This is a genomic window from Reichenbachiella sp. (assembly GCF_965223055.1).
Lineage (GTDB): Bacteria > Bacteroidota > Bacteroidia > Cytophagales > Cyclobacteriaceae > Reichenbachiella.
In genome coordinates this window covers 56,785-114,455 of the sequence record NZ_CBDCVM010000006.1, presented here as the reverse complement: position 1 = coordinate 114,455, position 57,671 = coordinate 56,785, and the positions used below count along the sequence as shown (strand labels likewise).

Genomic DNA, 57,671 nt, shown 5'->3' with positions numbered 1-57,671 from the left:
AAAGTTTAAAACAAGAAGAAGGTGAAGAAAGTGCTGTGGCGAAAGTGTTACTTTTTCCATTTAGATTGATAGCTGCCTTGTTTACAGCCTTAGGAGGTTTATTGGGACCTTTCTCTAGGGTGTTGATGGACGTGGTCAGAGTCTTTGCTGGTATTGTGGTGACTATGATCGGTGTATCTGGCATGATTAGTTTGTTTGTTGCCGCTGGTGTATTGCTAGGGTTGTTTACAGGCTTTGGTGATTGGATTAGTGCTACTTTTCTGCCAGCTGGCATCTTGGCTGAAAGCGTTTCTGGGTTTACTTTTCTAGCTGTTTTCCTGACTGCCTTTATTCCGTTTTTAGTGTTGTGCTTGTTGGGAATTTCTATTGTAACTAAGCACATGGTGCTTCGAGCTCCGTTAGGTTGGTCCATTTTTGGTGTCTGGGTCATCTGTTTGATCAGTTTGTCCATAGCTGTACCTAGTGTGATCGGGGAGTTTAAAAACGAAGGCTCTTATAGTGAAACCAGAACTTTTGATTTGAATCGCTCAGAACCGATACTGATGACCTTGGACTATGTAGATTTTAGCGGGATAGATGCTACCAGTCTGAAGTTGCGAGGTACAGAAGATTCAATTCTGCGATTGGATATGAGGTATGAAGCACATGGGAGATCTCGTCAGGAAGCGGAGGAAAATGCTCAAATGATCACGTATCAAGTACGACAAAAAGGAAATGAACTCATTTTTGATTCGGATTATTCTTTCAAAACCAGATCAAAGTTTAGAGCTCAGGAATTGGATATGACGCTATATATTCCATACAATCAGAAATTTGTGATGGACGATGATATGGTTGATATCATTGAACACACTTTCAATCGGAATGGCTATAGAAGCTGGCAGATTACAACAAGTAACGAATGGATCTTCACAGAGAATGGGTTGAATTGCCTGACTTGTAGTGAAAGATACAATTCTCGAGGCCTGATAGATCGTGGGGACCGAAAGGATACAAGATCAAAATCTAAGTCTAAATCAAAAAGAAAAGAAAAGTATAAGGTGAAGTCCTACGATGGTGAGCCTATGAATTTCGATATCAGAGATTTTGATGAACTAGAGGTAGGAGGCATTTACAACGTTTATATCACCCAGGGAGAAGATTATGCCATAGAAGTAAAAGGTAGAGAACGGTACAAGCAGGATGTATTGATTAAGAAATATGGAAACATATTAGAGATCGATATGGCCGGAAGAAAATGGGACATTATCAAGGATCTAGATGATGAATTCAGACTGGATGTATTTATTACCATGCCTGGATTGGAAAAAATTAATAGCAAAGGATTATCCTACTTTGAGCTTAAAGATTTTGAAGTCGATGATTTGGAAATTGACCTGGGAGGAGCTTCCTCAGGTGAAATGAATTTGGAGGCCAGGGAGCTAAAAATTTATCTGAATGGTGCCAGTTCTTTGGATCTGGACGGAGAATCTGAGTATCTGGAAGTAGATGTATCTGGAGCTTCTACACTCAAGGCTTACGACCATGAATCTGAAACTGCGGAGGTCTCTGCCTCTGGTGCCTCGAATGTCCGAGTGAATGCTAATCGTCGACTTTCGGTAGATGCCAATGGTTTGAGTACTGTCAGATATAAAGGAGATGCTGATGTGAATGTCATCAATGAAGATGAGCTGAGTACGGTGAAAAGATCAGGTCGCTAAACAAGAACACATTTCAAGTTTATAGTCTAACCCTGACGTCTCGATATCAATCGGGAGTCAGGGTTATTTTTTTAACAAGGTTGTTTCAATCTAAATTCTGACCTGTAATCTCTCTATATACCTTTTTTCTGTACTCCTGAATGTCTTTTTTAGATTGGGTGAGGAAGCTGTCAGTGTATTTTTTGTACTTCGAGGTTTGACTAAGCAACTTTTTAAAATTAGATATTGCAATTTCTTGAGAATCAAATTTTATCAAATCAACCAAGTTAACTGCAGGTTTGGGTTGAGTAGAAGAATTATCTCTCAATTTATCTACAACCTTCTGATAACGTAAAGTTTCACTCTTGAATCCATTTAACTTTTCGCTTGCTTCTGGGTGATTGATTAACTTTTCCCAACTTAGAAATAATAATGCATCAATGACTCCTTGATGGGCTTTTTTTAAAAGTTCCTCATATTTATTGCTTGCCTTGTATAAGTCATAGTGCAAAGTTCTATCATAAATTAATTTTCTAAAATCTGTATCTATTTCCTTCAGGACATTTGTGAATTCTTTTTTAATTATATCTGGCTTTTCCTTAAGCTCTTTGCTGAGTTTTTTCAAGTTAGACTCAACCTCTTGCATATCATTTTCAGTACTCTTCACCAGTTCAGCTAATTCTTTATTTCCACCCAGGCTACCACCAAACAGTTTTTCTTTCCAGCCTAATTTTTTAGTGAATTCAGCAAGATTGTTTTTCAGGTAATCCGCCTGATTATTTAATTCTAAAATCTGAGATTCCAGCTTTTCAAATCGCTCCTTTTGCACTGCTATGAGTTCATGAACCTTCTGTTTTTGATTTTGATTAAGTTCAACGAATCAAATATATATTGATTAGTCAAAAGGATCAGACCACTTTTCATCGGTGTAGATGTTACCGCCTGTCAATGTTTTCATAAAGGCCAGTACGGCTTCTTTTTCTTGTTCAGTAATGGCTAAGTTTCGAACCATATCATCACCGCCTCCACGACGGCCGTCTCCGCCGGAAAGTCTGCGATCCGTATTGTTGCCCATCGGTACGCTTTCATAATGATCAAGTACAGCGTTAAAGTCTGCAGAAAAACCATTGTGCATAAATGGCCCATTGGCTGTGCCATCCATGCCGAAAAGATCCCTCAAGGATGGAGATCGGGTCACCTGAGTATCCGTACTGCCATCTAGAGCGGTAATCATGCCATTGTTCCTGGAATCTGGATCTATATCAAATTCGGGTGCACGGTGACAGGTGTTGCAGTCCAGACCGCCGCCTACTCTTACGCCTTGGTTATTCAGATCAGCTCTTTGCATGAATAGTCTTTTGCCTTCATTTTCTAAATCAGTGAAATTGGTAAAGTTGTCATTGTTGTTGCTAGCAGATGCTCTGCCTATATCATATTTCGAATCAAAAGAAACGATACTTCTGATGAATTGTGCAAGCGCGTTTTGCATACGCGCTTCTGTGACTTCACTGTCTCCATATGCCAGTGTAAATAGTTCTTGATAGTGACCTTCAGCATTCAATTTATTAATGAGACTATCAAAATCTGCGTCTCCATTTTGTCCACTAAACCCCATCTCCACATGATCCTGAATGGGCATAGTAGTCTGCTCTTCCAGGCTGCTTGCCCTTTCGTCCCAAAAAAAGTTCTCCTCTTCTGCAAACCTTGCATTGACCAAGCGCATGCTATGACGACCGGTGATGCCATTTACGCCAGGTGATGCGATGGCTTGATCCCCAAAGGCAAAGGCTTGTTGATGACAACTGGCGCATGAAATGGTATTATTTGAGGAGAGCTTTTTGTCATAAAACAATACTCGACCTAAAAGTGCACCACCGTCGGTGATGACGTTGTTGCCTGTATTGTCTTCATTGATATAATCTGGAATACTCTGATTCGCGTAATTCGGGAGGTTTGTTGGATCGAGGTTGTCTCCGAATGTAGCCATCACCATTTCGAAGGAGAGATCTGGAGATACATCTATTTCATTAGACTCTGTTGAGTCACAAGAAGTAAAATAAAGTGAAAGTGCTAGTATAGACAATTGAAAAAATGTACTCTTCATATCACGTGTTTATTAGTTTAATATAAAACGTGAAAAGAGAATTGAACCCTCCAGTGGTTTATAGAGTATTAAGTAGTATTCGTCTAATATTTAATTCATTTGGTCGAACGCTACAACGTTGTTACTTGCCTTCGTCGATGAAGGAGGCCAATTTATTGATCTTGGATTCGCGTGGAGTTCCTCTGGTGGCCCATAGAATTTTCCCTTCTGGATCTAGGATGAAAAAGTAAGGAGTATCTTTTCTTCCGAGCATATCCAGAACTTTCTGATAACTTTTCAATTCACCAGTCTCAAAAAGGGTATGTGGTTTGAGTACCTCATCCATTTCATTGAGCATTTTGTTTTTAACGACGTCCTTTAAGGCCACTGTCATGCCACTAAACATGTAAACAAAATAGGTGTTTATATCATAGCTGATTTGTAAGCCAGGAGGCTCTGCTATAAATTTTTGATAAATAGGCACTATCCAATTAGGCATTTTATCTGCTGACTTTTTGTTGTACGAAAGTCCTATGATTGAATATTTCCCTTTGATGTCTTCCGGGAGGTTTATCTTATTGTCGGATAAGTCCTCTGTTAGCATATCTGGAAAAATCGAACCAATAGCATCCGATTCTTGCGCAAAGCTGTTTACAGTATAAAGAATACTTAATAAAAATGCGATTACTTTCATGAATGACTGTTTATGGTAAGTAAGGTATTCAATATTGCTGAAGTAATCATACTTATAGAGTAAGGATGTTGGTTGCGTATAGTCATGTATTAATTGAATAAATTTACCAACCGATGCAACCTCAGGCCATCATTCCGCATCTAGTCCATGAATTCATAACCAATGGGTTTTAAAATAGGTCAAATAAACTCCGAATCAGAACTGATACGTCAGTGCAAGCACCAAGATAGGCGTGCGCAAAAGCTGCTTTATGAGCAGCAAGCACCTTTGATGCTCACAGTGTGTAGACGGTATATCAGCGATGCAAACATGGCTGAAGAGATGATGCTCAGTGGATTTGTAAAAGTGTTTGGTAAGATTGATCAATTTAAGAATGAGGGTAGTTTTCAGGGTTGGATCCGAAGAATCATGGTAACTACTTGTTTGGAATGGATTAGAAACAATAGGCAGTTGTATATGGAAGTAGATTTGGATGAAATTAATCCAGCTGTGGATTTTGAAACTGCAGATCAAAACCTTGAAGCGGAAGATTTGATGCAGATGATTCAGGAACTACCACAAGGGTATCAAACTATTTTTAATCTGTATGCAATTGAAGGATACAATCATAAAGAGATTGCAGAACAACTGGAGATTTCTGTTAATACTTCCAAGTCACAGTTAAGCAGAGCGAGAAGTTTGCTGCAGAAAAAATTAGCGGAGAACGAAAAAGAACTTAAAAAGAGAGACAATGGAAGCTAAAGAGACGGATAAGTTATTTCGAGATAAACTAAAAAATTCTCCATCTGTGCCAAAAGCAGACAATTGGGATAAGCTGGAGTCCATGCTGGATGATCAGGAAAAAGTCTCTGCTTTTTCTGTGTGGCATGTCGCGGCAGCCTTGTTATTATTGGTTGTCTCCGGATGGATAATTTTCTTTTGGGGCACTGAAACACCGACTGAGGATCAAGTCGCACAGATCGAAATTCCGTCGGAATCTCTGAATGATAGCCACCAAATAGTTCCTGAAAAAGTCAATGATGTCAAAAAGGAAGTAGTTGTTGACGAAGAACCTATGCCAGTGGTGAACAAGCAAAAGAAAGAGGAGAAAGTAAGCTCAGTTGAACCTGAAAAAACTGTAATTGAAGTAGAAAATGAGCCGGAAGTAAAGCGTGTTGAAATAACTGAAACCTCAGTTCCTGAAGGAATTCAATTGGCAGAAAATCATATTGAAACTACGGAAATAGAAGATCAGCCCAAAAAGAAGAAAATTAAATCCATCAAAATCACATATAAACGTGGCAGTAGATCACAACCAAAACCAGAGGAAATGTTGGCTAAGCAAGAAGCTGATACTACCGGAGGTAAAAAAATTAAAGAACTATGGGACCAAACCCGTGAAATAAAACCTGGGGACTTGTGGGCAGATATCAGAGATGCCAAAGACCACCTCTTTAAAAGAAACTCAAAAAAGAATAACGTCAAAAACTTAAATAAATAATACAATGAAAAAAATAGGACTAATTATACTCTCATTAGTCCTTGCATTAGGAGCAAGGGCTGGAGATCCTGTAAAAGAGGATACAGTAGTAATTGAATTTGGTGAACGTAGTAAAATGATTATTTATGCTGAAACTCAGGAGGACCTCAAGGATTTGAGTGATTATGATATCAACACGATGATAGGTGAACTTAATGCTAATCTAGACTCGACAGCTACTGATTCGGAAGAAGTGAGTATAGTGGAAGATTCTGATAAATATAGAATCAATAAAGATGTGGATACTGATGTAGATAATAAGCCTCTTAGTTATTATGGTGATGATCGATACGATGATAGTGATAGATATGAGCAGCGTGGTAGTCGTCAAGATTATGGTAGTCGCCATGAGGATTATGACGACAATGATTATGTGATAATTGATAGAGACCGTAGCAGAAAAAGGAGCAGTACTTATGGCTCCTTCCAAGCCGAAATTGGCTTGTCCAATTGGCTTCAAAATGGTTCATTTCCTGACGCTAATAACGAATTGCATTCCGTACGACCGTTATGGTCTTGGTATTTTGGTCTAGGAGGAATGAATCATACGCACTTTGGTGGAGCCATGTATCTCGACTGGGGCGCTAGTATTACCTGGAATCATTGGAAAATGGAAAATGATAATGTGGTGATTTATAAGGGAGATTCTTCAATCATTTTCGAAGAGGATCCTTTGATAGACGGCAAAATGACAAAATTATCGGCCTGTTATATCAATACTACAGTCGTACCTATGTTTGATTTTAGTCATAATAGAAATAGAAGGTCTGGTAGTCGTTATGGATTTAGTAAATATCGAAGAAAAGGTTTTAGAGCAGGAGTTGGAATGTATATGGGCTATCGACTGGATAGTTGGACTCGAGCCAAATATAAATTCGATGGAAGTGAAAAGGACGACAAGGAAAAGAGTAACTATTTTCTGAACAATTTCAGATATGGTATTCGAACACAAGTAGGTTACAAGGGCATGGATATTTTCTTCAACTATGACCTTAATAAAGTATTTGCAACTGGTAGAGGCCCTGAGTTGAACGCCATAAGCTTCGGATTTATACTATAGATAAAGATAGACAGGTATCGATTACTTTTCGATACCTGTTTGTTTTATTGAGACGCTGCGTCTTTAGCAGCTTTTTTGGCCGCCTTTGCTCGGTCTTTTTCGATTTTCTTTTTTGATTTCCCTAATGGGCCCAAGAAATGTTTAGGATTCTCTTCGAAATGGATCAATAATTTGTCCAAATCCTGGATGGTCTTGTTGAGGTTGTTGTACAATGAATCTTCTTTCAAAATTTTCCCTACAGTGCCTTTACCTGCATTAATATCATCCAACAGCAGTGTCAATTCTGACAGTGTTCCGTTCAATGAATTTAGCGTGCTATCGAGTGGCAATTCTTTGACCATATTAATTGTAGAATCTGTATTGAGTAGAATTGGTTCTAACATGTCAACCTTAGTGTTCACATTAGCTAGCAATGTATTTACTCCATTCAAAGTCTGTTTGAGGTTTTGATTGTTTTGTCTTACAAAAAGGTTAACACCCTTAAGTGTTGTGTTGAGTGATTGTAACACCGCCTTAATATCTTCACCAGCTCCCTCCATGCCAAGAAGTATTTCATTAATTCTCCTGATTGTTACTGCGAGGTTAGCGGTAATAGGTTCGGCACTTTCAAATAGTGCTGCTAAACCTTTGTCTATATCGGACCTTAGGGTATCCCCACTTTCCAGCGGTTTAGTTAAGTCACCAATTTGCAATAATATAGCTTTGCTACCTAAGAAATCGCTATTTGTCAACTGGGCTATTGTAGAGTCTCCAAGGACTACATTCTCGTCTACATCCAGTTCTACTATGATCCTATTATCTCTCTCCTGCAATATTCCTATGGAACTCACCCGACCTACGGCATAGCCATTTACAATGACAGGATTAGAAACATTCAATCCATCAATGTTTTTGTAAAGCACATAATATTTGTTGGTAGGAGAGAAAAAATCTTTCCCTTTAAGATAATTGAAGCCGAGATAGAGAATGGCACTTGAGATGATGGCGAACAAGCCTACTTTTACTTCTTTGCTCACGTTTAGGTTTAATTTTTAGATTCTATTTCGGTTTTGTAATCGCGAAATGCACGGTAAATGCCTGATGCGATATAGGTTTGTTGCAATTTATCATTTAATTCTTTCTCCTCCTTGGGATTGCTCAAAAATCCGGTTTCCACTAATATACTTGGCATGGCCGAACTCCAAAGTAAATATAGACTCGACTGTTTTACACCTCGACTCTTCCTACCAACACGGTTTTTGAATTGATCTTCTACGTTTGTGGCCAGGAGGATGCTTTGTTCCTGGTAGACCGATTGGGTGAGAGAAAAAAGTATATAAGACTCTGGTGAGTTAGGATCAAAGCCTTGATAAGTTTCTTCATAGTTTTCCTCCAAGAGGATGACCGAATTTTCTCTTTTAGCTACTTCAAAATTCCTGTCAAAGTTTTTAAGTCCCATAACATAGGTTTCAGTACCATGCACTTCATTGCTCCAAGGTGCGTTGTTGCAATGAATGGAGATAAAAAGATCAGCGTCATTTTTGTTGGCTAAATCCGATCGTTCAAAAAGAGTTGGGAAACTGTCGTCTTGTCGGGTGTAAATCACTTCAACATCAGGCATGTATTTATTGATGATTTTACCAGTCTCCATGGCGATACTTAGTGCAATGTCTTTTTCTTTGGAATAGGAACCGAAAGTACCAGGGTCTTTACCTCCATGACCCGCATCAATTACAATTTTTCTAATGGTTACATCCTTTACTCCAGTGTAATTAAAAGAGCTTAAAATAAACAGAATCGAAAAAAATGCTATTGCAAAAATATTTTTCATCCAGATACGCTAGTTATAAATGATATTGGCAATATTTTTGTAAAAATGTAAATTTTTACTCGTAACTGAAAACCCCTGGTGCGCATTATCAAGTACGTAGTCCTATTTCTTTTTCTCATTTCCGCTAGGTTTTCAGCTTTTAGTCAGGTTCCATCCCTAGATACTGCACAAATTCTGCAGCAATTGCCACAATTGGTTGATTCTTTGGCTCTTCGTGACTCTTTGGTGAATCATCCGGAGTATTTACCATTGATAGCAGATTCAGCGCAAATGATATTAGGAGCCGATGCTTCCGTTATAGATAGTTTGGCTGAATCGCTAGGCATAGATCCTGCTCTGATAGATAGTTTATCAGAAACCGTGCCTGAAGCGGTAGCTCCCAAACCTAAAGGAGATATTGAGACAACCATAAACTATAACGCCAGAGACTCAATATTTTTTGATTTACAAAATCAAATGATGTATCTGTACGGTGAATCCAAAATAGACTACGGAGATATATCATTATCTGCAGAACGTATTTCATTGGATTGGGTGACGAATTCTATTCAAGCCAACTATGTCTTAGACACGGCGGGCCGAAAAGTGGGGAAGCCCATATTTACTGAAAAGGTGGACGTATATGAAACTGATGATATCAAATACAATTTTAAATCGAAGCGAGCGCTGATTAACGGGGTGATCACCGAGCAGGATGGTGCCTTCATGCATGGTGAAAAGGTGAAGAAAAATGAAAAAGATGAAATGTTTATCAAAGGGGCCAAATACACCACATGTGATCATGCCTATCCTCATTACTATATTAAAGCTACTAAACTGAAAGTTATTCCCAATAACAAAGTGGTCTCAGGTCCATTCAACTTGTATTTTGGCGAAATTCCTACACCCATTGGTTTTGCGTTTGGTATGTTTCCTCAACCGAAAGAGAAAGCTTCCGGTATAATATTTCCGTCATATGGAGAGGATCAAAACAGAGGGTTCTTTCTGAGAAATGGGGGCTATTATTTCGATATCAACGACTACATGGATTTGAAACTAACAGGAGATATATTCACTAATGGCAGTTATGGCCTGCAGAGTGTCTCTACTTACAGAAAGAGATATGCATTTTCTGGTAACTTCAATTTGCGTTACAATAAAACCAATAGCACACAGTTTGAAGATGATTCGTTTTCAAAAGATTTTTGGTTAAACTGGTCCCATAGTCCACAATCAGTGGGGACGTCTAGATTTTCAGCTTCTGTTTCAGCAGGTACATCCACATACTCGGCAAACGCTAATAACGTAGGTTATGAATATCAACAAAGTGTAAATGCGCAGTTTAACTCGAATATATCGTATTCTAAAACTTTCCAAGGCACACCATTCAATCTAAGTTTGAATGCCAGACATAGCCAGAATATAAGTACCGAAATTGTCAATGTGACCTTGCCGGAATTGAGTTTCAATATGAATAGGATCTATCCATTGAAGAATATGGTAAGCTCAAAAAATGGGATTTTGAGTAAACTGGGTTTCTCATACAACCTTGTGGCTAAAAGTGAATTGTCCAATGGGCCTGTTTCCAATCCTAGTTTCAATGTGATTAATAGGAACCCAATGGATGATAGTGTCATTGGTTTTAGCTCAGATAATCTAGCTACTTTGTTTGATAGGGCAAAACTTGGAGCAAGACATACTATTCCAATTGCCACTTCATTTAATGTGATGAAGTATTTGACTGTAAGTCCAAGTTTCAACTATACAGAAGTGTGGTATCCTAAAGAACTGCAGTATACGTACGATCCAGTAGAAGAGGGAGTTAGTGTGGATACTTTGAGGCAATTTTCCAGAGCCGGATGGTATAGCTCCGGGGCGTCTGTCTCCACACGATTTTATGGGATGTATAATTTTGGGGGTGGTAAAGTCAAAGCTATTCGTCATGTAATTACACCAAGTATGGGCTTCAGTTATAGCCCTGATTTTGGAGACCCATCTAAAGGTCATTATAGTGAAGTTCAAATTGATGAGAATGGCAATACACGTAAGTTGTCAAAATATGAGGGTTTTGCTTATGGAGGGCCTCCCCAAGGTGAAAATGCCAGTCTGTCTTTTTCTATGAATCATAACATAGAAATGAAAGTGAAAGCCAAAAATGATTCTATTGAAGAATACAAAAAAGTGAAAATATTTGACAACTTGTCCATGTCTTCAGGCTATAATTTTCTAGCAGATTCTTTCAACTTAAGCAATATCAATTGGAATGCTCGAACCAGTTTATTCAACCGTGTAGTCAGTATCAACATGAGTGGAACTATAGATCCCTATGTATATGTGTTGGATAGTATAGGCGCTAATGACCAGGTTTATCAGCGACGGATTAATCGATTGGCTTGGGATAATGGAGAGGGACTAGGGCGATTAACAAGAGGAAATGTGGCCATCGGTCTAAACCTCAAACCTAAAGGAAGTAATTCAAAAAACGATCAACAAGGATCTGGTGCCGGAATGAATCCAGACCATATCAATAACTCGGATCCTGACAACCCATTTTTGCCGGGAATGGAGGAAAATCAAATTGCAGGAAATGTCAATCAGTTTATATCCCGTGACCCCAATCAGTATGTGCCTTTTGATGTGCCATGGGCGTTGAATGTGAACTATGCATTTAATTACACGAAGAATGGATTTAACGATCCGGTGATAACACAAACATTGAATTTTAATGGTAATCTGAGTATTACCGATAAAACCCGAATTGGTTTTAATTCTGGGTATGATATTAAGAATAAGAAGTTTACCGTAACTCGGTTGAATATTGGAAGAGACTTGCATTGCTGGACACTTAATTTCAACTGGGTTCCATTTGGCCCGCGGCAATCTTATTTTGTCGAGATACGGGTAAACTCTCAGTTGCTGAAAGATTTAAAACTGGATAAAAAGAGCCGTTCCACGTATACCAGTTTTTAAGGTCTACCCAACTTCATCACTTTTTATAATTTCCTAATAGAGAAGAGATATAAACCTCTAGAGGATTATATGATATTCGGGTTAGCTTTGCCTGCCTACTATGAATTACAATAACTCAATTTTCACGCTTCAATTCGCTCTGCTATGTTTGAGTGGATTTCTGTTTTTCGGAAGTTTCAATATGATTATTCCTGAGCTTCCGTCATATCTGGATGGTTTAGGAGGGGGAGAATACAAAGGGTTGATTATTGCCCTATTCACAGTGACGGCAGGATTGTCCAGACCCTTCAGTGGTAAGTTGGCTGATAAAGTAGGACGAATCCCAGTGATGGTGGTCGGCGCATTGGTGAGTGGCATTGCCGCTTTGATCTATCCATTGGTTACTGGTATAATAGGATTCTTTGCTTTGAGATTTTTCCATGGTTTTTCTACTGGATTCAAACCGACTGGCACATCAGCTTATGTGGCCGATATTGTACCCGCAGATAGAAGAGGAGAGGCTATGGGGATTGTGGGGTTCTTTAGTAGTTTAGGTATGGCGGCCGGCCCGGCGATTGGATCATTCATCGCGTCGAGCGCAGGCCTGAATGCGATGTTTTACAGCTCTTCAGCTTTTGCGATTCTTTCTGTTTTGATTTTGATTGGGATGAAAGAGTCACTGAAAGACCGCGAGAAACTATCTGTCAGTCATTTTTATGTCAAACCCAATGAAGTCTTTGAACCGAATGTAATTTCACCTTCATTGATGATGATGTTGTCGGTGTTTTCCTTTGGTGCGATTCTCACCGTAATACCTGATTTGAGTGATCAACTTGGCTTCCCTAATAGAGGACTGTTTTTTACCTTTTTCACTATTGCTTCCCTGTTAGTGAGAATTGTAGCGGGTAAGGCTTCAGATAAGTATGGACGCATTCCTGTTTTGAGAGTGGGTAGTATGATTTTGTTGGTGGCCATGTTGCTATTAGCTAATACGGATAACCAAACCATGTTTGTAATCAGCGGGGTTGCTTTTGGATTAGGGGTAGGGATTTGTTCTCCTACCATTTTTGCCTGGACGATCGATTTGAGCAACGAAGCCCATCGGGGTAGAGGAATTGCTACCATGTATATTGCACTTGAGATTGGGATTGGAATGGGTGCCTTCTTATCGGGTTTGATTTATAATAATGAACTAGCCAATATCTCCTTGGTTTTTTATATTGCTTCGGCTACCGTTTTAATTGGGCTCATCTATTTATATTCGAATCCAGTTAAGAAATTGGCATTGGCCGGTAAAGCAACATAAATGAAAGACGAAAAAACAGCCCAGATTCTCAAGTACTTATTTATTGTTATTGCGGTAGCTGAGCTACTCAGTCATGCCATGGAGTGGAGTTGGCTCAATCAGTTTACCAAACCGCTGTTGATGCCTGTATTGTTGGTGTATTTTCGTAAGGGCTTGAAGGGCCCAGTGAATCTATCCTTTATTCTAGCTGTATTTGCCTTGCTCTTTTCTTGGTTTGGAGATGTTGCCTTGATGTATGTGGCTCAAGCCGATTGGTTCTTTTTGCTAGGGCTTGGGTCTTTCGCAGTCGCACAAACGCTTTATTTTTTCTCTTTCAAAAATGCTAAAACTCAAGGTGGTGGAGATAATTTTGCCCCAATCCAGCATGTGTTTAATGTCTTACCATTCGTTGTATTTGCTATTGGCTTGCTGTACACACTTTGGCCTTCGTTAGATGGTTTGAAGCTTCCAGTAACCATCTATGCGATTTTGATCTGCATGATGGCACTTGGTGCAGTTTATAGAAATGGCCGAACCAATACGGAGAGTTTCAATCAAGTGGTCTTCGGTGCGATACTCTTCATTTTATCCGATTCACTCATCGCGATCAACAAGTTCTACGCCCCTATGGAAAATGCTTCCATTTGGATCATGGGTACCTACATCCTCGCCCAGTGGAATATTATTAATGGGTTGTTGAAAGGGTATGGTAGAGGGTGAGGTGTAATGCTTCTATTTCAATCGTGGCATGTAATTTAGTTTAAGTTTCGGCTACAAGATAGCCAAATCAATGAATTGCGCTACTCCTTTTTGATTCCATAGTGTAAAAATGAGATATGGCGAGGCTTCCACAATGCAAAGAGCTCTTATTTACAGCTGGATCACCATGAATTGATTATAGCATGTAGGTGCCTATTTTTCCCACCAATTCGTTTTGTAATTATCGCTATCATCATATTCTTCCCAACCATACTGTTTGAGTTCATCTTTAAATTCAAAGTAGCATTTACATTCGTCACCTTCTTCAAATTCTTTATAAAGATAGTCCCTGAAAGGGAGTTTCATGTGAGTTCCGCTAGGGTTGAATGCAAACATACATTCCCTTGATACGTCAGAGTTAAATCGGTCCCATGTGCCTACGAAAATGTTATTGAACTCTCTAAAATCACCAGATTCTGCCCAAAACATTTTCGGTTTTCCATCTCTTATTAGAAATGCAAGCGATCCGAGCCCTACAAATTTCCCATCACCTTCTTTGTCACCAGGTTCTTGAAGTTTATATTCAAATATCATTACATTAGCTTCCCAACCTGTTTTCACAGCATATTTAAGAGTTATTTCTCCCTTAAGGTCTCTAATGTTCTTGCCTAATCGACTTTTTCCAATTACGTTATAAGTCTTTTTAGATGATTTTGAAGCTGTCAAATGGAAATCAATCCTTCTGTTCTTTGGACCAAAAACTCCAATATAAGTCGACCAAGGATCGCCTTTAAGTCGAATTTGATTCGAGATGATGCTTGAAAAATCGTATTGAAAATATTCTTCATTATCCAATTCTTCCATGCGATATTGATCCCAGTTGCGATCAATAGTCACCGCTTCCCAACGTGTCGATATATCGGGTATCTGTGATAATAATTCGAAGGAGGATAAAATAAGAAATATGAATGTGAATATTTTCATCATTTTTAATTAGCTCAGTTTGTTAGATGATTGTTTTAAATTTTGGTCATTTTTTTCTCAAGAGTTTGTTTTAACGATTGAGAAATGTCTTCTTGTCTGATTATCGTAGAATTAATGCCTTTCCAATATGATGCGTCCTTTGCGTTGAGTCCATAGGCACTTTTAACCTCGAGAAGAAATTTTAATCCTTGCTCAAATTCTCCAATTCCGACAAATCTTTCTGTAAATCTGGAATAAAATTCATCTGGCTTTCCATTCATATTGATTGAGGAATCATTATTGTTTTTCATAGTTCTAATCAGACATTTAAAGTCTCCTGTTGCAATATATATAGCTAATCTTCTTGTTAAGATATTAGCATCCTTGGGATCAGAATTTTGAAAACAGGTGTTTAAGCAATGCTGTCTGTTTAGGTATTTATCCTTTGCTAATTGAGACCAAGCATTAGGACCAGTTTTAGATTTAATTAGATAAAGTTCGTGGGCTTCAGGATCACTTGCACCTGCATCATCCATGTATAGTAAATTTCTTCTTTTATGAGGGTCAAGGTTGCCACTTTCAATTTCGGCCATATAGAATAGAAATTCAGACATATACTGCATGGAATATCTATCAGTTGGATCTGTAGTTAAAAATGATTCACACAGATCAACTGCTTCTTTATATTCTCCCTTTTTCATAAGTGCAACCAATCTGTCATAATCGATAGGTTCAGCCGTTGCAGAATAACTGCCACAATCGCATTGAATATTTAAAGATTGAGAATACGAATGTTGAACTGCAAAAAGGATAATTATTGAGATTGCTATTCTATTCATTTTTAAGGTTTGGTGTTAGGCCTAACGTAATGATATCACACTGTGTGATATCCCCATTAAATTAATACATTTAATAATACACTAATTTCTCTCTGATATGCTGTGGTTAGGTCTAGCTGCTAAACAGACTGAATAACAAGGATAAAAGAATAGGAGGAAGATTGCAAGAGACAATGAATGCTCCTCGCTATGTCGTGTGACTAAAAGCCTTCTATAATGTAAGGAACAGCGTCATCGCCTTTGCTTGTCAAGGCGATCTGTTGGGTTGGGAGCTAATGTCGTGGGCACAGTCTGCCAGAATAAAGGGATTACCCGGATGCTGTTTCCCTCAGGTCAACATCACCGTGTAATGACGTTTCAATTTTTTGAACACAAAAAAGAGCCTTGATCCCGATAAATATCGAGATCAAGGCTCTTAATATCATAAATCCAAACTACTTATCAAGTAGCACAGAATTCTTTTAGTCTTTGATTCTTAGACGGCTCTCTCAACTTCTGTAGGGCCTTCTCTCTGATCTGTCTTACACGCTCACGTGTTAAGCCCATGATGTCACCAATCTCCTCTAGAGTGAATGGGTTGTCAGACCCGATACCGAAGCTCATTCTTACTACTTCTCTTTCTCTAGCGGTAAGCGTAGACAATGCTCTGATGGTTTCTACTTTCAACGAATCGTTGAATACCATCTGTCCATCCGTAGGAACGGTAGTTTTGTTTTCGAGTACGTCCAAAAGTGAACCAGACTCGTCTTCGCCGAAAGGAGCGTCCATAGACATTTGCTTCACTTCAGCACCGAGTGTATTTCTTACTTCGCTTGGCTTCATGTCCAGGATATCAGCCAATTCCTCTTCGGTAGGCTCTCTTTCATATTTCTGCTCTAGCTCAGCGTAAGCTCTTCTGATTTGGTTGATCGCACCAGACTTGTTCATTGGCAATCTTACGATTCTAGATTGCTCAGCAAGCGCTTGCATGATCGACTGACGAATCCACCATACGGCATAAGAGATAAACTTAAATCCTTTGGTTTCGTCAAATTTCTTAGCGGCTTTGATCAGCCCAAGGTTACCTTCGTTGATCAGGTCATTCAAAGGTAAGCTTCTATTTTGGTATTGCTTGGCCACAGATACCACGAACCTCAAGTTCGCTTTTACTAATTTTTCAAGAGCAAGATCATCTCCTTGTTTGATTCTTTGTGCTAACTCCACCTCCTCGTCAGGAGTAATCATCGGCACACTACTAACTTCAGTAAAATACTTTTCTAAGGTATGACTTTCACGTCTGTTAGTAATCGATTGTGTGATCTTCAGTTGTCTCATATGATATTGTTTTCCTTTTTTAGGGCTCTGTTCGCCTAGTACTAGTATAAACGAGCCCGCAAATTTAATATTTTATACGGTTTATTTCTAATAAGAGATTAACTATTCTGACATAATTAACACTCTTTTAAAAATAAAGTTCAAACATTAATGGGTGGTCAAAATTCCTAGGCTTGGCATCAAACTAATAAACATATCGCAAATATCCTATTGAAATTGTATTTTATGAGGATTTTGCTTGTGATTGGACTGGAAATATGGTAATATAAGAGTTCGTCTAATTTCAACTTCTAACTAAATCAACCATGGTAATGAACTTTAAAGGCGCTCGTGTAGAGCAAGATCAAGGTATCAAATATGAGACTATTGCCGACTACATGGCCAAAGACCTAATCACTTTTACTCCAGATCAAGAAATAGCAGAGGCCATAGATATCATGCTCAAAAAGAAAATTTCTGGTGGGCCTGTGCTCAACGAAAAAAGAGAATTAGTAGGTATGCTATCAGAAAAGGATTGTTTGAAAGTGCTAGTGCAATCGTCTTATCACAATATTCCGAGTGGAAAAGGTAAGGTTTCCGATTTTATGTCCAGCAATGTGAAAACACTGGAGATGGATATGGATGTAGTAGCTTGCGCCAATGAGTTCTTGAATACCTACTTTAGAAGGTTTCCGGTGACGGAAAATGGAATACTCAAAGGGCAAATTAGCCGGAGAGATATTATGCGAGCTGCTCAGAAGATAAAGTCTACGACTTGGTAATTTTCTTTTCTACATAATTCAATCTCCCCAACCCTCTTCTCCAAGAGGGAGTTCTTCCCCCTTAGAAAAAGGGGGGCTAGGGGGATTTAAAAAGGACTTACAATCATTTCAACCGATCCGGATTATCAGACAAAAAGGCTTTCCAGCTTTTGGCTGATGCCTGAGGCTTGCCTCCTTGATAATGGTGGCAAAGCGCCACAGCCAGCGCATCTGTAGCATCCAGAAGTTTGGGAATCTCTTTAAGTTTCAAGATGGATTGGAGCATAGCAGCGACTTGTTCTTTGGACGCATTGCCATTTCCTGTTACAGACTGTTTTACTTTTTTAGGCGCATACTCCGTGATAGGCACATCTTTGGTAAGTGCCGCAGCCATAGCAACTCCTTGTGCTCTGCCTAGCTTTAGCATAGATTGTACATTCTTTCCGAAAAAAGGCGCTTCCAGCGCTACTTCATCCGGTCCAAATTCCTCAATCACATGGGAGACTCGTTCAAAAATCTTCTTGAGTTTGAGTTCATGAGATTTATATTTGCTCAAATGAATGGACACCGAGTTGCAGTGTCGTCAGTTTACTGCCTTTCACGAGAATCACTCCGTATCCCATTACGGTGGTACCGGGATCTAGACCTAAAATGATTTTTTCTTTAGTTTTATTCATGGAGTTGGATAGCATTGCAAGATAGAAATATTACCTTTTATGAAAAGTGACAAGGCATCATATAATTACAAATGATTAGGGTATTAGTAAAACAAAAGGAGAGAGGTTTAAAGAATTTAATATGGTTCTTGTGGTCTCTTGGGTGTTGCCGGAGTGTTATATTCATTGTCGTTGGCTTGAAATTTAGCAATAACACAGAAGCGCTGAATATGCTAAAATCAGTTGATTTGGTCAACGGAATTGGGATGGCTTTTTGTATAGCACTACTACCATTGAATATAGGGATTGAAACTTGGAAATGGCAACATGTTTTGAAACCAATACAGTATCAGTCTTTCTCGAATTGTATGAAAATAATCCTTGCTGGTAAAAAGCTTGAATGTGATCAGCCCATTTGGAATTGGAGATGGATTTTCTCGCTATTTGGGATTATCAAGAATGAATAGAAATCAAATATTCGCAAGCTTAGCCATTGATCGATTTTTCACAACTGTTACCTACATTAATATTTGGTTTGATATCGGTATTCTTCTTAGTTGAACAAGGTCTTGAAATTCCTTTGGGTGAATTGAATGTTGTATTTGGAGTCGTCTTATTTATTGGTAATTGCGGCTATTGCTGGTACTTATTTTTTGCATGGTGATATTCGAAAATATTTTGTCGCTATTAATTTCGCATGATATTAAATCCATGATCACGATTGGGAGCTTGTCTTTTATTCGATATTTTGTTTTTGTTTCTGCAGTTTTATTTGATTTTCTGGGCTTTTGGTAGTCAGCTTCCTGTTTCTACGATTCTATATGGAATAATTCTGGGTGTTTCTAATCAAAACGTTGATTCCTAACTTATCGGTCCTCGGAGATTTGGTTAAGAGAGAGCTTTCAGCCACATTATTTTTTAGTTTTTTAGTTTCAGATTTGAGCGTAGTAATTTTTGCTGCTTTTGCAGTCTGGATGATCAACATAGTTTTGCCAGCTCTGATCGGTGTATTATTTGTGTCTGACCTCAAGAAATTGTTTTGATATATTGGATAGCTAGTGTGATAACCCTTTGCTATGGTGCGATATTGCTGTTTTTGTTATTGCTATGGCATTCGAGAAAATTTCCTGTTACTTTTCTTGAAAGCCATACAGATGTAAATGCTTCGGTTATCGTTCCGGTAAGGAATGAGTCAGCGCATATTGAAAGACTCATCAGATCCATTTTCATTAGTGCTTCAAAGCATCCTGAATTTGAAGTAATAGTGATTGATGATCATTCTCAAGATGAAACCAAATCAATAGTAAAGTCCCTGCAAGCCGAATTTGAAGAATTGAAATACGCAAAGCTGCCTGAAGAGCAAACTGGGAAAAAAGCGGCTATCACTTTAGGAACTAAACTAGCAGAAGCGGATTTGATTATTTGTACAGATGGAGATAGTGAAGTGTCTGAGACCTGGTTGGATGAACACAAACGGGCTTTCAGTAGCGGGGTGAAATTGGCTTTTGGGCCAGTAAAACTATTCAACGCTCAAAAGAATATATGGATTGATATGCTCAATCTTGAACTAGCTGCTTTAGTTGGCATTGGTGCTTCTACGATGAAAATGGGGAAACCAACTATGATCAATGGGTGCAATTATTCATTCTCTAAAGAAGCATTTTTAGAAGTAGGAGGGTTTGAAGGAAATGAGCATATTGCATCAGGTGATGATGAGTTTTTATTGAGGAAAATACATAAAGCTTTTCCTTACAAGATCAAATTCCTCAAAGGAGCTTTAGTAGAGAGCGAACCACCTGAAAGTTGGAAGACTTTCTATCATCAACGAAGGAGATGGGCATCTAAGTGGAAACAACATCAGGACATTTTTTCTTTATTAGTTCCCCTCGTTATTTTTTGCATGTATGGCGTGTGGAGTTGGATGTTAGTAGATTCAACTTTGACTGCTAATCCTCTTGGACTCTACATCATCGGCACAAAGTTTATTGTCGATTATGTATTTATATATTCTGTAATCAAGGTGCAGACGAATAGGTTGGCATTCGTGAGTTTTGTTTTACTTCAAATAATTTACCCATTTTATGTTGTATTCTTTGGGCTAGCTTCTAATTTTGGAACTTACAGCTGGCGAAACCGAACCCATAATATCTAATCCTAAACCCTGTCGAGCATGAGTGATCTCGAATTTGACATATTGGACGAATTGTATTTCTTAATTCATTACAATGATTTAAAGGAATCATTAGGTTTATCAGATGAAGACCTGAAACCAATTTTGGCTAAAATGGTTAGAAAAAATTGGCTTCGGTGTTATGATGAACCAGACGTCGAGTTGGATGCTGAGGGCATTGATATAGAGATTAACTTTAGGAATTATTACTACCTGGCCTCTAAAGAAGGTTTGAAGGCACACACGAGCTAAATGGGACAAACCAAAACCATAGAATCAGATCTTAAGGAACTGGAATTGAATGCACTGTTAGAGGTAACAGAGGCTATCAATAACAACTTGCCTGAAGAGTCTTTATATAAAATATACCACTTCACTTTGTTGGCGAATTTGAAGGTGAAAAAAACTTGCTTTGTTTGTTCATGCGAATGAAGGGTGGAATTGTAAGGTTTTTTTTGGTGTCGATGGTCAGGTTATCGAAAGTATACCTGTTGATAAATTCGAAGGAGAAGAAAAAGTAAAAACACTCGATAATACGGAATGCCAAGAGTTTGATCATGTGATTCCTGTGATGCATAAAAAGGAGTTGTTGGCTTTGGTGTTTGTTGGAGATATCGCAGAGATAGAGGCTGGGTTTACAAGTAATTCCGCAACTACCTTTTTGGAAGCATTGACAAATATTATTTTGGTGGCTATCGAGAACAAGAAGCTTGCACGCCAGCAGCTAGAGCAAGAGGCTTTTAAAAAGGAATTGGAAATTGCCAAGCAGGTTCAAAATTATTTATTCCCGAAAAATTTACCGACTTCAGATCAGTTCGAAGTGGCTGCCTACTACCAACCGCATCACAATGTAGGGGGTGATTACTATGATTATATTCCGATTGATGAAGATCAATTTTTGTTATGCATTGCCGATGTGTCGGGGAAAGGTGTGCCAGCTGCTTTGATGATGTCGAATTTTCAGGCTTCTCTGCATACATTGGTTCGACAAACTGATGATTTGAAAACTATAGTTGCTGAATTGAATCATCAGATTAAATTCAGTGGAAATGGAGAAATTTTCATCACTTTCTTTGCCGCTATTTATAGCAAATCAAGTGAACAATTGAGGTATGTGAATTGTGGTCATAATCCTCCCTTATTACAAGTGAACCTGAAAAAAGACGTGGAACTTACTAAAGGCACGACTGTGTTAGGTATGTTTTCTCCTTTGCCATTCATAGAAATGGGAGTCGTAGATGACTTGAAACAGTTTTATCTGTTTTGTTATACCGATGGATTGAACGAAGCGATAAATCCTAAAGAAGAGGAATTTGGCGAAGAGCGTATCATGAAAGCAATCAAAAGTGTGGAAAATTCTAAACCTCACGAACTCAATACAGCGATCATGAATTTCGTCAATGATTTCCGACAAGGACAGGACTACCGAGATGATGTGACCATATTGTCTGCCAAATTCAAAGCATAAATCTTTGGGCTTCTATTTCCATAGAATACCGCGAATCTTTCAATATCTATTCCCAAGGCAGCTGTGGCATGTACCAAACTTTGAAAACAAAATATTCCTAACATTTGATGATGGTCCAACACCAGAAGTAACAGACTTTGTATTGTCTACTCTACAAGAGTACTCTGTTAAAGCTACCTTCTTTTTATTAGGTGAGCAGCTGGAAAATCATATTGAGCTTGCCAAAAGGATGAGGGCATTTGGACATCAGTTGGCCAACCATGGATATAAACATCTCGATGGAAAGGAACTAACTACAAATGAATATTTTGCCAACAAAAACAAAGGACAAGATTTGATCAAAACGTTCAATGAAAACCCACTCTTTAGGCCGCCCTATGGGTGGTTTAAAAGAAGTGATAGGACAGTCGTTTGGTCTTTAATGGCCGGGGATTTTGATGGTAACTTGAATAAAGAAAAATGCCTTGCGATGTTAAAAACCAAGACACGAGTTGGGGATATTGTGGTTTTTCATGACAATGAAAAATCGTTCGATAAATTGAAATGGGTGTTGCCCAGGTATCTTCAATTCTGCGTTGATCAAGGATTTCAATTCGATTTAATTCCCCAAGAACTATGATAGAATCTTTTGCTATTGGATTGGTTTTGATTTGGGTTTTCTTTTTGTCCATGCTTCAAGTGTTGAAATTTGATAAAAAAGGAAACTCTAGAAATTCCAAAAATCCTTTCGTATCTATTCTAATATCAATAAGGAACGAAGAAAAGAATATGAAAGACCTTTGTGAAAGTCTCAACAAATTGTCATACCCACCCTCCAATTTCGAAATCTTGTTTGGAGATGATGATTCCGAAGACAAAACCCTGGAAATACTACAAAAATACAAGCCTCTAAATGCTGCAATTTTTGGCTTTCACGGCGAAGCAGACGCATTCGGAAAGCAAAAAGTCCTTTCTCAATTGGCAAAAAATGCAAAAGGAAGTTATCTAATGTTTACCGATGCTGACATGCAATTTCACCCAGATTGGATACAAGGAATGTTGAGGAAAATCTCCAATGAATATGAAATTGTTGTTGGACTAACTAGTGTTTCAGGAAATGATTGGTTGGCACGCCTTCAAAATACGGATTGGTTGTTCAATGAATGTATCGTTGGGTGGTTTTCAAGAATGGGCATTGGGTTGACTGCTTGGGGAAACAACCTCATGATGTCAAAATCCACCTACGATGCCATTGGAGGTTATGAGGGATTAGATCAGACGATTGTGGAGGATGTTGTTTTATTGAGGGCTGTTCAGTCGCTTGGAGGTAAACTAGTAGTGAATTTTGATTCATATGCGGTAGCAAATACAAAACCTGCTTCTTTTTTTGATTTACTTCATCAGCGCAAACGTTGGATGAAAGGCTTGACTGGCCTTAATCCACTGTATTGGGTAGGAGGCATGATTAAAATGTTCTTTTGGCCCGCCCTGATTTTTTTGACTTTAGGCAATACACTTTGGATTCTATTAGGGCCTATAGCTATTCTTTTGAAATCTCAATTAATATCGAGAATTAGAAGGGTCGCTAATATTCAGAGTTCCATACCTCATCTTCTGCTCTTTGAAATCTATGATTTCGTGTTTTATTTTCTCACATTTGCATTTTATCTGATGCCAATTAAGTTGATTTGGAAGGGTAGGAAATATTAGAAGAAGTTATAGAAAATTGGAATGCAGCTAGTAGAGACTCACGCACATATTTATTCTGATAAATTCAAGGATGATGTAGATGAAATGATCGAAAGATCCAGGGAGCAGGGTATTGAAAAAATATACATGCCAAACATTGATAGTGAATCAATAGATGCGATGTTGGAGTTAGAAAACCGTTATTCGGGATATTGCATACCCATGATGGGATTACATCCATGTTCGGTGGATAAGAATTTTGAGAAAGAGTTATATGTAGTAGAAGACTGGTTGAATAAACGTGATTTTGTAGCGGTTGGAGAAATGGGGACAGACTTATATTGGGACAAGACCTACTTCGAGCAGCAAAAAGAAGCATTTAATATTCAATCCAAATGGGCGATTGAAAAGGATAGGCCTATTGTCATTCATTGCCGTGAATCTATTGATGAAACGATAGCTTTAGTTGCCGATTTAAAAACAGAAAATTTCCGAGGTATATTTCACTGTTTCTCAGGTAGTGTCGAGCAAGCCAATCGGATCATTGAATTAGGATTTCTATTAGGAATTGGAGGGGTAGCTACTTTCAAAAATGGGGGACTTGAGCCTGTGCTTAAGGCAATACCTCTGGATCATTTGGTATTGGAAACGGATAGTCCTTATCTTGCGCCCGTTCCTCATCGAGGCAAAAGAAATGAGCCTGCCTATCTGGCCCTAGTGGCAGATAAAATTGCTGCGGTGAAGAATATTACCAAAGATGAGGTGGCTAAGGCTACTACTGAAAATGCCAATCGCATTTTCAATTAAACAACAAAAATGACCCGAGTAAGTAAATTTAAAGTAGTCAACATTGCGACCAGTTCGGAAGATCCCAAATCTTCCATACTCCTTATATATACAGGAGGAACATTTGGTATGGTGTATGATGAAGAAGGTTCTCTAGCACCATTCAATTTCAGTTTGGTACTCGAAAAAATACCAGAGTTGCATAAGCTGGACCTTAAGCTGACGGTAATTTCGTTTCCAGAGCCAGTAGATTCTTCAAATATTAATGTAGAGCAATGGAAAGACATGGCTTCTATATTGAAGGATAACTATCATCAATACGATGGTTTTGTGATTCTTCACGGTACCGATACCATGGCTTATTCGGCTTCTGCCATTAGTTTTATGCTCAAAGGAGTAAATAAGCCTATCATTTTCACAGGAGCACAAATTCCTATCGGAGCTACCAGATCTGATGCAAGAGAAAATTTGATTACAGCATTAGAAATTGCCTCAGCCAGGAATGGAGACCATGCAATGGTTACAGAGGTGTGTCTTTATTTTAATTATTATCTACTTAAAGGTAACCGAGCGCAGAAAATCCGTAGTAGTAACTTTGCTGCTTTCGAATCAGAAAACTATCCATACTTAGCAGAATCTGGTGTGGAGATCGTTTACAATGAATCCTTTTTGAAAAAATATAAAGAGGAGGAGTTGAAATACCGATCTGAGCTGGATCCAGATGTCGCAATATTGAAGATATTTCCAAATATTTCGCCAGCTGTGGTTAAAGGAATTTTGAGCATTGAAGGGCTGAAGGGGGTGATTCTGGAATCCTATGGGTCTGGTAACACCATGAATTACGATTGGTTTAACGACCTTTTGGAAGAAGCAATTGATCGCGGGATAGTTATTCTTAATGTCTCACAATGTATCGGAGGAAGTGTGATTCAAGGACGATATGAAACGAGCAAAAAACTGACAGAAATCGGAGTGATCAGTGGACTTGATATTACTACGGAAGCAGCTGTAGCTAAAATGATGCATTTGCTAGGTACTGAAAAGTCCATTGAGCAGGTTAAAAAGAAACTTAGCATTCCAATTAGAGGCGAAATGACCATTTAAATAGTGTTCTCCAAATTAATATGTAACTATTTGCAAATAGTGTATTTTTATAATTTATTTGTCGCTTGGAGAAAACTAAAAAAGTTAGAGAGAGGTGGCCGAGTGGCTTAAGGTGCTCGCTTGGAAAGCGAGTGTGCCCCACAAGGGCACCGGGGGTTCGAATCCCTTCCTCTCTGCACTGAATTAGTATTAAAAAGAATAACTTTTAAACCTTTATTAAAGATTTACTAAAAATTAGACTATGAAAAGATTAGTAATTTTATTGATGTTGACTGGTGTGTTTACAATGAGCACCCTAAAAACAATGGCGCAGGATGAAGTAGCTACAGAAGAAGTAGCAGCTGATTCTACTGAGATGGTGGCTGAAGGCGATAGCACAGCTGTTGAAGAGGAGTATGCGGAAGAAGAGTATGTAGAAGAAGAGGTTGCCGCAGCTGATTACGAAGAAGTAGCAGTTGAAGAGCCTGGTTTTCATCAAATCGTAAAAGATCAGTTCATCCAAGGTGGATGGCAGTTCATGGGCATCGTTTTGTTATGTCTAATTTTAGGATTGGCTGTTGCCATAGAAAGAATTATCACTTTGAACTTGGCTACAACTAACACGAAGAAGTTGTTGGAGCAAGTGGAAGGTGCTTTGAATTCAGGTGGTGTTGAAGCTGCAAAGGATGTTTGTAGAAATACACAAGGACCTGTTGCTTCTATCTTCGTTCAAGGATTGATGAGAATGTCAGAAGGTGTTGAAATGGTTGAAAAATCAATCATCGCTTACGGTTCTGTTGAAATGGGTAAATTGGAAAAAGGAATGGTATGGATTTCACTTTTCATCTCTTTGGCTCCGATGCTTGGTTTCATGGGTACTGTAATTGGTATGATCGACGCATTTGATGCGATTGCTGAAGCTGGTGATGTATCTCCTGCCTTGGTTGCTGGTGGTATTAAAGTAGCACTTTTGACTACAGTAGGTGGTTTGATCGTTGCGGTTATTCTACAGTTGTTCTACAACTACCTTGTTTCTAAAATTGATTCACTAGTTAACTCTATGGAGGATGCTTCTATTTCTTTAGTAGATATCTTGGTTAAGCATTCTGCTAAATAAGATTTTTCACTTAAAAAGAAATTAGAAATGGATTCTATAGATATAGCATTATATGTGTCTTACACATTGACGATCCTAGCAGGATTAGCTGCGATTGTCTTTCCAATAATAAATTCAGTAAGTGATCCTAAGTCATTGACTAAAGCAGGTGCAGGTGTAGCTGGTTTGGTTGTAGTATTTATTATCTCTTACGCATTGTCTGGGTCTGAAGTGACTGCTTCTGCTCTTGAGCAAGGTGTTGACGAAGGTCTATCTAAGTTTGTAGGTGGATTGTTGACTATGATGTACATTTTGATCATAGGTGCACTAGGCGGCATTGTTTATACAGAAGTTTCAAAAGCAGTAAAATAAGATTATGGCGAAAGGTAAAAATAGACCTGCGGCCGAGGTAAACTCGGGTTCGATGGCGGATATTGCCTTTCTTTTGTTGATTTTCTTCTTGGTAACTACCACGATTGCAAACGACAAAGGAATCGCGATGCTTTTGCCTCCGAAGCCGGATCCTAACGAGCCGCCACCAGAGGTGAAAACAAATGATAGAAATATCTTTAAAATATTGGCTAACTCTAATGACCAGCTATTGGTTGAAGATGAGCCTATGAGAGATGTTTCGAAGTTGCGACCAATGATCAAAGATTTTATTTTGAACTTTGGTAAGCCTTCAGCAGATGGTAGATTGTTGTACAATCAATTGCCTGCTACTTTGAGAAGGCATGTAAATAGTAAAGGTAGAAGTGCTCACTCTTCTGATGAACCAGGAAAGGCAATTGTGTCTTTCAAGGCAGATAGAGGAACGAGCTATGAACTTTATGTAAGAGTGCTTGATGAAGTCAATGCTGCCTACAATGAAGTTTATGGCGAAAGAGTAGGTATCACTGCTGAAGAATTTTTGCAACTGGATAAGAAAGATCCTGAGCAAAAAGAAATGTATACTAAAGCAAGAGCTGGTATTCCAAGAGCGATATCCATTGCTGAACCAAATAAAATAGGAGGTTGATATGGCAAAGTTTAAGAAAAGTTCAGGTACCTCTCAGGAAATCCCAACGGCTGCATTGCCAGATATTATCTTTATGTTGTTGTTCTTCTTTATGGTGACAACAGTATTGAGAGAAACTACTATCATGGTAGAGCAGAAGCTTCCAAAGTCTACTCAATTGAGTAAGCTGGAAAGAAAATCGTTGGTGAGCTATGTATATATTGGTAAGCCTAAAAGAACAGCGATTTATGGTGTTCAGCCAAAGATTCAGGTCAATGATGTGTTCATTGAAGTGAAAGACGTGGTAAGGTTTGTAAACCAAGAGAAGGACAAATTGAGTGAAGTAGAAAGAGATCAGATTACTATGTCTATGAAAGTGGACGTGGATGCCAAAATGGGTATCGTAACTGATGTTCAGCAGGAGTTTAAAGAAGCGAATGCAAGGAAAGTACTTTACAGTTCTTCGAAAAGAGTTGATTAATTACTAATCTTTAATAATATAGAAAGGTCTCGATTTATCGAGGCCTTTTTTTGTGACTATGCCGTCTGAAAAGCAAATAAAGAACGCCTGGTGCATGTATGATTGGGCGAATTCTGCCTACTTATTAGTGATTTCGTCCACCTTGTTTCCCATCTATTTCAATGGAGTTACACGGAGTGCATTCGATTCAGAAACTGTTATTTTTTTTAGTTGGGAAATAACCAATACTGTCCTGTATTCATATGCGGTATCAACTGCCTTTCTCATAGTGGCATTGATTTCTCCTTGGTTGTCGGGAATAGCTGATTATGGTGGTAAAAAGAAATTCTTCTTAAAGCTTTTTACTTATTTGGGAGCGGCTTCAACCGCAGGGTTATTCTGGTTTAGAGGCGAGAATATAGAGTATGGTATTATTTGTTCCATATTGGCCGGAGTGGGATATTCCGGCAGTTTAGTGTTTTACAATTCCTATTTGCCAGAGATAACCTCTGAGTCGGAGTATGATCAGTTGAGTGCTAAAGGTTATGCTTTTGGGTATATTGGAAGTGTACTGCTTTTGTTGATAAGTTTTGCCATGATTATTATGCACAAAACTTTAGGGTTTGAAGCAGAATCTCAAGTGGTTCGGCTTTCGTTTTTATTGGTTGGTTTGTGGTGGTTTGGATTTGCTCAATACAGCTTTTATTACTTACCAGATAACAAGGACCGGTTAAAGAAAAAAGAAAATTTGTTGGCAAAAGGAGTAAAGGAGCTAAAGATTGTATTTCATTCTCTGAAAGAATTGAGAATGATGAAGGTCTATTTGCTGGCCTTTTTCTTTTATAGTGCAGGGGTGCAAACCGTCATGCATTTAGCGGCAATTTTCGGAGAGAAAGAATTACGTCTGGAGGCAACTAAACTTATTGTTACAATTACCATCATTCAGCTGGTTGCTATAGCAGGGGCATATTTGTTTGCTGCTATTTCTAAAAAGTACAATAACGGTATTTCTATTCTTTCGATGTTAATTATATGGATAGGCGTTTGTGGTTACGCTTATGCTTTACAAACGGAATATCAGTTTTATGGATTGGCTGTGGTTGTAGGGCTTGTGATGGGAGGAATTCAGTCTATGTCCCGGTCTACATTTTCAAAATTGATCCCTAATAATACAATTGATAATACTTCCTACTTTAGCTTTTATGATGTCGTAGAGAAGTTATCGATCGTAGTGGGTACTTTCTCGTTTGGTTTTATAGAGCAATGGACAGGATCCATGAGAAACAGCACCATCGCTTTGATGCTGTTCTTTGTTGTTGGAGTTGGTTTGTTGTTATATTCTAGAATCCATAAGACTAGTCAAACCTCATATGCTTGACAGAGTCACCTGAATTGAATAATTCAAGCAAAGCATCTATACCTATCTGAATGTGGTTGTCAACGAAATTTCCAGTTACCTTTTTATCTGAGGCATCTGTTTTAACGCCTGCGGGTGTCATTGGATTGTCTGAGACCAGTAACAAAGCACCTCTTGGAATTTCATTGATAAAGCCTACAGTGAATAGAGTAGCCGTTTCCATGTCAATGCCCATGGCACGGATTTTTCGTAGATATTTCTTGAATTTCCTGTCATGTTCCCAAACTCTTCGGTTAGTTGTATAAACCGTTCCCGTCCAATAATCCATTTCATGTTTTTTTATCATCGAGGAAACTGCTCGCTGCAGTCTAAAAGAGGGTAGGGCGGGAATTTCAATGGGTAAATAGTCATTGGAAGTACCTTCTCCCCGAATAGCTGCAATTGGAAGAATTAAGTCGCCTAGTTGTGTCTTTTTCTTGAGGCCGCCACATTTCCCTAAAAATAGCACTGCTTTTGGCTCAATAGCGGAAAGTAAATCCATAACAGTTGCAGCCATAGCACTACCCATTCCAAAATTGATAATAGTTATGTTGTTGGCTGTAGCGGACTGCATCGGTTTGTCTTTGCCTTCTACGCTTACGTCAAATTTCTCTGCAAAAATTTCAACGTAGTTTGCAAAATTTGTGAGCAGAATATATTCGGCAAAGTCCTCTAATTCTACACCTGTGTATCTCGGGAGCCAATTGTCAACTATCTCTTTTTTTGTTTTCATATGGGAATTGCTTTTTGAATTTAAGTAGATGTTAGTGAGTAACATCTGGATTGAGAATAAAAGTAAATGAATTGTGCTAATATTGAAAGTAAATAATCAATAGTCATGGAAGAGTTAAATCTTCCCAGGTTTCCATTTAAAGTCAAGGAAACAGAAAATGGGAGGAAAATATGGGATGAATTCAGGAAAAAATATGTGGTATTAACTCCTGAAGAGTGGGTGAGGCAGCATTTCCTGAAATTCCTGAATGATTACTTAAAATACCCTAAATCTCTTCTCAAAACAGAGTTTGAAATCAGATACAACCAATTGAAGAAGAGGCCTGATATTGTTGCTTATGACAATACGGGGAATCCGTTGATGGTTGTTGAATGTAAAGCGCCGGAGGTGAATATTTCAGAAGCGACTTTCCAACAAGCAGCAATTTATAATCAGACCTTAAAGGCGAAGTATATGGTGATTACCAATGGAATGGATCACTTCTGCTGTGAACAAAATGAAAAAACCGGAACCTTCGATTTTGTAGAGAAGATCCCGGTTTATCAATCTTAGATGTATTTATCTAAAGGAGTGTATGGAAGATCAAATGCTTCAGAAACACCTTTGTATACTACATCACCTTTTATAACATTCAAGCCTAATTTCAATTCATTATTCTCTTTACATGCTTTTTCCCATCCTTTGTTTGCCAATTGAATGGCATAAGGTAGAGTTGCATTTGTTAATGCTAAAGTTGAAGTATAAGGTACAGCACCAGGCATATTTGCTACGCTATAATGAACCACATCGTCAATAATGTACGTAGGTTCCTGATGAGTTGTAGGTTTAGTAGTCTCAAAGCATCCTCCTTGATCTACAGCTACATCAACCAAAACTGTTCCTGGTCTCATGTCTTTAAGCATGTCCCTTGTAATCAGCTTAGGAGCTTTTGCTCCTGGAATTAACACGGCACCGATAATCAAGTCGTGATCCTGGATCATTTCTCTGATATTGTATTCGCTTGACATTAATGTTTTCACATTGGCAGGCATTACATCATCCAAATACCTCAATCTTGGCAAACTTAGGTCAAGGATGGTCACATCTGCCCCTAACCCTGCAGCCATTTTAGCTGCTTCAGTTCCTACTACACCACCACCAAGTATCATTACTTTTGCAGGACGTACTCCTGGTACACCTCCAAGAAGAATACCTCTTCCTTTCAAAGGTTTCTCGAGGTACTTTGCCCCTTGTTGGATCGACATCCTACCAGCTACTTCAGACATAGGTACCAATAGTGGCAATGATCTATCAGCTTTTTCTACTGTTTCATAAGCCAAGCACACAGATTTACTGTCGATCATGGCCTTAGTTAAAGGTTCGTGTGAAGCAAAATGGAAATAAGTAAATACCAGCTGGTCTTCCTTAATCAGTTTGTATTCTGGCTCAATAGGTTCCTTTACTTTGATGATCATTTCGGCCTTGCTATAAACGTCTTCAATAGTAGGTAAGAGCTCGGCGCCTACGCTAGTGTATTCTTCATCCGCAAACCCACTACCTTCTCCAGCAGTTTTTTGCACAAATACTTGGTGTCCGTGTCTTTTCAGTTCCTTTACTCCTGAGGGTGTAAGAGCTACACGGTTTTCGTTGTTTTTAATTTCTTTGGGTACCCCGATAATCATGGCATAAATTGTTTAACTACAATAAAATATACGACAATAATTGTTACTTATAATTTACACAACCTAATCCAGATTCGAAAGATAATTTGACGTTCTGAATCAGTCGTGAAAATATAAATTTCAAAAAACTAACTTCATTTATGATTATGCTTGAAAAAATCACATTAACCAAATTATATTCTGTTTAGTCTTTTTTTATTGTCTCAAATATAATATTATTTTGTATTCTTCCTAAAAATATTTGAATGATGTGGTGTGTTTGTTAAATTTGTAGGGTTAGGTTCTTTTATAATCGTCCTAAAAATCTTATCTTCAAATGGTGAAAGTCTCAGAAAAAACTACCGAAATCATGTCCTCAAAAAAGGAAATTTTGAATGATTACAAACTTGCCGTAGAAAGTAGGGAAGATAGCTATATCGGCCGAAAGGAAGTTTTCATGGGTAAAGCCAAATTTGGAATTTTCGGAGATGGAAAAGAGCTGCCTCAAATAGCCATGGCAAAGGTTTTTAAGAATGGAGACTTTCGATCTGGCTATTATCGTGATCAAACTTTTATGATGGCGATTGGGGAATTGACATCACAGCAATTTTTTGCTCAGCTATACGCACATACTTCAGTAGAGGATGAACCTGCATCAGCGGGACGTATGATGAATGGTCATTTTGGTACTCGTCTGATAGATGAAAAGGGTGAATGGAAGGACTTGACGAAAATGAAAAATTCCAGTTCAGACATTTCCAATACCGGTGGTCAAATGCCAAGGTTGTTAGGATTAGCGTATGCCTCTAAGCTATATAGAAATAACCCTGCCCTAAAAAAGTATAAGCAGTTTTCTGTCAATGGAAATGAAATAGCTTTTGGCACTATAGGAAATGCTTCCACTTCGGAAGGTCATTTCTATGAGGCCATGAATGCAGCTGGAGTACTTCAGGTGCCTATGGTTATGTCTGTCTGGGATGATGAATACGGTATATCAGTGCCTAAAGAGTATCATACAACAAAAGGCAGTATTTCAAAGGCCTTGGCAGGGATGCAAAGAACGGCGAAAGAAAAAGGATTTGAAATTCTGACTACTAAAGGTTGGGATTATGTGGATCTGTGTAAGACTTTTCAAAAAGCTGAGAAGATTGCACGAAATGAGCATGTGCCTGTATTGGTTCATGTGGAAGAAGTTACCCAGCCTCAAGGACACTCTACCTCAGGTTCGCACGAAAGATATAAATCTAAGGAGCGCTTAGAATGGGAAGCTAAATTTGATTGTCTCAAGAAGATGCGTGAGTGGATTTTGGATGAAAAATTGGCTACTGGAAAGGAATTGGATGCCATTGAGGAAGCAGCTAAACAAGTAGCGAAAACAGCTCGAATTGAGGCGTGGAAGGCTTATACTACGGCCATAGATTCCGATGTGGCTTCTTTAATCGGGATGATTGATTCTGTCGCTGAGCGTAGTGCAGAAAAAACAAAATTACTTTCTATCGCTAAGAATCTTAAGGAAGGCCTGAATATCAACAAGCTTGAATTGACCAAAGGAGCGAAGAAAGCTTTGAGGTTGACGAGACAAGAGCCTTCCAGAAGTAGAGATATGCTCGTTCATTGGCTCAAAAAGAATGATGAAAAAAGATATGACGAGTATTCTTCTCATTTGTATAGTGAGTCTAAATACTCTTCATTAAATATTGGTGAAGAAGCTCCCAAGTACTCAGAAGGTTCAAAAATGGTAGATGGTCGCGAAGTGCTTCAAGCCTGTTTTGATGAAGCTTTGAACAGAAATCCATTAGTATTTGCCTTAGGAGAGGATGTCGGAAAGATTGGAGATGTGAACCAAGGGTTTGCTGGTTTGCAGGAGAAATATGGAGAGTTAAGAGTCACAGATACAGGTATTCGGGAAACCACAATTATTGGACAAGGTATCGGGTCTGCTCTACGAGGTTTGCGACCAATTGCCGAAATTCAGTATTTGGATTACTTACTTTACGCAGTTCAAACTTTATCCGACGACCTGGCAACTTTACAATATAGAACCAAAGGAGGTCAAAAAGCTCCGTTGATCATTCGGTCAAGAGGACACCGATTAGAAGGTGTATGGCATTCTGGTTCTCCTATGGGGATGATTATCAATGCGTTGAGGGGTATAAATGTTTTGGTGCCTAGAAATATGACACAAGCAGCTGGGATGTATAATACGCTTCTTGAGTCAGATGATACAGCTTTGATTATAGAATGTTTGAACGGCTATCGTCTAAAAGAAAGAATGCCTGATAACGTAGGCGAGTTCAAAGTGCCATTGGGAATACCCGAAATCATACGAGAGGGCGAGGATGTGACAGTAGTGACGTATGGCTCAATGTGCCGTATTGTAATGGACGCTGCGGTAGAGTTGGCCAGTTATGGGATTGAAGTTGAGGTAATTGATGTGCAAACTTTATTGCCATTTGATAGACATCAAAGCATCATATCTTCCATAAAGAAAACAAACCGATTAATTGTTGCTGATGAAGATGTGCCTGGAGGTGCTTCAGCCTATATTCTAGATAAATTAGTCGTAGATCAGGAGTGCTTTAGGTACTTGGATAGTCAGCCAGTGACAATAGCTGCAAATGAACATAGACCAGCTTACGGGTCTGATGGTGATTACTATTCTAAACCAAGTGTAGAAACCATTTTCGATAAAGTATATGAAATGATGGGAGAAACAGATCCAAATACTTATCCAGATATTTACTAGACTATCGGATCAATTGATCTAATGTAACGTCACCAGTCTCTGTATACTCACTGCGATTTCGACTACGATCCATTATTCTGAATTTAATACTAAAAGTATCTTTTCTGAGTACAGTTCTAAAGCCTGTGGATACCATTGAATATTTAATGGTACCTTCTAAGGAAGCAGACTCGGATGCGCTTTCATAATCTAGTATTGGAAATCTTCCATCAAAAGAAATTCCACAGCCGTATTCGCTAGTCAGATACCTCCAGTCTATTTCTTCGTAATTTTCTCTTCCTCTTTTTCGATAGTATTTAACCTCAATATTGTTCCTGAAAGGGTTCTTTTCTAAAAATATAGTATCCTGTTCGTATGAGGATAAATCAACTTCATCTGGGTCTGTCCCTGGAAGAAGATAGGTCCTGTCTTCATAGTTTATGTACAGAATTTCATAATTAATACAATCATAAGAAGGTCTAATGTCTTCATTGATTTCAATTGTTTTGTCATCGTCAGGGTTCACTATGGTCATGGGAAGAGCCACTTCTTTTTGATTGTAAGTAATCAATTGATTGTTGGCATCAAAGTAGAAAATGTAGTCTTGATAAGGAGGGTAATTTTCATTCCCTTCTATTCCTAAATCCCCATCTCCATCCTGAAAATCGAAATAGAGTATCAAAGAATCAGGATTGCCATTCTCGGTCAACTCAATATACTGAAGGTTGTTGAATTGAATTTGAGGAATGATTGGGAATGGATCGGGCTCTTTGCAAGAATATAATGCCATAATTACGCAAATAGTAAAAAATGGAGCCGACGAAACATTATTCCAAAAATTAAACTTTTCCTTCATCCAATTAAAATTACATTTGCTAAAAATACTGATATTAATACAATTGATCTCTTCTAATCCCTTACTATTTCTAACTTATGAAACTTATAAATAGTTTCAAAAATAAGAGTAGCAAAGTTAACTCTCAATCTTATGATAAGGTAGCTATGGCGCTGTTTCATTTTCAAGCGCAGGAATGTGTAGTATACAGGGACTACATAGAACATCTTAATCTCGATCCGGCCTCGGTTAAGAGTATTCGTGAAATTCCATTTCTGCCCATTGACTTTTTTAAAGAACATAAGGTCAAGACTGGTGAATGGGTTGAAGAAGAAATATATCTGAGTAGTGGAACCACTGGGTCGAATAGGAGTGAACATCATATTCAAGATTCTACTTTTTATCTATCCAACGCAAAGTTAATTTTTGAGCAGATGTATGGTCGATTGACTAACTATACATTTTTTGCCCTATTGCCATCTTATCAGGAGCAAGGTCATTCTTCTTTAGTGAAAATGGTGGATCATTTTATTGAAGACAGTAATAATAACCTTGAAGGGGGCTTTTATCTAGATCGGAAGGATGATTTATTGTGCGATTTGCAAGAGTCGTTGAAGAACAATGATAAGTCTGTGGTTTTGTTTGGTGTGGGTTATGCTCTTTTGGATTTGGTAGACAGAGCCATGAAAAATAACATAAAATTAGATGGACTCCGAATTATTGAGACAGGAGGTATGAAGGGGCGAAGAAAGGATATGGTAAAAAGCGAGTTTTATCAAATCCTTCAAAAAGGATTTGGAGACGTTCAAATAGATTCTGAATATGGGATGACCGAATTGCTTTCTCAAGCGTATTCTTTTAATGCCAGAACATACCAATTGCCATCTCAGATGAAGATATTGATTCGTGATCCTGAAGATCCATTTTCAAATTTGGAATGTGGAAGAATGGGAGGGATGAACGTTATTGATTTAGCCAATGTGCATTCTTGTGCTTTTATCGAGACTAAAGACCTTGGTCGGGTGTTAGAAAACGGTGAATTTGAAATTTTGGGAAGAATGGACAATTCTGATATTAGGGGATGCAATTTGATGGTTGTTTAACCGTTCAAAGAAAACCCGGCTATTATTTTATGGAAAATCAATATTTCACAGAAAGTGTAATATTTTTTATATATTTATGTTCTAATATTGAAGCAGGTAATTGATAATAACAAAAGATGAAAGTAAAGATACTTATAGTGGCCTTGGTAGTTTTTGCAATGAGCGCATGTACGCAGAGAACATGTCCTACTTATGCAAAAGGTGATGTGAACTCTACAGAATTGTCTAAGTAGAAAATAAAGACGTTTAAAATATTTTACTATGCGGATCACTAGTTGGTGTCCGCATATTTTTTTACATCTTCTACTGTTATTTTGTCCTCTGACATGATAATGAGCCTTTCAACCACATTTCGCAATTCTCTGATATTTCCGGTCCAATCTCCTTTTTTGAGCTGATCTAGTGCTTTTGCCTCTATTTCTTTTTTACTAGTACCATATTCTGCAGCTATATCTTCGAGGAACTTATCTACTAGTAATGGAATGTCATTTGACCTTTCTTTTAAAGAAGGAACTTTAATTAGTATCACACTCAATCGATGGTAAAGATCTTCTCTGAATCTTTTTTGATTAATTTCTTCTTTGAGGTCTTTATTTGTGGCGGCGAGAACCCTAACATTTACTTTGATTTCTTTTTCTCCACCGACTCGAGTGATTTTGTTTTCTTGCAAGGCGCGAAGCACTTTAGCTTGAGCTGACAAACTCATATCCCCAATTTCATCCAAAAAAAGAGTTCCTTGATCAGCTTGTTCGAATTTGCCTATGCGCTGTTTCACCGCTGAGGTAAATGAGCCTTTTTCATGACCGAAAAGTTCGCTTTCAATCAACTCAGAAGGAATAGCGGCACAATTTACTTCAACAAGAGGTTTTTTATTTCGATTGCTAAGTTTGTGAATAGCATGTGCTACAAGTTCTTTTCCTGTACCATTTCCACCAGTTATTAGCACTCGTGCTTCTGTTCCAGCCACCTTTTCAATAGTTTCTTTTACTTCTTGAATAGGTTCGGATTCACCTACAATTTCATTTGACTTTGCTACTTTCTTTTTTAATACTTTAGTTTCCTGAATCAAGTTAGACTTATCCAAAGCATTTTTTATAGTAAGCAGAAGTCTGTTTAAGTCTGGTGGCTTTTGAATGAAGTCATAAGCTCCTTTTTTTGTTGCATCTACGGCAGTGTCGATGTTTCCGTGCGCCGAAATCATGATGAACTGAGGAGTGTGATCAAGCGCTCGTGCATTTTCAAGAACTTCAATTCCGTCCATTTCAGGCATTTTGACATCGCATAATACAACATCAAAATCTTCTTCCTTCAGCTTTTCTAAACCGACTTTGCCATTTTCTGCTTCATCTATTTTATACTTTTCGTATTCTAAAATTTCACGAAGGGTATGACGAATGCTTTTTTCATCGTCAATAATTAAAATCTTTGTCATATTGGTTTAAAGTAAGTAATAGGCCTATAAGCCGGGTTCTGTATTCCGACTAGTCGGAACCCTTATCATTTATCTAGTCCCAATATTGCTATCGGAATCTATCAATCTACCCATTCTACATTCTGATCCCGATAGCTATCGGAACGAGAACGGAGCGAGCCACCCCTTGCAGAACCTATTTGATCTTTCAACTCGTAAGGTTTACCTAGCCTCCTTCATCACTGTTGGAGCGGTGAGCTCTTACCTCACCATTTCACCCTTATCCCGACAAGTCAGGACGGTTTGTTTTCTGTTGCACTTTCTCCCCGATAAATCGGGACTTCCCGTTAAGAAGTACGATGCTCTATGTTGCCCGGACTTTCCTTCCCGGCCCCGATTGCTATCGGAACATCGGAACGATAAGGCGGCCTATGAAACAAAACTAATAAATTAAATAATTGTGAATGAGACTTAGTGAAACTAAAAAATATCCTGACCTGTAATACTTAGCTCCCATTTATCTGCTAATAGAGCTACTTCTTGAATGGCACATTTAAGATACTTGTCAGATATGGAATCCATGGGAGATCTGGATTCAACTTTAAGGAAGCCATTTACAATAGTAAACTTACCATAAGTAGATCGGTGATTTTCTTCGAGTAAATCTTTGAAACGAATTTTGTCTTCAGCCACGCAGACTTTAGAGGATATTGATATTAGATTATTTTCCTGATCAATCTCACCTACAACAGCTTGTTGTCGATCCATTTCAAGAGGTACAACAATGACAGATCGCTGATCATCATACTCTGAAAAATTGCCTTTGATTTCTTCGGCGTAGGACTTCATGAAATTATTCAATTCCATTAGTAAGTGGTTTTGATTTCTTATCTAAAAGTAAACATAATAATGGGTTAGTAGAAGTCTAGATAAGGAATATTTTAGATTTCTTTGGAAGCTTTTGAATCTTCTGTTACACTTTCCCTTTTCGAAATGTTCTTTTTTCTATTGTCGGAAAGAATTTGATTAAGTTGATCGAAACTTTTGATGTATTGTAGACTAAAACCTGTTTCGAAGCTACTCTCTCGAATTTGAGAATTGGTATCATTTAGATCAGAACGGCTATACATTTTGACTCTGAATCTGCCATCTTCAGTGAGTAAATATTCTACAGTCCAATCTCCTATGATAGTACTGACGTCACCTTTTGTCTCCTGATTAGGTAAACTGCCTCCCCGTGTCACTCGCAATCGTCCATCGAGAAAAGTATAAGAAAGTCTTAATTGAAATGTATTATAAGCATCATCGGATAATCCAGCTAAATCAACATCTACTTCCAGGTTTTCATCAACTTGCGTAGCCCAGTAGCTTAGTTGATTTGAAACAAATTCACTTATACTATTGCCAAGCGTTTGGCTGTTAACTTGAAAACTGTTTTCTGTTGAAAATTTCCTCAGAATGATCAAACTGAAAACCTGACGATTCATTTCTTGTTCATTGTTTTTCAAATTGGCTTTGAATGCTGTTACGACTTCGTCCAAGGTGACGGAACTATTCGGCAGCTGATTGTTCGGAGGATAGTCCTCTATATTTATATCAAATTTTATGGTAGGGGTGAGCAAATTTCCATTGAGTTGGAGGTCGACAATAGAAGGGTACTTTTTTCTTGTTTCTGGAGAATTGATATCATCAGGGTCCAAAAACCTAACCATCAAAGGAGCAAGAGAGGCCAGTTGACGATAGGAAGCTGAAATATCTAATATCGCTCGATAAGGGTCTCCATACCATGATATGGTGCTTTCTTTTTTAATGTCAAATTCTTTGTTTATGATGTTGTATAAAGTGAAATTATATCCACCACTTTCAATCGTGTAATCTCCGAACATGGTGAAATCTCCATCAGTATTAATTTGAAGTTCGATGTTACCATTACCGCGTCCTCTGATGATATCTCCGGCTTGTACATCAAATATCAACTCGACATAAGCATCAGGAGTGAATTCCAAATCAAAATCTAATTCGACACCTTTGATTTTGAGTTTTTCTTGGGTGTGGACCTCTTCTATCACTTTTTGCACATTGCTTTCGTCTTTTAAATCAACGAATTCAATGTATTCTTTTTTCTCTATTTGTGAATCGGATGATTCTCCAAGAGGAATGGAAAGTCTGGTTCCTTTAGTGGTTTGAGCTTCTGCAGTAATTTGAATATTGTCTATAGCACCTAGAAAGCTGATATTTCCAGTACCATAAGCTACTCCGTAGTATGCGTCGTTGTCTGCTGAAGTAGTATTTAGCAGTTTGAAATTTTCGAAAGAGCCTTCGAAGTCCAATACTAAATTTTTAAATCCATCGTGGAAAATTCCGCCGTATAGGTAGGCTTTATTTTTCTCGTTATCAGCTAATACTAAATTGCTTGTGCTAATCTCATTTTCGTCAATAATTAGATTGCCGTTAAAGAAATAACGGGTATTCAAATAATTCACTAATACCTCGCCATTGGTTATTTTTCCTTGTCCCTTGAGGATGGGGTTCGATGGTGAACCTAAAATGCTAAATTGCCCAGAGGCCATTCCTCCTATTTCAGAAAAGCTCTTTTTTATAAAAGGCTCTGCAATTTTCAAATTCGCACTATCGAATTTTGCATTCAGATTGAGTTGATTAGATTCCTTATTGGGATAATAGTCGCCATTGATGTCTATTTTTTTCTTGCCATTTTGAACTAAATCCATGGTCAATACCAAGCGTTCGAATTCGCTATCCCACTTTGAAATACCAAACAAATTACCTAATAAAAAGTTTTCAATTTTTAAGTTACGTGCGATTAGGTTTCCTTCTATGAGATCATTTATTTCTTGTCTTTTTATTTTTATTCGTCCATCAATTGTACCTTCTACTTTATTCGCCATCAAAGATTGAATATTTTGAATATTGAATCCTTTGAGATCTATGTACATAGCTTCGGATGTCTCGAATGAATATTGTCCAGAGATTTCTAGTTTTTCTGGTCCGTTGGACGCTTTTACATTTCTAAAAACCCATTCACCATCTTTATTTATTACTTTGTTCGAAGGATCCCATTTCCATTTTTTTCCAAGTATTTCCATGTTGGATTTTTGAAAATGCAGAATTGTTGAATCCACAAGAAAATTCACTGATGTTTCAATTGCTAAACTATTAGAGAACTCCGGTTGGTCTATGTTCATGGCAACTGTCATGCTGTCTTTATACCATAAGATGTCTGCAAATGCATTTTGAGTTTGATATTTATTCGACCAGTTTTGATTGTTGGAGGAGGCAAAAGCGGATGCGAGTGTGTTTTTTCCAAAGTATTCTTTAGAAACATTTAAGTCTAAGTAATTCTTGGATAATGATACTTGATCAATAGTCAATGAATCTATAGCGCCATATAACGTAAGTCTAGAGGTACTGTCTTGAGTAAATGATCCCTTAAGTATTACTTCTTTTGAAATGTCGAAACCTGGGTAAAAGGGCTTGACAAACTTATTTAGATCCCAGAAATTGAGATCAACATTCACGTCGTATTTCTCTAGTTCTGAGTTGGCTTTTTGGGAATAATAACTTTTTATTTCTTCATGGTCATTTTTTAGGTTAAGTCTTATTTCTTTATAGAATTCTCCAATCGTTTTTAAAAAAACACTGTTTCTAAATTCTCCTTTCATTTCTCCAGTGAGCCCATCAGTTTCAAAATGTATGATTCGCTGTTTTTCAATCAAAGACGAAAGAAACTTCACAGAATCAATGAGGAGCATTTTATCATCATATCCTATACTATTGTTATACAAAGAAATATACCCCACCATGTCATCTATTTTCAACCCTTTCATGTCTATGTCAACAAGTGAGGATAAGTTTAATGGTTGATCGGTTAAACCCAATGCGAAAAGATTTGCTGTATCCAATTTGGCTTTGATGTTGACCTTATTCCGTTGATCTTTCAAATCGATTTTCACATTGCCATTAAATTTAAGGTTAGGGTCTTGGGCGGATAATATCCCATCAAAAAAACCTAATTTGAATTGGCCATTGGTTGATAAATTTTGATAGTTGTAGTCTTTGATTTGGAGTGAATCCACATTTGCAATTAGAGTGAAATCTGTGTTATCAATTCGTAATCCGCTGCCATCTATTTTGCCATTGAGTGTAATGTGTTTAAGCTTATCTTGATTATGGAAGATGGTGCGTAAGTCAAAATTTTCCAGTTCTAACCCTCCAGAATACCACGCTTTATTATTCTCCTTGATTTTAAAGTTTATATCTGTACTTACTTTACCGACAGCGGACGTAAAATTTCCGTTTGCTACAAAATCTGTCAGGAATCCCATAAAACTGCCGTTAAAATCCACCTTGCCCACATTTAGTGCCTGTTGATGATTTTTCGCAGGTAATAGGCTCGTAATGTCTTGAGGGTCTAGAACCGATTCAGCGATTTCAAGGTTAATAAAAGTTTCTTTGATTTTTGGCAGGCCAAAAAATTCTGCATCACCTTCGAATTTGGTATTTCCTTCAGACTGAATATCAAAATTCATCACTTTTAATCTGCCTACAGACCCAGCTATCTGCCCAGTGAATTTTAGATCCTGTTTGAGCTTGGAGAGAGCAGGGCTGAAAAGTGAAATTTCTTCAGTACTTATTACTGAGTTGTTCAGATTAGCATAAAATGAAATACTGTCAACAAAATATTTAAATTGAGATGGGTGATTAAAGTTGAATATTATTGAGTCCTTGATTAGGCTTTTGGATGTGTTTAGGCTTAATCTTGAAAATCTCATTTCTTTTTTGGTAAAAGAAAAGTCACTCACAAATTCTTTTATGTTGAGTTGGTCATTCGGGTCTTGGGAAGTGAAATGATTAATGTTCATACCCAAACTGTCATTTATAAATGCGAAATAGGAAACATGAGCTTGAATAGAATCGAATGCAAAATGACGGTAATCTTTACCTTGAGACACTGAGTCAAATCTTAAATCATTATATGTAAAGAGTCCATCTTTAATTAGAATTTCATCTAAGCTGAGAGCTGTTTTTTTCTCTTTGTTCTTTCTATTCTTCTTGAATATATCTTTTAAGTCGGTAATGAATCGGGATATATTTACTTCTGTAGAATCATCTTCTTTAATTATATGAATATAAGGGCGTTCTAATTCGAGTTTATCTGCATTTAGTTTTCTATTTATGATAAAATCAAAAAGCTTAAAATCTACTTTTATATTATTGACTGAAATGAGTGTACTATCATTTTGATGATCGTATAATCGCACATTTTCTAGAATCATGTGATCAAACCAAGTCAGATTGGCGTGACCAATGCTAACATCAAATCCTGTGTTTTCGGCAATTAGAAATGATACTTTATTTAGAAAGCGAGTTTGTATTTTAGGGATTTGAAATACTGAGAAGGATAATATTCCCAAGGCTACCAATAGAATAGGAAGCCACAAAAATAGCCTGGATAGCCTACGTCTTAATTTTGAATTTTTTTGAGAATTTTCCTTCATAAAACTACTGCTCCGCAAAAGTAATTTGGATTATTTAAACCATAATCATCGGTAATTACGGAACTTTGATTGATGGTACAAAAAATATGCCCAGATTTGTACTTTTGGGCTTAACCTTATACAATCAAAAAAGTCGGAAAAGTGAAAAATGTTATTTTGGCTATCGAGTCTTCTTGTGACGAAACATCGGCTTCTATTTGCATAGATGGCAAGGTGATGAATAATGTGATTGCTACACAGGAAATTCATAGTAAATACGGAGGCGTAGTACCTGAACTAGCCTCTAGAGCGCATCAACAAGCGATTGGGCCAGTAGTAAAGGAAGCGATGGGTAATGCGAATGTATGTATGTCAGACTTGAGCGCGATAGCTTTTACGCAGGGCCCGGGATTGCTTGGTGCTTTGTTGGTAGGTGGAGCATTTGCAAAATCGATGGCATTAGCTCTAGATATTCCATTGATCGGGGTACATCATATGAAAGCACATATATTGGCACATTTTATTGAAGACCCGAAACCAAAGTTTCCTTTTTTGTGCCTAACGGTTAGTGGTGGACATACCCAGATTGTAAGAGTGGATGATTATTTAGAGATGACAGTTCTAGGTCAGACCACAGACGATGCCGTAGGTGAAGCATTTGACAAATGTGCAAAACTGATGGGATTGCCGTATCCTGGAGGCCCGTTGATTGATAAACTGGCTAAAGAAGGAAATAAAGATAAATTCACGTTCAATGAAACATCAATGCCCGGCTTGGACTATTCTTTTAGCGGTATAAAAACCGGCTTTATGAATTTCCTAAATAAGGAGAAAATGAAAGACTCAGAATTTATTGAAAACAACAAAAATGATCTTTGTGCCAGTATTCAAAGGCATTTGATTGATATGTTGATGGAGAAGGTGGAATTGGCTGTAAAACAGGAGGGCGTGAATCAGGTGGCTATTGCAGGTGGTGTTTCAGCAAACAGTGGTTTAAGGGAGAAATTTGAAGATATGGCGGGTGATAAAGGTTGGAAGACTTTTATTCCTCGATTTGAATATTGTACGGACAATGCCGGTATGATAGGTATGACTGCGCACTATCAATGGCTCGCTGGTGACACGGCACCTCTGACCGCTTCACCTATGCCAAGAATGAAATTCTAAAATTGTCCAGTTCATTTTTGGATTTTAACCGGATATAATAAAAATTATAACTTTAATTTGATTGTGTAACGATGAGTAAGGGGAGATTTTCAAATCAAGTAAATATTCGAAACAAGAAAGCAAATTACGAGTTTGAATTTATCGATAAATATGTGGCTGGATTGGTGCTTAAAGGCACCGAAATAAAGTCAATCAAAGAAGGGAAGGCAAGCTTGCAAGAAGCTTATTGTTATATCTCGAAGGGAGAAATGTTTATTAAGGGAATGCATATCGCTGTATATGAACAAGGGACTTTTAATAATCATGAACCTTTAAGAGAAAGGAAACTGTTGTTGAACAGAGTTGAATTGGATAAAATAGACTCAAAAAGTCAGGAAAAAGGGCTTACGATTATTCCAATTAGACTTTTTGTAAACGACAAAGGATACGCCAAATTAGAATTGGCACTAGCTAAGGGAAAGAAGATTCATGACAAAAGAGATAGCATCAAAGAGAAAGATGTGAAAAGAGAGCTAGAACGAAATCAATATTAACATGAATGAAAATCCTAAGGGTATTTGTCGCTTGAGCGTTGTAGCTATGAGGGCCAATCCTAAGAATAGTTCTGATTTAGTCTCGGAACTACTATTTGGGGAGCATTATTCAGTATTGGATGAAAAAAAAGAAATGGTCCAAATCCAGTTGCACTTCGATAATTCAGTGGGTTGGATCAATAAAAATCAGCATACGCCCATCAGTGAAGAGTACTATAATCAGGTGAATCTTTCAGACTATAAATTATGCATAGACCTGAGTGGCACGATATTTTTTCAGAAAAAACATGTTCACATTCTGTTCGGTAGTGTATTGCCAATAGCTACCAATGAATTATTTAAGCTTGAAGAACAAGTAGCTTTTAATGGTGAATCTAAGAGCATCGCTCAAAAGAGAGAATTTGAGTATTTGAAGGAAGTGATGAAAAAGTTTTTAAATGCTCCCTTTTTACCTGGAGGTAAAACGCCTTTTGGTATTGATGCAGGAGGATTTATTCAACAGGTATTTAAAGTCTGCGGATACAAATTGCCAAGAACTATTGAAGAGCAAAGGAAATGCGGTCATGAAGTTGAAAATTTGGATGAGATGACTCCTGGTGATTTAGTGTTCTCAAATAACAATCTTAAAACTGGATACATCTTCTTAGGCGGGGATGAGTATGCTGGAGTTTATGGAGGTGAAGTAAAGAAAATAGGTTCCATTGAAATAGGAGATCAACCATGGTCTGCCCGACGAATTTTGCTCAAGAAATTAATTCCAGAACAGGCTCATCCTATCGATTAATTTTCGATTTTAAGATTTAATTGGCTATTTTCATTGCCCATTACAGTGATGTAATATTAAATCAGAGGCAATGTCAGGAAAAGTACTTGTATTGAATCAGGATTATAGTCCGCTCACGGTCTGTACGGTTCAGCGAGCGTTCTTGCTAGTGTTTTTAGAAAAAGCAGATTTACTAGAGGCCGACCAAAATGAGAAATTACATTCTGTCTCGAACACATACCCAATGCCTGCGGTCATCAAAATCAAGAATTATATCCACGTGCCGTATCGAGGTGTAGTTCTAACCAGACAAAATATTTTTAAGCGGGATCATGGACAATGCCAATATTGTGGCACAGATAGTTATCTTACTTTAGATCATTTGATTCCAAGATCTAAAGGAGGTAGATCTACATGGACTAACTTGGTGACGGCCTGCCAATCCTGCAATGCAAAAAAAGGAAATCATTCTCTCGAAGAGGTCGGTTTGGTTCTCAAAAGACCACCTTATAAACCTTCTTATATTATGTTTTTGCGTAATAATTTAGGCGCAATGAAAAAAGAATGGGCTTCCTATTTGAATGCTCCAGCGGTAGCTTAAATCAAATTGCTTATTACTCTTCAGGCTAATTGTGACTTGACTTAGTTTAGTTATATTCACCTTTTGTATTGAGAAAAAGTAACCAGTCTAAAGTATGAAAGAGCGCTTTGATATCTCAAAGATTACCACTCCTTTTTTAGATCAAAGTCGATTGGAGACAGATCCAATCGCAGATGATACCATCACCCAAGTGATCAAATCTGGCTTTGAACGACAAATCAATGAAATATTCATGACGATCGTTCAAAATCATAAATTTGATAAAGAAACTTTCGCAGAGCTTGGGCCTGAATTGAGTACGATTTTGTTAGAATATTTTGAATCAACCAGCCATTTACCAGATTGGGCGGATGAAAAGTTAATACTCAAAGGTGAGGGGGTGTTTGCTGCTTATGGTCCCGAAGTGTTTATGCTTCTTAATGTTAGTTCCCTGCCACTGTGCTACACATGTGCCAAAGGTGCCCAGGTGCTTTATGACACAGGGCGGCTCTTGTCTCACAAAGGGGATATTGATCCCTTGGCTCGTAGATTGATGGAAACAGCACAAATGATACTCAATGTCATGTCCCCTGGTGGATTGGCTGCTGGAGGTCAGGGTATAATTACTACTCAAAAAGTGCGATTAATTCATGCTTCTATTCGATACTATTTAAAAAATAGGAGAGATGGAGAAATTTGGGATGTTCAAAATTTTGGAGAACCAATTAATCAAGAAGACCTAGCGGGAACACTGATGTCTTTTGCTCCGGTTATCCTTTCTGGTTTGAAACAACTCGGTGTTGAGTTGACTTCAGAGCAGATAAACGCTTACATGCATTCCTGGAAAGTGGTTGGCTATTTGATGGGTATTGATGAGCACTTTTTGCCGGATACTTTTGAAGAAGGTTTTGCACTTGCAACTAAAATACTTGAGCATCAAGCTGCACCATCTAGGGCAGGAAATGAATTGACAACATCATGTATTGAGTTTATAAATCATATGGTGCCAGGTGATACTTTTGACGAGTTGCCTGGTTTTCTAATGCACACATTTTTACAAGATTATTCGAACGCATGTGGAATCAATTTGGCAAAATGTATTGGAGTAGATCATGAAGTAAGTGCCGTAGATCACTTGGTGCTGAAAATGACTAAGTTGTTGGTGGGTACCATTAGTTTTTTAGAAAGAGACAATTTTGTCAACGAAATATCCAAACCATTCAATAAGGTGCTATTGGAAGGAATAATTAAGTTTTATAATAGTGGACAACGCGCTCATTTTCTTATTCCCCCATCATTGAAAAAAAATTGGGGTATTTCTGATCACTAACTCATCAAAAAATGGAAGCAAATAGAAGTTTAATTGCTGGTCTTGATAAAAGGACAATCAATGCCATATTAATCTCCTCGGGTGTTTTAGTCGGATGGTCTTTGATTAGCTCATTATTAGCACTAGGGCCAATTACAGCTAGTATCATTACCTATAGTTTATATGGCCTTTATTGGTTTTATGCCATCTATTATAAAAACCCGCTGGTTCTGAGGTTGGTTATAATTGGAACTATTGCAGGTATTTTGGAATTGGCTACAGATCATTATTTGGTGGACACAATCAACAGCTTGGTTTATCCCAAAAAAGAACTCATGATATGGAGTTCGCCAGCTTATATGCCATTTGCTTGGAGTAATGTAATTCTTCAGCTTGGGTTTATCGGTGTTTTGTTAACTCGGAAATTTGGCATTCCAAAAGCCTCCATTATGATGGGATTAGCAGGGGGAATGTATATTCCACTATACGAGCATTTAGCAAATAATGCCGGCTGGTGGTGGTATAAGAATAATACGCAAATGGTATTCAATGCACCGGTTTACGTGATTATTTGCGAAGCTTTAATTTCATTTTCTTTACCTATTCTTATTCAACACGCGGAGGAACACACTTTGAAAAGAACCTTATCTATTGGTATCATAGAAGGTGTTTGGATATTGATTAGTGCATATGTGGCATTTTCTATTGCCGGATGATTATTCTTGTAATTGTAAATTTGTTGGACTGAATAGAGGAAGAATGGTATTTCGCAGTATATTAGTAGAGAAGGTTGAATTTTTCATAAAAAGCTATGTATGAAGGTCTCTGCACTAATTGACTACTTCATCCACCCTGCCTATTTTTCGGTTCCGGACAAACTGAGAAGAGCTCGTTTATGTGTGAGAGCATGTTTGCTCACTTGCTTATTTTCCAATGCATATATTTGGTTGAGTCTATATTTTGAATACCAACTAGGTGTTCAACTAATGATTTTTAATGTGGTTGGTTTTTTGCTCCTTCCATTTTTATGCAAGACTAGAATCCCTTTAAATGTAATTGGCAATCTATATGTGTTGATTGGTGCTTTGGCAGTATTTGTATTGACTTATTACTCTGGAGGCATTTGGTCGGCCATTTATCCCTGGATAGTCTCTATTCCAGTGCTGGCTATTCTAGTAGTGAATAGGGTTTCTGGCCTGGCTTGGGGAGGGATTTCTTATTTGGTGATGCAGTGGTTTGGTTTGTTGGCTCTGGAAGGAGAGCAGTTACCAGTGGAGTACAATCCAGAAATGAAGACTGCATGGTTTGTTTCTGTTTTACCAGGACTATTGCTTATCGTATTATTTATCGCGTATGTTTTTGAATCGATACAGAGGAAGGCACTAACAGAATTAGAAGAAAAGAATGATTTACTCAAGCAACAAAAAGAAACAATAAGTACCCAATCAGCACATCTACAGAAGCATGTAGAAGAAAAAGAATATATCATTAGAATCCTGGCGCATGATTTAAAAAATCCTTTGTCAAATATTACAAGTTTGATCCATTTAGTGAATGAAGAGGAAGACCCAGTAGCTAGAAACAAATTTGTTGAAATGATCAATCAGTCTGCAGAAAAATCACAAGACTTGATCAATAGCGTTTTGGAAATGGATTTTTCCGATCAGCAAAGTTTGATGATCAATTGGGAGAATGTCGACTTGAAAGAAATGTTGAAAGAAATGGTAGAGCAAATGGAACTTTCAGCTCATAAAAAACAGATAAAACTCCTTCTAGAAGACAGTCTTGGTTCTGCTATGGTTAAAGGGGATAGAACGTATATGCCATTGATATTTGAGAATTTTATATCGAATGCTTTAAAATTTTCAGAGTACAATACACAAGTAAAGATTTATATAGAGAACCAAGCAGGTCTTGTTCAGGTTAAAGTGTCGGACCAAGGGCCAGGGATTAAAGTTGAGGAACGGGAACAGTTGTTTAAGAAATTTTCAAAGCTAAGTGCTCGTCCCACGGATGGAGAAAGTTCTTCCGGACTAGGTTTGTCTTTGGCCAAACGATATGCAGAGTTGTTGAATGGTAGGGTTTGGTATGAAGGAGAATTGGGAATAGGTTCCACTTTTGGCGTGGAGTTTCCTGCTGTTCAGCATTAGTAAGGTTTTTGTCCGACAAAATTACCTGGAGGGTTGTAATTGCAAACCCAAATGACAGAGCCATCGCAGATAGTTTTAGCACAACCCACCTCAGTACTGTTATTCCAAACTAACTGTGTATAATGGCCGCATATTTTATCCTGCTCACAAGTATTTTTTTTGTAGTTATAATTCTGTTTTTCGGCGGCCCAGGAGTCAACAGCGTCTCCTACGTTTACTGAACCCACAGACCCTTTAAAAATGTTCTCACCATATGCATTTTCACTTTGCTCAAAAATACAGCCTTGTTTTTTTAGTTCGAGAGTCCATTTATAAGCAACCTCAGCAAGTTCATTGGAATAACTTATATCACTAACACCAACCTCTGAACGCCAAAAGTTGTGCCTTTCAATTAATACTCCTATTTCGCTCTTATCAGCCTTTTGTGCTGCTATCAATTGAGCAAACAACATTATGGTTACTAGAAGAGTAGATTGTTTCATTATGGTCTATTTTAAACCAATTTACAAAAATCTACTCTTTACATTCTGTTTTTTTGAATTGATTATTTCGATTTAATCAGTAAGAATTTGTGCAATTACAGATTCAACTTTTTCTGCAGATGGAATCATAGCAGCTTCGAGCGTCGAATTCAGCGGTATTGCTGGCATATTTTCAGAGCCGATCGTTCGAACAGGACCATCAAGATATTCGAAACAATTTTCCTGAATGCGAGCAGCTATACTTTGCGCAAAAGTGTTGTTCACTGGCTCTTCGGTCACAACCAAACATTTACCATGCGTTCGCACGGATTGATAGATAGATGCTGTATCCAATGGGTGCAAGGTTCTCAAATCGACTATTTCCACCTTCCCTTTGAAGTTTTTAGCGGCGTTAAGAGACCAGTGAACTCCCATACCGTAGGTGATAATAGTCATGGATTCCCCATTTTCTACAGGTTCCTCAGAGGCTTCGAGTGCAATTCTTGCCTTGCCAAATGGAATGACATAGTCCGCATCTGGTTCTACAGTTTTTGCGGCGTCTGTGCCTTTTACCTTCGACCAGTAGAGCCCTTTGTGTTCGAAAATGACTACTGGGTTAGGGTCGTAATAGGCTGATTTCATCAAGCCTTTCATATCGGCACCAGTACTCGGGTATGCAATCTTTATCCCTCGGATATTGCTCACTACGGATTCTACACTTGAAGAGTGGTAAGGGCCACCACTTCCATAAGCACCAATAGGTACTCTCAGAATCATGCTAACCGGGTATTTTCCGTTTGTGAGATAACACGATCTACTCACTTCAGTAAATAGCTGATTCAATCCTGGCCAGATGTAATCAGCAAATTGAACCTCTACTATTGGCTTCAAGCCTACCGCTGACATTCCTACGGTACTGCCAACAATGAAGGCCTCTTGAATTGGGGTATTAAACACTCGGTCCTTGCCAAATTTTTGAGCCAGGGTAGCTGCTTCACGGAAAACACCACCCAAACGGTGCCCAACGTCCTGGCCATATAATAAGCATTCATCGTGCTTTTCCATTAATTCCTGTACCGCAAATAGGGCGCTATCAACCATCACCGCTTTTTCTTTTCCTTTTGAATGTCGATCTCCTTTTTCTTCAGTGATCGGAGTAGGGGCATAGTCGTGTGTAAACAAATCTTGAGGACTTGGGTCTTCCGCTTTTAAGGCTTTGTCATAGTGATCATCTACCAGCAATCTGGCGTCTTCTTCACGATTGTCAAGTTCCTTTTTGGAAATACCCATATCTTCCAGTTGCTTTCTGAAGAACGGATAGGGATCGTATTGCATGTGTTCGTCCAAGTCATCACGGTACCATTCCATTCTTACTCCAGATGTATGGTGGTTGAGCAATGGCACTTTAGCGTGCACTAATACTGGTTTTCTTTCTTTGCGGACGTACTTGATGGCTTCTTCCATCGTTTCGTAGCATTTTAAGAAATTGGTGCCATTTACTTTCATGGCTTTGATACCAGGGAATCCTTTGATGTACTCTGAGGCGTCACCAGAGCGAATTTCACTTGCATGCGCTGAAATGTCCCACTCATTATCCTGCACCAAATAGATGATGGGCAATTGCTTCAAAGCAGCCATTTGAAAAGCCTCTGATACCTCACCTTCGGTTATACAGGCGTCTCCTAAGGAGCATACCACTATTGGGGCTTCTTTATGTTTTTCTCCAATTTTTCTTAACTCTTTGTATTGAATACCCATGGCAATACCTGTGGTCGGGATAGCTTGCATGCCAGTAGCTGATGATTGATGGGGAATTTTTGGTTTGTCATCATCTTTTAAACTGGGGTGTGAATAGTAAGTTCGGCCACCTGAGAAGGGGTCGTCTTTCTTAGCCATCAACTGAAGCATTAAATCATATGGAGTACAGCCAATAGACAATAGCGTGGCGTCATCTCGATAATAAGCAGACAAGTAATCTTGTGGTAAAAGCTGCATTCCTGTAGCAATTTGAATGGCTTCATGACCACGGGAAGTAGCATGCACATATTTGGAAACTACTTTGAAAGTTTCTTCGTACTTGTCGGCCAACGTTTTTGCTGTGGCCATAAGCTTATAAGCTTTTAGTAAGTTTTGCTTACTAATGTTTGTTAGTTTATTGTTCGCTTTTTTGGTAGTCGCCATTATCGGGTATTTAATTTTTTATATCAAACGTCTTTCCCGTTGTTTAAAGAAAAAACGTGTTTGTTCCTTTATTTATTTTTAAATCTATTGATCGCGTTTCGCGTAAAGTCGGAAAGTACAAGCTTCCCGCTCATTCCAGCTCTCTCAGCTAATAAGGCATCCCAGTGCTCTGTACCTTCCCAAAATATCTGCTTGAGCAGAAGCATGGCTTCGGGGTTTGATTCTGCTAACTTATCGGCTAAAATCTTAATGGCTTCATCCATTTCCTCCACGTTATCATAGACATCTGTATAAAGTCCTTTTGTTTTGGCCCAATCAGCAGTTTGCCATTCCGTAGCGTTAATAGCCATTTGAGACATAGCTGACACGCCAATTTTTCGCTCTACTGCAGGACCGACAACAAATGGCCCGATACCAATAGCCAGCTCGCTCAACTTCACGGAGGCATATTTTGTGGCCATACAATAGTCAACAGCACTAGCCAGTCCTACGCCGCCGCCTACTGCTTTGCCCTGCACACGGCCGATAATAAGCTTCGGACATTTTCGTGAAGCATTTATTACTTTGGCAAAGCCAGAGAAAAATTCTTTCCCAGTTTCAAAATCTTCAATAGAAATCAATTCATCAAAACTAGCCCCTGCACAAAATGCTCGATCGCCTTCACTTTTCAGAACAATAACTTTAATCTCATCGTTCTTTCCAGCTTCTGTAATTGTATTTGCTAATAGGTTAAGAATTTCTCCCGGTAGAGAATTGCTCTGGGGATGAAAAAAGGTAATGGTGCCTATGCCTTTGTTGATTTCTATGTTTACGCTTCCGTTCATATTCTAGTATTGAGTAATTAGTACTGGGTATTTAGATTTACGATTGATCTTTTTTCTTAATCATGGTTAAAATTGTTGCGATAGCAATCGTCTCACCTGTTTCGTCATAGACATCAACCAAGAACTTGACAATGCCTTTCGCTATATCGTCTTTCTTTTCCTGATCTATTTTTTCTTTTACAGTTAGACGTACGCCAATGGTGGTTCCAGCATAGACAGGTTTAGTAAATCGACATTCCTCCAAACCGTAGTTTAGCAACACAGGCCCTTTCTTAGCTTGAACAAATAGTCCAGCTGCTGCTGAAAGGATAAAGTATCCATGCGCCACACGCTGTTCAAAAATGGTACCATCCAGTGAAGTTTCATCTGTGTGTGCATAAAAATGATCCCAGCTCACGTTGGCGAAATTTACAATATCACCTGTGGTTACTGTCCGTTTAGCAGTAATGTAAGTTTCTCCTATTTCCAACTCTTCCCAGTGCTTGCTGAATGGGTGTGCGACGTCTTCTTTGTAGGCGCCACCATATTGATATACATTGGCGATTTCTGTTACTGTAGTTGGATGACCTTGTACAGCGCATCTTTGCATATAGTGCATCACCCCACGTTTGCCGCCCATTTCTTCACCACCTCCGGCACGTCCTGGTCCACCGTGTGTCAATAGCGGCATCGGCGATCCATGTCCTGTACTTTCCTTCGCTGAATTTTTGTTGAGTGCTAATATTCTACCATGATGTGAAGCTGCTCCCAATACGTATTGCTTAGCAATTTGGTCATCAGCAGTTACAATAGACGAACATAATGATCCTAACCCTTTTTTAGAAATGGTTATGGCTTCATCCAAGTCTTTGTAAGGAAGGATCGTACTCACCGGACCGAATGCCTCAACGGTATGCACTTCTTCGCTATTTATCGGATCCTTATTCACCAACAAAGTAGGGGAGATGAAGGCGCCTTTAGATTTGTCTGCACCCATCACTTCAAAGTCCTCGTTGCTATACACCACTTCAGAAGATTTTTTGAGCAACTCGATTTGCTGTTTTACAATGTCCACCTGTGTTTGATTGATGAGCGCTCCCATGCGCACCCCTTCTACATCGGGATCGCCGATGGTGGTCTTAGCCAGTGCCTTGCCTAATGCGATTTGTACATCTTCAACTAATTTTTCTGGTACGATGATCCTTCTGATCGCTGTACATTTCTGTCCACACTTCACCGTAATTTCTTTTCTTACCTCTTTGATGAATAGGTCAAATTCTTCAGTTCCGGGTACTGCGTCTTCCCCTAAAACCGATGAGTTCAATGAATCAGCTTCCATGGTGAAAGGAATCGAATGTTCTACCAGATTGGGATGTTGTTTGAGCATCTTGCCTGTTTTGGCAGATCCTGTGAATGTCACCACATCCTGCATACCCACATGATCCAATATTCCTTTCCCTGATCCTGCTATCAACTGCAATGCTCCTTCTGGCAAAATCTTAGAATCAATGATTTCTTTAACCATCAGTTCGGTTAAGAAGCAAGTTTGTTCTGCTGGTTTTACCACTGCGGGCATACCAGCCAGCCAATTGACAGCCACCTTTTCGAGCATTCCCCATACGGGGAAATTGAACGCGTTGATATGAACGGCCACACCTTCCTTGGGCACCATGATATGCTGACCGATGAAGCTCCCGCCTTTGGATAGGGGAGCGGTATCGCCGTCAATATAGTGCGCTTCGTTGGGAAATTGCCTTCTGAGACTGGCGTAAGCGAATAGGTTTCCTATACCGCCTTCGATATCTATCCAGGAGTCTAATCGAGTGGCACCTGTAGCCTTGCTAAGTTCATAGAACATTTCCTTTTTGGCGTGCAAGTGCATGGCTAGGGCTTTGAGCATCAAGCCTCTTTCCTGAAAAGTCATTTTGCGCAAAGCAGGATTGCCTACGTTGCGTCCGTATTCCAGAATGTCTTTGAAGTCGAGTCCTTCGATAGAGTGTGTGAATATGGGGTCGCCCGTGATGGCATGATGAAGCACTTGGCCGTCGCCAGCTCCGGTGGTCCATTGTCCTTGGGTGTAGTGTTGTATTTTTTGTGGGTTCATTCGTTTATTATTTACGTCATTGCGAGCAGAGCGAAGCAATCTTTGTCTAGGACGAGATCGCTTCATTCCTCGCGATGACGGTTAAGTTTTTTCAGTCTTCTTCCAAGTTTTAAAATTCACAATCTGCTCAGGCCTGTTGGGCTCTGCTTCGGTTAGTGGTTCGCAAGGCTTCAGTGATTCCATACAATCCGTTGGTAACTCCTGATACAATCTGGTGCCTTCGGTTTTCCAGGCGATCATCTCATCAGAAACTTCTTTGATGATTTTGGCTGGATTGCCGGCGACCAGACTCCTTGGTGGTATTTCCATTTCCCCTTTCACAAAAGTCAAAGCGCCTATGATGCATTCTTTGCCAATCACGGCATTGTCCATTAATACTGCATTCATACCTACTAGTGAGTTTTCTCCCACTTCAGCACCATGAATAATAGCGCCGTGTCCAATGTGTGCACCTTTCTTCAAATAGACCGTAGTACCAGGAAACATATGGATCGTGCAATTTTCCTGCACATTACAGCCATCTTCGATCACGATTTTGCCCCAATCCCCACGGATCGCGGCTGCCGGGCCTATATATACATCCTTTCCGATGAATACATTGCCGGTCACAGTGGCCTGTGGGTGCACGAAGGCACTCGGGTCGATCACGGGTTTTAGTCCTTTGAATTCGTAGATCATTTTTTCAGTGTCAAGAGTCAAGATTTTAGAGCCAAGAAGTCTTTTGTCTTGGTTCTTGCATCTTGATACTTATTAACAATTCATATATTTCCAATTTCTTACCTTGCCTTCGGCAATCCATTCTATTGCCTGGGCCATTCTTTTATCTCTGGTGGTTTCTCTTTTTGCTTCCGTCAGCCATTCGATATAGTCTCGTCGCTGGGCATCAGTGAATCCATTGAATACTTTCCTTGCGGCAGTATTTTCCTTCAATGCCGTATCAAAATAATCAGGCACATCTATCACTTTCTTTTTAGGAAAGTCAAGTTTGATATCCTTTTCGTTGAGGAGGACGGCTTGTTTTATATACTCCTCAATCACAGCCGGATTCACCTCGTTCAGGGTTTTGTAATGAATCATGCGATTACCCTTGTCATCGTCATTGTTTTCAACAAAAGCTCCGTGTGTATCTTTGATTAAGGCACCTTTGAAGAAATTGAGACCTACATGGTGTTTGAATGCCACAAACCAGCAAATCAGACCGTCCAGACTGAAGCAAGGAGCTCTCCATTTCCAATCTTCTTGAATTCGATCATCAACAGCATGGACTGTTTTTCGAATCAAGTCCAAAATAGGACGATGATCATCTGATACCGTGGTCAGATAGGCATCAATTTTTTCAGTAGCGTCTGGATTTACTTTAGATATTGCCATACATTATACCCTTTCTAATATTGCCGCGTAGCCTTGTCCTACACCGATACACATGGTTACAAGTGCAAATTTTTTGTTTGTTAGATTCAATTCTAAAGACGCAGAATAGGCAGTACGAGCACCGGTCATTCCTAAAGGATGACCAATGGCAATAGCGCCACCATTAGGGTTTAGCCTTGGATCATTGTCTTCTAATCCCCAAGCACGCGTACAGGCTAAAACTTGAGCGGCAAAGGCTTCATTTAGCTCAATTATATCCATGTCGTCCATGGTTAGACCAGCTTTTTCTAGTGCCTTTAATGATGCTTTCACTGGGCCAATTCCCATAATTCTCGGCTCCACGCCAACAACTGCTGAAGACACAATTCTTGTCATAGGTTTTAATCCATGATTACTTACTGCTGATTCTGATGCCACCAAAACCGCTGCAGCACCATCATTGAGACCGGATGCATTACCTGCTGTAACGGAGCCGTCTTTTTTGAACGCAGGGCGAAGTCCTGCTAAGGCTTCAAGTGTTGTGTTGCCTTTGATGAATTCATCGTCAGCGAAAATTCTGGGATCTTTCTTCCTTTGTGGAATAGAGACCGGAACAATTTCTTTAGCCAGTCGGCCGGACGCCTGTGCAGTGGCAGCTTTCTGCTGTGACCAAAAAGCAAATGCATCTTGATCTTCTCGACTGATGTTATATTTCTCAACAAGATTTTCTGCTGTCATACCCATGGCATCAGTGCCATACTGTTCGTGCATCTTTGGGTTGACGAATCGCCAGCCGAAACTAGAATCATACATCTTGGAATCGGTACCGAATGGTTTAGCTGATTTGGCAATGACCAATGGACTGCGAGTCATGTGCTCCACGCCGCCTGCAATGAATAGGTCACCATCACCAGTTTTGATGGCACGATTCGCTT

At 38.6% G+C, this 57,671-nt stretch carries 52 protein-coding genes, 1 tRNA gene, 1 other RNA gene and 1 pseudogene (2 of these 55 only partly in view); 31 read left to right on the top strand and 24 right to left on the bottom strand.

What is annotated here, in order from left to right; genetic code table 11:
* Positions 1–1,700, top strand: the 3' portion of a protein-coding gene (locus ACOQO5_RS05535; protein ID WP_420580690.1) for a PspC domain-containing protein. Its footprint begins 844 nt before the window's first position; the window shows 1,700 of its 2,544 coding nt (coding positions 845–2,544); the start codon falls outside the window, past its left edge; its stop codon occupies positions 1,698–1,700.
* An 85-nt stretch (positions 1,701–1,785) separates the two neighbouring features.
* Here ACOQO5_RS05535 and ACOQO5_RS05530 read toward each other — a convergent pair whose 3' ends face one another.
* The 3 genes from ACOQO5_RS05530 to ACOQO5_RS05520 form a co-directional block, all read right to left on the bottom strand.
* Complete coding sequence (locus tag ACOQO5_RS05530; protein WP_420580689.1) at positions 1,786–2,508, bottom strand: hypothetical protein; 723 nt, start codon at positions 2,506–2,508, stop codon at positions 1,786–1,788.
* 66 nt (positions 2,509–2,574) lie between these two features.
* Positions 2,575–3,783 (bottom strand): cytochrome-c peroxidase, encoded by a 1,209-nt coding sequence (locus ACOQO5_RS05525; RefSeq protein ID WP_420580688.1) that lies wholly within the window; start codon positions 3,781–3,783, stop codon positions 2,575–2,577.
* A 121-nt stretch (positions 3,784–3,904) separates the two neighbouring features.
* Positions 3,905–4,456 (bottom strand): hypothetical protein, encoded by a 552-nt coding sequence (locus ACOQO5_RS05520; RefSeq protein WP_420580687.1) that lies wholly within the window; start codon positions 4,454–4,456, stop codon positions 3,905–3,907.
* 162 nt (positions 4,457–4,618) lie between these two features.
* On the opposite strand from ACOQO5_RS05520, the gene ACOQO5_RS05515 reads away from it, so the two are divergent.
* From ACOQO5_RS05515 to ACOQO5_RS05505, 3 genes are read left to right on the top strand one after another with little or no spacing between them, the layout of a single operon-like run.
* Positions 4,619–5,197, top strand: coding sequence for an RNA polymerase sigma factor (locus ACOQO5_RS05515; RefSeq protein ID WP_420580686.1), 579 nt, complete (start codon positions 4,619–4,621; stop codon positions 5,195–5,197).
* The gene (locus ACOQO5_RS05510; protein ID WP_420580685.1) at positions 5,187–5,936 is read left to right on the top strand and encodes a hypothetical protein; all 750 of its coding nucleotides are present in this window, start codon (positions 5,187–5,189) and stop codon (positions 5,934–5,936) included. Before ACOQO5_RS05515 ends, ACOQO5_RS05510 begins: the two co-directional genes overlap by 11 nt.
* Before the next feature lie 4 nt (positions 5,937–5,940).
* Positions 5,941–7,035: a hypothetical protein gene (locus tag ACOQO5_RS05505; protein WP_420580684.1), complete on the top strand. Its 1,095-nt coding sequence runs from the start codon at positions 5,941–5,943 to the stop codon at positions 7,033–7,035.
* A 44-nt stretch (positions 7,036–7,079) separates the two neighbouring features.
* On the opposite strand, the gene ACOQO5_RS05500 is transcribed toward ACOQO5_RS05505, so the two are convergent.
* Positions 7,080–8,051: an MlaD family protein gene (locus ACOQO5_RS05500; RefSeq protein ID WP_420580683.1), complete on the bottom strand. Its 972-nt coding sequence runs from the start codon at positions 8,049–8,051 to the stop codon at positions 7,080–7,082.
* 8 nt (positions 8,052–8,059) lie between these two features.
* Positions 8,060–8,845: an N-acetylmuramoyl-L-alanine amidase family protein gene (locus ACOQO5_RS05495; RefSeq protein WP_420580682.1), complete on the bottom strand. Its 786-nt coding sequence runs from the start codon at positions 8,843–8,845 to the stop codon at positions 8,060–8,062.
* A 78-nt stretch (positions 8,846–8,923) separates the two neighbouring features.
* On the opposite strand from ACOQO5_RS05495, the gene ACOQO5_RS05490 reads away from it, so the two are divergent.
* The 3 genes from ACOQO5_RS05490 to ACOQO5_RS05480 all read left to right on the top strand — a co-directional run bounded on the left by ACOQO5_RS05490 (position 8,924) and on the right by ACOQO5_RS05480 (position 13,778).
* Positions 8,924–11,794 (top strand): putative LPS assembly protein LptD, encoded by a 2,871-nt coding sequence (locus tag ACOQO5_RS05490; protein WP_420580681.1) that lies wholly within the window; start codon positions 8,924–8,926, stop codon positions 11,792–11,794.
* A gap of 100 nt (positions 11,795–11,894) precedes the next feature.
* Entirely contained in the window at positions 11,895–13,079 is a 1,185-nt protein-coding gene (locus ACOQO5_RS05485; protein WP_420580680.1) for an MFS transporter, read from the top strand.
* Entirely contained in the window at positions 13,080–13,778 is a 699-nt protein-coding gene (locus ACOQO5_RS05480) for a lysoplasmalogenase (protein WP_420580679.1), read from the top strand.
* 192 nt (positions 13,779–13,970) lie between these two features.
* On the opposite strand, the gene ACOQO5_RS05475 is transcribed toward ACOQO5_RS05480, so the two are convergent.
* From ACOQO5_RS05475 to ACOQO5_RS05465, 3 genes are all read right to left on the bottom strand, one after another.
* Positions 13,971–14,744 (bottom strand): hypothetical protein, encoded by a 774-nt coding sequence (locus tag ACOQO5_RS05475; protein ID WP_420580678.1) that lies wholly within the window; start codon positions 14,742–14,744, stop codon positions 13,971–13,973.
* A gap of 32 nt (positions 14,745–14,776) precedes the next feature.
* Entirely contained in the window at positions 14,777–15,559 is a 783-nt protein-coding gene (locus ACOQO5_RS05470) for a hypothetical protein (protein ID WP_420580677.1), read from the bottom strand.
* 441 nt (positions 15,560–16,000) lie between these two features.
* Positions 16,001–16,873 carry an RNA polymerase sigma factor RpoD/SigA gene (locus tag ACOQO5_RS05465; RefSeq protein WP_348306746.1) on the bottom strand — a complete coding sequence of 291 codons (873 nt, stop codon included), beginning with the start codon at positions 16,871–16,873 and terminating at the stop codon, positions 16,001–16,003.
* Positions 16,874–17,178: 305 nt separating this feature from the next.
* Here ACOQO5_RS05465 and ACOQO5_RS05460 point away from each other — a divergent pair, with 305 nt between their 5' ends.
* Entirely contained in the window at positions 17,179–17,634 is a 456-nt protein-coding gene (locus tag ACOQO5_RS05460; RefSeq protein ID WP_420580676.1) for a CBS domain-containing protein, read from the top strand.
* 103 nt (positions 17,635–17,737) lie between these two features.
* Here ACOQO5_RS05460 and ruvC read toward each other — a convergent pair.
* Both ruvC and ACOQO5_RS05450 read right to left on the bottom strand, forming a co-directional pair.
* Positions 17,738–18,305, bottom strand: a pseudogene (gene ruvC, locus ACOQO5_RS05455) (crossover junction endodeoxyribonuclease RuvC).
* 781 nt (positions 18,306–19,086) lie between these two features.
* Positions 19,087–19,299: a hypothetical protein gene (locus ACOQO5_RS05450; protein ID WP_420580675.1), complete on the bottom strand. Its 213-nt coding sequence runs from the start codon at positions 19,297–19,299 to the stop codon at positions 19,087–19,089.
* Between the two features lie 9 nt (positions 19,300–19,308).
* Between ACOQO5_RS05450 and ACOQO5_RS05445 the strand changes: the two genes are divergently transcribed.
* From ACOQO5_RS05445 to ACOQO5_RS05385, 13 genes are all read left to right on the top strand, one after another.
* A complete protein-coding gene (locus tag ACOQO5_RS05445; RefSeq protein WP_420580674.1) occupies positions 19,309–20,421 on the top strand; it encodes a glycosyltransferase in 1,113 nt (370 codons plus the stop codon).
* A gap of 18 nt (positions 20,422–20,439) precedes the next feature.
* A complete protein-coding gene (locus ACOQO5_RS05440; RefSeq protein WP_420580673.1) occupies positions 20,440–20,691 on the top strand; it encodes a hypothetical protein in 252 nt (83 codons plus the stop codon).
* 160 nt (positions 20,692–20,851) lie between these two features.
* Positions 20,852–21,907, top strand: a complete 1,056-nt coding sequence (locus ACOQO5_RS05435; protein WP_420580672.1) for a PP2C family protein-serine/threonine phosphatase — start codon at positions 20,852–20,854, stop codon at positions 21,905–21,907.
* A gap of 4 nt (positions 21,908–21,911) precedes the next feature.
* Positions 21,912–22,526, top strand: coding sequence for a polysaccharide deacetylase family protein (locus ACOQO5_RS05430; RefSeq protein WP_420580671.1), 615 nt, complete (start codon positions 21,912–21,914; stop codon positions 22,524–22,526).
* Positions 22,523–23,596 (top strand): glycosyltransferase, encoded by a 1,074-nt coding sequence (locus tag ACOQO5_RS05425; RefSeq protein ID WP_420580670.1) that lies wholly within the window; start codon positions 22,523–22,525, stop codon positions 23,594–23,596. The genes ACOQO5_RS05430 and ACOQO5_RS05425 overlap by 4 nt, the downstream gene beginning before the upstream one ends.
* A 21-nt stretch (positions 23,597–23,617) precedes the next feature.
* Positions 23,618–24,382: a TatD family hydrolase gene (locus tag ACOQO5_RS05420; protein ID WP_420580669.1), complete on the top strand. Its 765-nt coding sequence runs from the start codon at positions 23,618–23,620 to the stop codon at positions 24,380–24,382.
* 9 nt (positions 24,383–24,391) lie between these two features.
* Entirely contained in the window at positions 24,392–25,465 is a 1,074-nt protein-coding gene (locus ACOQO5_RS05415) for an asparaginase (protein WP_420580668.1), read from the top strand.
* Positions 25,466–25,553: 88 nt separating this feature from the next.
* Positions 25,554–25,641: transfer RNA gene (locus tag ACOQO5_RS05410), tRNA-Ser, on the top strand.
* A 65-nt stretch (positions 25,642–25,706) separates the two neighbouring features.
* Positions 25,707–26,561 (top strand): MotA/TolQ/ExbB proton channel family protein, encoded by an 855-nt coding sequence (locus ACOQO5_RS05405; protein ID WP_420580667.1) that lies wholly within the window; start codon positions 25,707–25,709, stop codon positions 26,559–26,561.
* A gap of 27 nt (positions 26,562–26,588) precedes the next feature.
* Complete coding sequence (locus ACOQO5_RS05400; RefSeq protein ID WP_420580666.1) at positions 26,589–26,912, top strand: hypothetical protein; 324 nt, start codon at positions 26,589–26,591, stop codon at positions 26,910–26,912.
* A gap of 4 nt (positions 26,913–26,916) precedes the next feature.
* Positions 26,917–27,558, top strand: coding sequence for an ExbD/TolR family protein (locus ACOQO5_RS05395; protein WP_420580665.1), 642 nt, complete (start codon positions 26,917–26,919; stop codon positions 27,556–27,558).
* Between the two features lies 1 nt (position 27,559).
* On the top strand, positions 27,560–28,018 hold the full coding sequence (locus tag ACOQO5_RS05390; protein WP_420580664.1) for an ExbD/TolR family protein: 459 nt from the start codon (positions 27,560–27,562) through the stop codon (positions 28,016–28,018).
* Between the two features lie 94 nt (positions 28,019–28,112).
* The gene (locus tag ACOQO5_RS05385) at positions 28,113–29,375 is read left to right on the top strand and encodes an MFS transporter (RefSeq protein WP_420580663.1); all 1,263 of its coding nucleotides are present in this window, start codon (positions 28,113–28,115) and stop codon (positions 29,373–29,375) included.
* Here ACOQO5_RS05385 and ACOQO5_RS05380 read toward each other — a convergent pair.
* Positions 29,353–30,126: an AMP nucleosidase gene (locus tag ACOQO5_RS05380; protein ID WP_420580662.1), complete on the bottom strand. Its 774-nt coding sequence runs from the start codon at positions 30,124–30,126 to the stop codon at positions 29,353–29,355. The genes ACOQO5_RS05385 and ACOQO5_RS05380 overlap by 23 nt on opposite strands.
* Before the next feature lie 105 nt (positions 30,127–30,231).
* Here ACOQO5_RS05380 and ACOQO5_RS05375 point away from each other — a divergent pair, with 105 nt between their 5' ends.
* On the top strand, positions 30,232–30,678 hold the full coding sequence (locus ACOQO5_RS05375) for a type I restriction enzyme HsdR N-terminal domain-containing protein (protein WP_420580661.1): 447 nt from the start codon (positions 30,232–30,234) through the stop codon (positions 30,676–30,678).
* Here the strand turns inward: ACOQO5_RS05375 and ald are convergent.
* The gene (gene ald, locus ACOQO5_RS05370; RefSeq protein WP_420580660.1) at positions 30,675–31,787 is read right to left on the bottom strand and encodes an alanine dehydrogenase; all 1,113 of its coding nucleotides are present in this window, start codon (positions 31,785–31,787) and stop codon (positions 30,675–30,677) included. The genes ACOQO5_RS05375 and ald overlap by 4 nt on opposite strands.
* 349 nt (positions 31,788–32,136) lie before the next feature.
* Between ald and ACOQO5_RS05365 the strand changes: the two genes are divergently transcribed.
* Positions 32,137–34,512, top strand: coding sequence for an alpha-ketoacid dehydrogenase subunit alpha/beta (locus ACOQO5_RS05365; RefSeq protein ID WP_420580659.1), 2,376 nt, complete (start codon positions 32,137–32,139; stop codon positions 34,510–34,512).
* A gap of 1 nt (position 34,513) precedes the next feature.
* On the opposite strand, the gene ACOQO5_RS05360 is transcribed toward ACOQO5_RS05365, so the two are convergent.
* Positions 34,514–35,281 (bottom strand): hypothetical protein, encoded by a 768-nt coding sequence (locus tag ACOQO5_RS05360; RefSeq protein ID WP_420580658.1) that lies wholly within the window; start codon positions 35,279–35,281, stop codon positions 34,514–34,516.
* A 143-nt stretch (positions 35,282–35,424) separates the two neighbouring features.
* On the opposite strand from ACOQO5_RS05360, the gene ACOQO5_RS05355 reads away from it, so the two are divergent.
* Positions 35,425–36,429 carry an acyl transferase gene (locus tag ACOQO5_RS05355; protein ID WP_420580657.1) on the top strand — a complete coding sequence of 335 codons (1,005 nt, stop codon included), beginning with the start codon at positions 35,425–35,427 and terminating at the stop codon, positions 36,427–36,429.
* A gap of 271 nt (positions 36,430–36,700) precedes the next feature.
* Here the strand turns inward: ACOQO5_RS05355 and ACOQO5_RS05350 are convergent, their stop codons facing one another.
* From ACOQO5_RS05350 to ACOQO5_RS05335, 4 genes are all read right to left on the bottom strand, one after another.
* A complete protein-coding gene (locus tag ACOQO5_RS05350; RefSeq protein ID WP_420580656.1) occupies positions 36,701–37,861 on the bottom strand; it encodes a sigma-54-dependent transcriptional regulator in 1,161 nt (386 codons plus the stop codon).
* Between the two features lie 11 nt (positions 37,862–37,872).
* Positions 37,873–38,276: RNase P RNA component class A (gene rnpB / locus ACOQO5_RS05345), an RNA gene on the bottom strand.
* A 44-nt stretch (positions 38,277–38,320) separates the two neighbouring features.
* Positions 38,321–38,707 carry a hypothetical protein gene (locus tag ACOQO5_RS05340; RefSeq protein WP_420580655.1) on the bottom strand — a complete coding sequence of 129 codons (387 nt, stop codon included), beginning with the start codon at positions 38,705–38,707 and terminating at the stop codon, positions 38,321–38,323.
* A gap of 74 nt (positions 38,708–38,781) precedes the next feature.
* Positions 38,782–43,272: a translocation/assembly module TamB domain-containing protein gene (locus ACOQO5_RS05335; RefSeq protein WP_420580654.1), complete on the bottom strand. Its 4,491-nt coding sequence runs from the start codon at positions 43,270–43,272 to the stop codon at positions 38,782–38,784.
* 225 nt (positions 43,273–43,497) lie between these two features.
* On the opposite strand from ACOQO5_RS05335, the gene tsaD reads away from it, so the two are divergent.
* The 7 genes from tsaD (at position 43,498) to ACOQO5_RS05300 (ending at position 49,837) form a co-directional block, all read left to right on the top strand.
* Positions 43,498–44,502 carry a tRNA (adenosine(37)-N6)-threonylcarbamoyltransferase complex transferase subunit TsaD gene (gene tsaD / locus ACOQO5_RS05330; RefSeq protein WP_420580653.1) on the top strand — a complete coding sequence of 335 codons (1,005 nt, stop codon included), beginning with the start codon at positions 43,498–43,500 and terminating at the stop codon, positions 44,500–44,502.
* A gap of 71 nt (positions 44,503–44,573) precedes the next feature.
* Positions 44,574–45,035: an SsrA-binding protein SmpB gene (gene smpB, locus ACOQO5_RS05325; protein WP_420580652.1), complete on the top strand. Its 462-nt coding sequence runs from the start codon at positions 44,574–44,576 to the stop codon at positions 45,033–45,035.
* Between the two features lies 1 nt (position 45,036).
* On the top strand, positions 45,037–45,819 hold the full coding sequence (locus ACOQO5_RS05320) for an NlpC/P60 family protein (protein ID WP_420580651.1): 783 nt from the start codon (positions 45,037–45,039) through the stop codon (positions 45,817–45,819).
* Between the two features lie 70 nt (positions 45,820–45,889).
* On the top strand, positions 45,890–46,399 hold the full coding sequence (locus tag ACOQO5_RS05315; RefSeq protein WP_420580650.1) for an HNH endonuclease: 510 nt from the start codon (positions 45,890–45,892) through the stop codon (positions 46,397–46,399).
* 94 nt (positions 46,400–46,493) lie between these two features.
* Positions 46,494–47,708, top strand: coding sequence for an oxygenase MpaB family protein (locus tag ACOQO5_RS05310; protein ID WP_420580649.1), 1,215 nt, complete (start codon positions 46,494–46,496; stop codon positions 47,706–47,708).
* An 11-nt stretch (positions 47,709–47,719) separates the two neighbouring features.
* Positions 47,720–48,403 carry a DUF6989 domain-containing protein gene (locus tag ACOQO5_RS05305; RefSeq protein WP_420580648.1) on the top strand — a complete coding sequence of 228 codons (684 nt, stop codon included), beginning with the start codon at positions 47,720–47,722 and terminating at the stop codon, positions 48,401–48,403.
* A gap of 99 nt (positions 48,404–48,502) precedes the next feature.
* Complete coding sequence (locus ACOQO5_RS05300) at positions 48,503–49,837, top strand: sensor histidine kinase (RefSeq protein ID WP_420580647.1); 1,335 nt, start codon at positions 48,503–48,505, stop codon at positions 49,835–49,837.
* Here the strand turns inward: ACOQO5_RS05300 and ACOQO5_RS05295 are convergent.
* The 7 genes from ACOQO5_RS05295 to pcaF all read right to left on the bottom strand — a co-directional run.
* Positions 49,834–50,319: a CAP domain-containing protein gene (locus tag ACOQO5_RS05295; protein WP_420580646.1), complete on the bottom strand. Its 486-nt coding sequence runs from the start codon at positions 50,317–50,319 to the stop codon at positions 49,834–49,836. The genes ACOQO5_RS05300 and ACOQO5_RS05295 overlap by 4 nt on opposite strands.
* A gap of 72 nt (positions 50,320–50,391) precedes the next feature.
* Positions 50,392–52,479, bottom strand: a complete 2,088-nt coding sequence (locus tag ACOQO5_RS05290; RefSeq protein WP_420580645.1) for an alpha-ketoacid dehydrogenase subunit alpha/beta — start codon at positions 52,477–52,479, stop codon at positions 50,392–50,394.
* A 68-nt stretch (positions 52,480–52,547) separates the two neighbouring features.
* The gene (locus ACOQO5_RS05285) at positions 52,548–53,303 is read right to left on the bottom strand and encodes an enoyl-CoA hydratase/isomerase family protein (RefSeq protein ID WP_420580644.1); all 756 of its coding nucleotides are present in this window, start codon (positions 53,301–53,303) and stop codon (positions 52,548–52,550) included.
* Between the two features lie 37 nt (positions 53,304–53,340).
* On the bottom strand, positions 53,341–55,386 hold the full coding sequence (paaZ, locus tag ACOQO5_RS05280) for a phenylacetic acid degradation bifunctional protein PaaZ (protein ID WP_420580643.1): 2,046 nt from the start codon (positions 55,384–55,386) through the stop codon (positions 53,341–53,343).
* 81 nt (positions 55,387–55,467) lie between these two features.
* Complete coding sequence (locus ACOQO5_RS05275; RefSeq protein WP_420580642.1) at positions 55,468–56,064, bottom strand: transferase hexapeptide repeat family protein; 597 nt, start codon at positions 56,062–56,064, stop codon at positions 55,468–55,470.
* A 72-nt stretch (positions 56,065–56,136) separates the two neighbouring features.
* Positions 56,137–56,757, bottom strand: coding sequence for a YdeI/OmpD-associated family protein (locus ACOQO5_RS05270; protein WP_420580641.1), 621 nt, complete (start codon positions 56,755–56,757; stop codon positions 56,137–56,139).
* A gap of 3 nt (positions 56,758–56,760) precedes the next feature.
* Positions 56,761–57,671: the 3' portion of a 3-oxoadipyl-CoA thiolase gene (gene pcaF, locus ACOQO5_RS05265; RefSeq protein WP_420580640.1), read on the bottom strand. It continues 295 nt past the right edge of the window; only the last 911 of its 1,206 coding nucleotides appear in the window; the start codon falls outside the window, past its right edge; the stop codon is at positions 56,761–56,763.

Coding starts and splice junctions, on each gene's coding strand:
- ACOQO5_RS05390 (WP_420580664.1), top strand. CDS start 27,560: ATGGCAAAGTTTAAGAAAAGTTCAGGTACCTCTCAGGAAATCCCAACG.
- ACOQO5_RS05440 (WP_420580673.1), top strand. CDS start 20,440: ATGAGTGATCTCGAATTTGACATATTGGACGAATTGTATTTCTTAATT.
- ACOQO5_RS05475 (WP_420580678.1), bottom strand. CDS start 14,744: ATGATGAAAATATTCACATTCATATTTCTTATTTTATCCTCCTTCGAA.
- ACOQO5_RS05360 (WP_420580658.1), bottom strand. CDS start 35,281: ATGGCATTATATTCTTGCAAAGAGCCCGATCCATTCCCAATCATTCCT.
- ACOQO5_RS05285 (WP_420580644.1), bottom strand. CDS start 53,303: ATGAACGGAAGCGTAAACATAGAAATCAACAAAGGCATAGGCACCATT.
- ACOQO5_RS05320 (WP_420580651.1), top strand. CDS start 45,037: ATGAATGAAAATCCTAAGGGTATTTGTCGCTTGAGCGTTGTAGCTATG.
- ACOQO5_RS05350 (WP_420580656.1), bottom strand. CDS start 37,861: ATGACAAAGATTTTAATTATTGACGATGAAAAAAGCATTCGTCATACC.
- ACOQO5_RS05380 (WP_420580662.1), bottom strand. CDS start 30,126: ATGAAAACAAAAAAAGAGATAGTTGACAATTGGCTCCCGAGATACACA.
- ACOQO5_RS05485 (WP_420580680.1), top strand. CDS start 11,895: ATGAATTACAATAACTCAATTTTCACGCTTCAATTCGCTCTGCTATGT.
- ACOQO5_RS05290 (WP_420580645.1), bottom strand. CDS start 52,479: ATGGCGACTACCAAAAAAGCGAACAATAAACTAACAAACATTAGTAAG.
- ACOQO5_RS05300 (WP_420580647.1), top strand. CDS start 48,503: ATGAAGGTCTCTGCACTAATTGACTACTTCATCCACCCTGCCTATTTT.
- ACOQO5_RS05480 (WP_420580679.1), top strand. CDS start 13,080: ATGAAAGACGAAAAAACAGCCCAGATTCTCAAGTACTTATTTATTGTT.
- ACOQO5_RS05495 (WP_420580682.1), bottom strand. CDS start 8,845: ATGAAAAATATTTTTGCAATAGCATTTTTTTCGATTCTGTTTATTTTA.
- ACOQO5_RS05420 (WP_420580669.1), top strand. CDS start 23,618: ATGCAGCTAGTAGAGACTCACGCACATATTTATTCTGATAAATTCAAG.
- ACOQO5_RS05525 (WP_420580688.1), bottom strand. CDS start 3,783: ATGAAGAGTACATTTTTTCAATTGTCTATACTAGCACTTTCACTTTAT.
- ACOQO5_RS05355 (WP_420580657.1), top strand. CDS start 35,425: ATGAAACTTATAAATAGTTTCAAAAATAAGAGTAGCAAAGTTAACTCT.
- ACOQO5_RS05460 (WP_420580676.1), top strand. CDS start 17,179: ATGGTAATGAACTTTAAAGGCGCTCGTGTAGAGCAAGATCAAGGTATC.
- ACOQO5_RS05305 (WP_420580648.1), top strand. CDS start 47,720: ATGGAAGCAAATAGAAGTTTAATTGCTGGTCTTGATAAAAGGACAATC.
- ACOQO5_RS05385 (WP_420580663.1), top strand. CDS start 28,113: ATGTATGATTGGGCGAATTCTGCCTACTTATTAGTGATTTCGTCCACC.
- ald (WP_420580660.1), bottom strand. CDS start 31,787: ATGATTATCGGGGTACCCAAAGAAATTAAAAACAACGAAAACCGTGTA.
- ACOQO5_RS05295 (WP_420580646.1), bottom strand. CDS start 50,319: ATGAAACAATCTACTCTTCTAGTAACCATAATGTTGTTTGCTCAATTG.
- ACOQO5_RS05340 (WP_420580655.1), bottom strand. CDS start 38,707: ATGGAATTGAATAATTTCATGAAGTCCTACGCCGAAGAAATCAAAGGC.
- ACOQO5_RS05315 (WP_420580650.1), top strand. CDS start 45,890: ATGTCAGGAAAAGTACTTGTATTGAATCAGGATTATAGTCCGCTCACG.
- ACOQO5_RS05505 (WP_420580684.1), top strand. CDS start 5,941: ATGAAAAAAATAGGACTAATTATACTCTCATTAGTCCTTGCATTAGGA.
- ACOQO5_RS05400 (WP_420580666.1), top strand. CDS start 26,589: ATGGATTCTATAGATATAGCATTATATGTGTCTTACACATTGACGATC.
- smpB (WP_420580652.1), top strand. CDS start 44,574: ATGAGTAAGGGGAGATTTTCAAATCAAGTAAATATTCGAAACAAGAAA.
- ACOQO5_RS05425 (WP_420580670.1), top strand. CDS start 22,523: ATGATAGAATCTTTTGCTATTGGATTGGTTTTGATTTGGGTTTTCTTT.
- paaZ (WP_420580643.1), bottom strand. CDS start 55,386: ATGAACCCACAAAAAATACAACACTACACCCAAGGACAATGGACCACC.
- ACOQO5_RS05365 (WP_420580659.1), top strand. CDS start 32,137: ATGTCCTCAAAAAAGGAAATTTTGAATGATTACAAACTTGCCGTAGAA.
- ACOQO5_RS05510 (WP_420580685.1), top strand. CDS start 5,187: ATGGAAGCTAAAGAGACGGATAAGTTATTTCGAGATAAACTAAAAAAT.
- ACOQO5_RS05465 (WP_348306746.1), bottom strand. CDS start 16,873: ATGAGACAACTGAAGATCACACAATCGATTACTAACAGACGTGAAAGT.
- ACOQO5_RS05310 (WP_420580649.1), top strand. CDS start 46,494: ATGAAAGAGCGCTTTGATATCTCAAAGATTACCACTCCTTTTTTAGAT.
- ACOQO5_RS05470 (WP_420580677.1), bottom strand. CDS start 15,559: ATGAATAGAATAGCAATCTCAATAATTATCCTTTTTGCAGTTCAACAT.
- ACOQO5_RS05375 (WP_420580661.1), top strand. CDS start 30,232: ATGGAAGAGTTAAATCTTCCCAGGTTTCCATTTAAAGTCAAGGAAACA.
- ACOQO5_RS05275 (WP_420580642.1), bottom strand. CDS start 56,064: ATGATCTACGAATTCAAAGGACTAAAACCCGTGATCGACCCGAGTGCC.
- ACOQO5_RS05520 (WP_420580687.1), bottom strand. CDS start 4,456: ATGAAAGTAATCGCATTTTTATTAAGTATTCTTTATACTGTAAACAGC.
- ACOQO5_RS05405 (WP_420580667.1), top strand. CDS start 25,707: ATGAAAAGATTAGTAATTTTATTGATGTTGACTGGTGTGTTTACAATG.
- ACOQO5_RS05270 (WP_420580641.1), bottom strand. CDS start 56,757: ATGGCAATATCTAAAGTAAATCCAGACGCTACTGAAAAAATTGATGCC.
- ACOQO5_RS05515 (WP_420580686.1), top strand. CDS start 4,619: ATGGGTTTTAAAATAGGTCAAATAAACTCCGAATCAGAACTGATACGT.
- ACOQO5_RS05415 (WP_420580668.1), top strand. CDS start 24,392: ATGACCCGAGTAAGTAAATTTAAAGTAGTCAACATTGCGACCAGTTCG.
- ACOQO5_RS05395 (WP_420580665.1), top strand. CDS start 26,917: ATGGCGAAAGGTAAAAATAGACCTGCGGCCGAGGTAAACTCGGGTTCG.